Genomic DNA, 53,396 nt, shown 5'->3' on the forward strand with positions numbered 1-53,396 from the left:
ATCACGGCGACGATCGCGTAGCCCTGCCGCTTCTGCCCCACCATCCGGCCGAAGACCCGGGGCAGGCTGAACGGGATCACCAGGATCAGGAAGATCTCCAGCCAGTTCGTCCACGCGGTCGGGTTCTCGAACGGGTGGGCGCTGTTGGCGTTGTAGAAGCCGCCGCCGTTGGTACCGAGCTCCTTGATGACCTCCTGGCTCGCCACCGGCCCGCCGGTGACGGTCTGGGTGCCGCCGGTCAGCGTGGTCACGTCGGTGCCGCCGGAGAGGTTCTGCACCACGCCGCCGAGCATCAACACGAGCGCGCCGAGCACCGCGATCGGCAGCAGGATCCGCAGCGTGATCCGGGTCAGATCGACCCAGAAGTTGCCCAGCTCGCCGGTACGGCTGCGGGCGAAGCCCCGGATTAGCGCCACCGCGACGGCGATGCCCACCGCCGCCGAGACGAAGTTCTGCACTGCGAGGCCGGCCATCTGCACCAGGTGGCCCATCGTCGACTCACCCGAGTACCACTGCCAGTTCGTGTTGGTCACGAACGACACCGCGGTGTTCCAGGCGCCGTGCGGCACCACCGGGTCGAAGCCCAGCGACAGCCACAGGTGGTTCTGCAGGCGCTGGAACGCGTACAGGAACAGCAGGGACACGGCCGAGAAGGCCAGCACCGAGCGGGCGTACACGCCCCAGGTCTGCTCGGCGGCCGGGTTGACCCCGACCAGCCGGTAGATGCCCCGCTCGACCCGGGACGACCGGGTTCCGGCGACCACGCGGTACATGTGGTCGCCGAACGGCCGGTGCACGGCGACCAGCGCCGCCACCAGCGACAGGACGAAGAGCACTCCCGCTGTCGTCATGCTCATCAGAAGCGCTCCGGGAACAGCAGGGCGGCGACCAGGAACACGCCCAGGCCGATCGCCAGCACCAGGCCGACGGCGTTGACGGCGTTCACAGCTTCTCCACGCCCCTGACCACGAGGGCGAGAGCCGCGAACAGCCCCACCGTCAGCAACACGAACAGCACGTCAGACACGGCTGATCTCTCCTAGCGGAAGTTGTCCTCGCGACCGCCTCCCGGCCGCGCCGGGCAATCACAGCGCCGTATCCGGCGGACGGACAGGGGTCTTGACGCGACCATCACGCGCGGCCACGGTTTCTTGACGCGCTTTTCACGCCGCTCTCCGGGCCGGTGATCCGGGTCACCGGACGGGCCTCGGCCCCGATCGACCGGAGGTGCCGGTAACCGGCACCGAGCACCGCGGCGAACCCGATCGGCACGGCCTGGGACCAGGCGTCACCCGAGCCGGTCAGCTCGCCGTAGCGGTGCGCGAGGAACCCGACGAAGACCGCCGCACCCAACGCGGCCACCGCCGCGACCGCGCGCAGGTCGGCCACCACAGCGGCGTACGCCCCGACGACGCCCGCCATCACCAGGACCCGCCCCGGCAGCTCGTCTGGTGCGAACACCCCCGCCGCCACCAGCGCCGCGCCGACCACCACTGCGGCGCCGGCGGCCACCCGGAATCCGGTGCACCCGTCCACCCGTTCTCGTCCCATTTCCGCCTCCCGCGTCGGTACGTCCTTCGCGGGCCACACCAGCCGGGGCAGGTGGGCGAGGTCGACGGCTTTGACGGATCCGGTACGGGCGGGCCGGGGCTTTTCACGCCGCCTTCACGCAGCGCGACGTGTGCGGGTCAGCGGGCGGCGGCGCGGGAGACGAGCGCCTCGGCGACCTCGCGCAGCTTACGGTTGGAGTCCTGGGAGAGCTTGGCGAGCAGCGTGAACGCCTCGTCGGCCGAGCAGCGCCGCTGCCCCATGATGATGCCCTTGGCCTGCTCGATCACGGCCCGGCTGCGCATCGCCTCCTGCATCTGCCGGGCCAGCGTCGCGGTGCTCTCGTAGAGGTGCGTGTTGGCGAGCGCCACCGCCGCGTACGCGGCGAACTCCTCGGCCAGCTCTATCGACGCCTTGTCGAACGCGTGCGGCACGCCGCCGTAGACGTTGAGCGCTCCGGTGACCGCCTCCTGGATCGGCAGGCCGATCGACAGCGAACTCTCCACGCCCGAGGCCCGGGCCCGCGCCGCCCAGCCCGGCCAGCGCGGCTCGTCGGTCAGGTCGGGCAGGGAGACGCTCACCGCGCTGACCGAGGCGTCCAGGCAGGGGCCGTCGTCGTGCTCGTACTGCCACTCGTCGAGACTGCGCGCCAGGTCACTGGTGTAGGCGATCGCCCGGTTCGCCCCGGCCCGCACCAGGGAGACGGACACGTGCACGCTGCCCGGGACCGCCCGGTTGGCCAGTTCGGCGACGCGTGCCAGGACGTCGTCGAGCGCCACCTCGTCGAGCCGGATCCGGCTCAGCTCCGCGAGGGCTTCGCCGGGCTCGATGCGGGGGGCTTCCATGCTCTCGTCCTGTCCTGGTGAAGGTCATCGGCAGTGGTCGTTCCGATGACGGTACCCGGGACGGACCCGTACGAACGCCTCCCACGCTGCGATGTCCACCCGCTCGGCGTATCTTCGGATACGGGTCAAGACATGCGCCCTCCTGCTCCCGGCGAGTGCCGCCGGGAGCCTCCTCGGACGTTGAGGTGGGGGTGCCGTGTCCGACGAACAGCCGATCATGTGGCTGAGCTGCCACGCGGGCACGGACGTGACTCAGGTCTCGGTGGCCGGCGAGGTGGATCTCAGCAACGCGCATCTGCTCACCGAACTCGTGGAGACGGCCGTCGCGGCGCCCGCCCCGCTCGTGGTGATCGACCTCGCGGAGGTCAGCTTCTTCGGCGCGTACGGCACGAACGCACTGGTGCTCGCGCAGCTGATGCTCACCCGGCACGGCCGGCGGCTGATCCTGCACCGGCCCTCCCCGGTGGTCCGGCGCGTCCTCGCCGTCACCGGCACGCTCGCCGCGTTCGAGGTCGTCGATCGCCCGGCGCTACCGGCCGCCGGCCACGCGTCGGCACGTCCCGTCGTACCGACCCGTTCCGGGTCGTAGAGTTGTCCCGGTAGTCGACGTCCCGTCCGGGGCGTCACGAACGAGCGTCAAGAAGCGGCGCGGTCCCGATCTCCGTCAGGAATCGGGACGCCGGTCCGTCACCACGGGCCGATCCCCACCACCAGCCGTCGCGCCCCTCGCGGGCCGGCGGCGTCGCTTCGCACAAGGACGTCACCGCTCATGCCGCAGGACCACCCCGACCTCGCCGCAGCCCTGATCAGACTCGGCCGGATCAAGTACGACGAGGTCGACCTCGACGTGGTGTTGTCGACCATCGCCCAGGTCGCCAAGGACACCCTGCCCGGTACCGCCGAGGTCTCGGTCACCCTGGTCCAGGGCACGCAGGCGCACACCGCCGCGTACACCGGTGAGCTGGCGCTGACGCTCGACGAGTGGCAGTACGCGCAGGGCCGTGGCCCGTGCCTGGACGCGGCCACCACCGGCACCGCCATGCTGGTGCCGGACATGGCGGCGGAGAGCCGCTGGCCGGAGTGGGCAGCACGCGCCCACGAGGCGGGTGCCGCCAGCTCGCTGTCCATCGGCCTGCCCATCCAGGAGGCCGTGGTCGGCGCGCTGAACATCTACGGCGCGTCGCCCGGCGTCCTCGACGAGCAGGTCGAGCTGGCGCAGACGCTGGCCGGGTACGCGGCGATCGCGCTGGCGAACGTCCACCTCTACGAGAGCACGGCGACGCTGGCGCAGCAGATGCAGGAGGCGATGCAGAGCCGGGCCGTGATCGAGCAGGCGAAGGGCATCATCATGGGGCAGCGGCGCTGCTCGGCCGACGAGGCGTTCGCCATCCTGGCCCGGGTGTCGCAGGACTCCAACCGCAAGCTGCGCGAGGTCGCCGAGTCACTCGTCGATCGCGCGGTGCACGGACCCCGTGACTGAGCGTGAGGTCAGCGCGGCATCTCGCGCCAGCCGGAGCCGCTCGCGCGCCACGCCCCGGCCAGGATCGTCGCTGAGCCGCGACTCGGGCACTGCTGAATCTTCGACCGGCCGCTCGCCCCGCCGATCTGCGCCTGGACCTGCCACTGGCTTCCGTCGGTGCGGATGTAGACGTCGCGCCGTCCGCGAGGGTTGCTGACGCCGTTCCACCAGTGTTCCTCGACCACCATGCGGTGACCGTACCCCAGGAGACCCGGACCGGCCCAGACCGGAATTCCGTTGCTCCGCGTCACCGGGCGGCGGCACGCTCCACTGATGACCTCACCAGACCTGCCGCGACAGTTCACCATCCGCGAAGGCGAGCTGCGCATCCTCAACCCGTTCGACGACGTCAAGCTGGCCACACTGGGCCGGGCGATCCGGTTGCGCTCCGGCGACGAGCTGCTCGACCTGTGCAGCGGCAAGGGCGAACTGCTCTGCACCTGGGCCCGGGACCACGGGATCACCGGCACCGGGGTCGACATCAGCACCGCCTTCACCGCCGCCGCCCGGGAACGCGCCGCCGAACTCGGCGTGGCCGAGCGGGTACGGTTCGTGCACGGCGACGCCGCCGCGTACACCCCGGAGCGGCCGGTCGACGTGGCCGCCTGCGTCGGCGCGACCTGGATCGGCGGCGGGGTGCCCGGGACGCTGGAACTGCTCGACCGGGCGTTGCGGCCGGGTGGCATGGCGCTCGTCGGCGAGCCCTACTGGCGGCGTGACCCGCCGGACGACGAGGCGGTCACCGGCTCGCACGCCGGGTCCCGCGACGAGTTCACCGACCTGCCCGGCCTGGTCGCGTCGTTCGGCGAGTGCGGCTGGGACCTGGTCGAGATGGTCCTCGCCGACCAGGACAGCTGGGACCGGTACGCCGCCGCGCACTGGCTGAACCTGCGCCGCTGGCTGGACGCCAACCCGGACGACGAACTGGCCCCGGAACTGCGGCGGGAACTGACCGAGGATCCGCTGCGATACGTCCGTTTCCAGCGCGAGTACATGGGGTGGGGCGTCTTCGCGCTGCTGCGGCGCTGACCTGCTTAACGAACGGCTACGCAGGGTAAAGCCAGATCATGGGACAGTTGCGCACCTCGCCGCCGCCGCCACAGGCCACCGAGCTGGAGCAGTGGGTGCTGGACAGTCCCGAGGATCTGCGCGGCCTGCGCGCGTCGCTGCGCGAGGCGCTGAACCGGCACGGCCTGGTGCAGGGTGAGGACCTGGACGAGGTGCCGCACCTGGTCGTGCTGGTCGCCACCGAGCTGGCGAGCAACGCGCTGCGGCACGGTCGCCCGCCCACCATCATCACGCTGCTCGCCACCGACGACCGGTTCCTGCTCGACGTGGCCGACCACGACGTCAGCACCGTGCCGGAGCTGACCGACATCAGCCCGACGGACTCGGGCGGGCGGGGCCTGTTCCTGGCCCAGTCGGTCTCGCTCGACGTGGGCTGGTACGCCACCGAGAAGACCAAGAACATCTGGGCCTCGTTCTCCCGGTGACGGCCCGGCCGGGCCACCCGTCGGCCCGGCCACCGGGCCGGCTCAGCGATCTCCGGCCGGGATCGGATCGTCGTACTGGCCGGGCGGCCCGGACAGCGGTTCGCCGTCCACCAACGGCCACGCGTTCGGGGTACAGCCGTGCAGGCCGAGCGTCTGCTGCACCATCACCGGCGCCGGGCCGCCGGCCCGGGGGCAGCGCTCGTGGCCGCGACCCAGCCGGTGGCCGACCTCGTGGTTGAGCAGGTACTGCCGATAGAGATCCAGGTCGGTCACGTGCGGCACCCCGTACGCCCAGCGGGCCACGTTGATCACCACTTGGTCGCCGTTGCGGCAGGACGTGTAGCGGTCGCTCGGGTCGCCGCAGAGACGCCCCCGGGTGACAGGCGTGGTGAGCAGCACGGTGAAGTCGGCCCGGTCGTCGCGGCCCACCCGTTGCAGCCGCCACCGGCCGTCGCCGGTCCAGCCCCGCCGGTCGGCGAGGGTGGCGGCGACGTCCCGGGCGAACCGCTCCACGTCCACGTTGCGGATGCCGTCCTCGACCGCGACCCGGTAGCGCAGCAGCTCACCGGAGCGGCCGGCGACCGCGCCGACCGTGTCGGCGGTCCGGAACGTGCCGGCGCCGCGTGCCGGGTAGCCGATGCCGGGGGCCACCCGGCCGGCCGCCGGGACCGGTGCCGGCGCGGCAGTCGGTGTGGGGCGGGCGTCCGGCGCGGGCGCGCTCGGTGCCGCCGCCGGCACGGTCCGCCGCACGTCGATGCGGTCCAGCAGGTCCGGGTGCCGGGCGGCGTACCCGCCTGCGGCGAGCGCGGCCCCGACCAGGGCCACCGCCAGGAGCCGCGGTGATCGCGACCTCCGCCGTCGCCGGTGCAGCCCCCGGTCATGTCCGCCCACGTCGATCTCCGTCCGTCGCGCCGCCCCGCTCCGGGCAGGAGTACGGACGCCGGGCCCGGACGGTTGAACGGGCGGGCCGGGTACCGTCGGTGCCGGGGTGGGCGACCTGCCGCCTGTCGGAGTCCAGGGAGAGCCACCCGTGTCACCAGCCGAGCGACTGCTCGACGCCGCCGTCGCGACCGCGCGCGGCACCGACGTACGCGCTGCCGAGCGGGCCCTCGACAGGTTCGTGGTGGCCGACGGCGCGGCGGTGGACGCGGCGCTGCTCGCCCGGCTCACGCGGGACGTGGGCCGGCTCTGGCCGCGTGGCTGGCAGCCCGCCGACCTGGACCGGCTCGCCATCCGGCGGCTCACGCCGCGCGGCGCCCGGCTGCTGCGCGACGCGATGGCCGCGCAGCGACGCACGCTGCCCCCGCCGGTCCCGGCCTGGTTCGACGAGCAGCTCACCGAGACCGGCGCCCGCTGGGACGATGACGCGGGCTGGCTGGACCGGCGCGCCGACGGCGACCGGATCACCGCGCTGCGGGACGCGGTCGACGCGGTCGTCCTGGTGGCGGGGCTGCCGCCGATCGCGGCGCTGCGGCCGCCACCCGGCTCGGCCGGCACCGCACTCGCGGCCGCGACACCGAGCGGTTCCCGGATGCTCGACCGGGTACGCGCGCTGCTCGCCAAGGCCGAGTCGACCGGCTACCCGGCCGAGGCCGAGGCGTTCACCGCGAAGGCGCAGGAGCTGATGGCCCGGCACAGCATCGACGCGGCGCTGCTCGACGCCGGGGCCGAACGTTCCGGCGGCCCGGGTGGGGTACGGATCGGCGTCGACGCCCCGTACGCGGCCGCGAAGGCGCTGCTGATCCAGGAGGTGGCGGCGGCGAACCGGTGCGAGTCGGTCTGGTCCGACGACCTGGGTTTCGCCACCGTGCTCGGCTTCCCGGCCGACCTGGCGGCGGTCGAACTGCTGCACACCTCGCTGCTCGTGCAGGCCACCGCCGCGATGCTGCGCGGCCGGGGCGAGCGCGGCAAGGCCGGCGGGCGGCGTACCAAGGGCTACGACGAGTCGTTCCTCAACGCGTTCGCGCTGCGCATCGGCGACCGGCTGCGGGAGGCGAGCGCGGCGGCGGCCGAGGAGTTGGCCGACGACCGGCTGCTGCCGGTGCTCGCGGCCCGCTCCGACGCCGTCCGGGAACGCGTCGACCAGCTCTTTCCGGGCACCACCCGGCACCGCCTCCAGGTGCGCGACGAGCAGGGCTGGGTCTCCGGCACCAGCGCGGCCGACCGCGCCTCGCTCGACCCGGGCCGCCCGGCACGCCGTCCGGTACGCGGTGGTCGCTGACCTTCCCGGGTGATGATGTCGGATCGGGCGGACCGGCTCCGACCCGTCTGCGAGGCGCCACCGCCGGTGGCCCGCATCCGAGGAGTACACCGTGAAGTACATGCTGCTGATCTGGAACCGGCCCGGCTTCGTGGAGGAGCTGACCGAGGCGGAACGCACCGCGATCTTCGGTGAGGTCGACGAGATCATGAAGGAGCTGACCGAGTCCGGCGAACTGGTCGGCGGCGAGGCGCTGGCCCACCCCTCGCAGACCCGCACGGCCCGCCCGGCGGCCGGTGGCGGCGCCGAGGTCACCGACGGGCCGTTCATGGAGAGCAAGGAGCAGTTCGCCGGCTACCTGACCGTCGACTGCGAGACCCCGGAGCGGGCCGCCGAGATCGCCGCGCGCTGGCCGGACGTACGGCACGGTTTCGGCGTGCTGGAGGTGCGGGCGGTGATGGAGCAGGCCGGGACGGAGATGTGACAGCACCTGTGGTCGAGGACCTGCTGCGTACGCTCGCGCCGCAGGTCCTCGGCGTGCTCGTGCGCCGGTACGGCCAGTTCTACGCCTGCGAGGACGCCGTGCAGGAGGCACTGCTCGCCGCCGTCGTGCAGTGGCCGGAACAGGGTCTGCCCGACCACCCCCGCTCCTGGCTGGTCACCGTCGCGACGCGGCGGCTCACCGACGAGTGGCGCAGCGAGCACGCCCGCCGGGCACGCGAGGTCGCGGTGGCGGTGCGGCAACCGGCGTACGCCACTGTCGCCCCGCCCGCCGACGAGGAGCCGCCGAGCGGGGACGACACGCTGAAGCTGCTGTTCCTCTGCTGCCATCCGGTGTTGCCGGTGAGCGGGCAGGTGGCGCTCACGCTGCGCGCCGTGGGTGGGTTGAGCACCGCCGAGATCGCCCGCGCGTACCTGGTGCCGGAGGCGACGATGAGCCAGCGGATCCGCCGGGCGAAGCAGCGGATCGAGGCGGCCGGCGCGCGGTTCACGCTGCCCTCGCCGGCCGACCGGGACGAGCGGCTGGGCACGGTGCTGCGCGTGCTCTACCTGATCTTCAATGAGGGCTACACCGCGTCCAGCGGCGAGGCGCTGCACCGGGCCGAGCTGACCGGGGAGGCGATCCGGCTGACCCGGGAGATGCGCCGGCTGCTCCCGGACGGCGAGGTGGCCGGGTTGCTGGCGCTGATGCTGCTCACCGACGCCCACCGGGCCGCCCGTACCGGGCCGGACGGCGAACTGGTGCCGTTGGCGGAGCAGGACCGCACCCGCTGGGACCGGGACGCGATCGCCGAGGGGGCGGCGCTGGTGACCGAGGCGCTCACCTGGTCGGCGCCGGGGCCGTACCAGGTGCAGGCGGCGATCGCCGCGGTGCACGCGGAGGCGCCCACCGCCGAGGACACCGACTGGCGGCAGATCGTCGCGCTCTACCGAGTGCTGGCGCGGGTCGCGCCGAACCCGATGGTCACGCTCAACCAGGCCGTCGCGGTGGCAATGGTGGACGGCCCGCGCGCGGGGCTGGCGCTGCTGGCCACGCTCGACGCCGACGACCGGACCGCGGGCCACCACCGGCTCGCCGCCGTCCGCGCGCACCTGCTCGACCTGGCCGGTGATCGTGCCGGGGCCCGGGCCGCGTACCTGGCCGCCGCGCGGGCCACCACGAGCCTGCCGGAGCGGCGTTATCTGGAGGTACGCGCGGCGCGCCTGGCCGACAGGTGAGTCCCGCGGGGCCGGCTCGGGTCAGAACAACCGTCCCCGGTACGGATGCGGCCGACCCCACCGCTCCTCCCACTGGAGCAGCTCCGCCTGCCACCGCGGCAGGTCGGGCCGGTACTCGCGAATCAGTTCGCGGTTCTCCGGACGATCGACCAGGAACCGCCAGTACGACTCGACCGCCTCCCGGGTCTCGTCCAACGAGTAACGACCCCGCTCGTCCGCGACCCACTCGTTGACGAACTCGACCCCGTCGGACGAGAAACCGACCTCGTACTTGTCGCTGTCCCACGCCTCGTCGAGCGGACGGCCGTTCGCCACGTCGTCGATCATCTGAAGGGCGTCCAGGCAGGCCGAGTAGGAGACGGAGATGTCGGTGATCAGCCAGGCGCCGAGAGCCCGATAGCGCTGATCGGCCACGTTGAACAGCGGGAGCCGGAACTCATCGACGGAGAAACTGATGAACGCCAACGGAAGTCCTCCGGATCATGGGATGACGACCGGCCATCCGTGGGTGAAGCCGCCCGAGCCATTGTAGAAACCCTCGATCACCAGGCCCTTGTGAGTGCCGCGCCACATGCTGGTGCCGGGCACCGGCTTCGCGTTCTGGAAGGCACCGGTGATGGCGTTGTCGACCTGGGCCGGTGTCCAGTCGTCGGGGAAGAAGGAGCTTTCGCCGCCGTTGCCCTTCTTCGGCTTCCAGGCCCCGTGCGGAGGGTTCAGCGTCGGATCGAAGAACTCGGGTTTGGCGGTGTAGGCGCCGGTCTTGGGGTCCTTGACGACGCTGCCGGGCTGGAGCCGTCGGCCGGGGAAGTCCTCACCGCCGGGCCGGTAGTGGTAGCCCGACCCCTTGGGCATGCCCGGCTTCACGTGGCCGCCCATCACGTGCTCGGTGAAGTGCGGGTTCATCCGGTCGGGCCGGTTACGCGTCTTCGTGCGCTTGAGAAAGCGCAACGCGGCCCGCATCAACCGGCCGCCTGCTTTGCCCCCGCCCATGTCACCTCACCCGTCGACGAGTTTCCAGAGGGCTTCCTGGACGAGGTTGCCGACGATGGTCCGGGCCAGCGCATGGAAGATCGGGATCTCCAGCAGCGAGGCGCCGAAGGTGACCGCCGCGGTGGCGATGGCCTGCGCGATCTGGATGGCGAGGACGACCAGTTGCACGATGACGGCGACCTTGAGGGCGAGCACGATCGCGCCGCAGATGATCAGGCCGGTGCCGGTCAGTACGGCGGCGGTGACGCCGTCGCGCAGGCTGTCGGCCGGGCTGTCCTCCTTGTTCCACCAGGTCTGGAACGCGGTGATGTCCTGGCCGGTGTGCTGGGTCCAGACCGTAGCGGCGCCGGTGTTCGCCTCGCTCACCACACCGGAGAGGGTGTCGGAGAACCGGATCCAGGCGTTGCCCATCTCGAACAGCTTGGTCTCGTCCGCCTCGGGCCAGGTGTAGCCGAGGACGCCGAGCAGCGACCGCAGCTCGCCGGGGAGTTCCATGCCCATGCTCAGCCTCCCAGCATCCGACGCAGGCCGTCGAGGTTGCTGGTGATGGCCGCTTCCGTCCCGGCGTAGCGGACGGCCATCTTGCCGAGGTCGGCGCCCGCGGCGGCGATCTCGGTGAGCGCGCTGTCGAAGCACTCGAACGCGAACGCGGAGACCTCGTCGTGGGCGGCACCGATCAGCGAGCCGATGTCGTCGGTCCCCCAGGGCCGGCCGAAGGCCGACAGCTCCGCCCGGAAGGCGGTGAGCGCCGTGCCGAACCGGGTGGCGACGGCGTCCAGCGCGGACCCGGAGGCGCCCAGCCGCTCCGGATCGATCTCGACCGGCATCAGCGCCCGTCCTGACGGGCGAGCCGGTCCTGCGCCTGCATCAGGGCGTCGGTGAACATGCTGAACTGGCGTCCCGCGTCGGCCTGGACGCGGCGCAGCTGCTCACCGAGCGAACCCAGGTCGACCTCGCCCGGGGCGGTGGTGGCCTGCTCCCGCAGGTCGGCGAGCGCGGCGTTCACCGCCGCTTCGATCTCCTCGGCGAGGGCCTCGCTGGCCATCCGCATCACGCGGGGATCGAGCGTCAGCCCGGTGACCTGACCGGGTGGGCCGGCGGTGACCCGGATCAGACCGTCGGCGGCCTCGCCGACACCTTCCGGTGGTGCCACCTGTTCGCTCGCGTGGGTCTGCCGCTGGAGCGCGGCCATGGTTTCGGACAGCACCCGGCCGAAGCCGGACGGGTCGGCGGCATCGGCCATCGAGAAGCTCCTCCGCGTTCGAGGTCGCCTCGCATCCTATGCACCGGAGCCGATCCCGGTGGTCCCGCCGGATCGATGTGGACCGTGGCATCCGCCACTGGGGACGGTCACCGTCCGTATACAGCACTCCGGGCCGGCCCGTGGGCCGACCCGGTGGTGTGTGTGCGTCGCGTACTCAGCTCTTGAAGGCGTCCTTGACCTTCTCGACGGCCTGCTTGAGCTTGGCACCGGCCTGGTCGTTGCGGCCCTCGGCCTCGAGGCGCTCGTTGTCGGTCGCCCGGCCGATGCCCTCCTTGACCTTGCCCGTGGCGTCCTGCGAGGTGTTGTCGATCTTGTCGTCGAGACCCATGATGACCTCCACTGGTGCGGTTGCCTGACGACAACTGGTTACCCCGGGGGCCGTCCGCTCAATCCCCTCACCCGATCGGGCGAAAGCGTCGTAGCCGCAGGCTGTTGCCCACCACGAAGACCGACGAGAACGCCATCGCCGCCCCGGCGAGCATCGGGTTGAGCAGCCCGGCCGCCGCCAGCGGCAGCGCCGCGACGTTGTAGGCGAACGCCCAGAACAGGTTGCCCTTGATGATCGCCAGGGTCCGCCGGGAGAGCCGGATGGCGTCCGCCGCGGCCATCAGGTCGCCCCGGACCAGCGTCAGGTCGGCGGCCTCGATGGCCGCGTCGGTGCCGGTGCCCATGGCCAGCCCGAGGTCGGCCCGGGCCAGCGCGGCGGCGTCGTTCACCCCGTCGCCGACCATGGCGACCACCCGGCCCTCGCGCTGGAGCCGCTCGACCACGTCGACCTTGTCGGCGGGCAGCACCTCCGCGATCACCTCGTCGATGCCGACCTCGGCCGCCACCGCCTTCGCCACCGTGGTGTTGTCGCCGGTGAGCAGCACCGGCTTGAGGCCCAGCTCACGCAGCCGGGCGACGGCCGCCCGGCTGGTCGGCTTCACCGCGTCGGCCACCGCGAGCACGCCCCGGGCCCGCCCGTCCCAGCCGGCCAGGATCGCCGTCCGCCCGGCGGCCTCCGCGCCGGTCGCGGCCCGCTCGACCTCCTCGGGTACGTCGAGACCCCGTTCCCGCAGCAGCCGGGCCCGGCCGACCACCACGGTCCGGCCGTCGACGGTGCCGGTCACGCCCAGCCCCTCGGCGTTGGCGAACTCGCCGACCGGCGGCAGCGGCCCGGCGTCGGCGGCAGCCTCGGCGACGGCACGCGCGATCGGGTGCTCGGAGGCGGCCTCCAGCGCGCCGGCCACCCGGAGCAGCTCGGCGGCGTCCTCGCCGTCGGCGGGCAGCACCTCGGCCAGCGCCATCCGGCCGGTGGTGACGGTGCCGGTCTTGTCCAGCACCACGGTGTCGACCCGGCGGGTGGACTCCAGCACCTCCGGCCCCTTGATCAGCACACCGAGCTGCGCGCCGCGCCCGGTGCCGACGAGCAGCGCGGTCGGCGTGGCCAGGCCGAGCGCACACGGGCAGGCGATGATCAGTACGGCCACCGCGGCGGTGAACGCGGCGGTCGTACCGGAGCCGGTGCCGAGCCACCAGCCGAGCGTGCCCGCGGCCAGCGCGATCACGATCGGCACGAACACGCCGGAGATCCGGTCGGCGAGCCGCTGCACCGCCGCCTTGCCGGTCTGCGCCTGCTCCACCAGCCGCGCCATCTGGGCGAGCTGGGTGTCGCCGCCGACCCGGGTGGCCCGGACCACCAGCCGGCCGCCGGCGTTCACCGTCGCGCCGACCACGGCGTCGCCCGGCCCCACCTCGACCGGCACCGACTCGCCGGTGAGCATGCTGGCGTCGACAGCCGAGGTGCCCTCCTCGACCACGCCGTCGGTGGCGACCTTCTCACCGGGCCGGACCACGAAACGGTCACCGACCGCCAGCCGGCCGACCGGGATCCGGGTCTCCTGCCCGTCGCGCAGCACCGCCACGTCCTTGGCCCCGAGTTCCAGCAGCGCGCGCAGCGCCGACCCGGCGGTGCGCTTGGAGCGGGCCTCGAAGTACCGCCCGGCCAGGATGAACACGGTCACCCCGGCGGCGGCCTCCAGGTAGATGTTGCCGGCGCCGTCGCCGCGGGTGATGTCGAAGCTGAACGGGTGTTTCATCCCGGGCATGCCGGCGGTGCCGAGGAACAGCGCCCAGAGCGACCAGCCGAACGCGGCCAGCGTGCCGAGCGAGACGAGCGTGTCCATGGTCGCCGCGCCGTGCCGCAGGTTGACCAGTGCGGCGCGGTGGAACGGCAGCCCGCCCCAGACCACCACCGGGGCGGCCAGCGTGAGCGAGGCCCACTGCCAGTAGTCGAACTGCCAGGCCGGAACCATGGCGAGCACGATCACCGGCACTGTGAGCACGACGGAGACCCAGAGCCGGGTACGCGCGGTGCGCAGTTCGTCCACCGGCTCGCCGCCCGCCGCGGCCTCCGCCTGCTCGGGCGCCGGCGGCACCACTGCGGTGTAGCCGGTCTTCTCGACGGTGGCGATCAGGTCGGCCGGCGCGATGTCGTCGGCGTACCGGACGGTGGCCTTCTCGGTGGCGTAGTTCACAGTCGCCTCGACACCGTCCATCCGGTTGAGCTTCTTCTCGATCCGGGCGGCGCAGGACGCGCAGGTCATCCCGCCGATCGCCAGTTCGATCAGGTTCGGCGCGGTGGGCAGCGCCTTTCCCGTGGCAGTCATCGCGGCACCTCCGGCGCTCAACTGTGCCCGTGCCCCGGGGTGCCGTGTCCGGCGTCCGGGGTCGGTGCGGTGATGGATGCCGGCGCGGCGGGCGGCGGCGCGGTCGGGTCGCCGGCCAGGACGGTGAACTCGGCGGTGTGCACCGCGTCGCCGTGCCGGAAGTCCAGGTAGAGACGGTACGCCCCGGGTGAGGGCACCTCGGCGGCGAACGTGATCGCCGGGCCGGCCGGCGTGCGCCCGTCGCCGGGCGTGCCCTCCGGGTGCACGTGCAGGTACGCCAGGTCGCCCTGCCGCAGCGCCACCAGGTGGCCGTACGCGCCGAGATAGGGCTGCAGGTCGGTGACCGGCTGCCCGTCGCGGCTGACGGAGAGCGTGAGCCGGCTGGTGCGGCCCGGCTCCGGCGTGCCGGTCAGGGTGACCGTGTAGCCGTCGACGGTGGTGCTGGTCGCCGGCGCCGGCAACGGCCGGGCGGTCAGCTCGCCGGGGACCGTGACGTCCAGGCCGAGGGTCAGCGGCTCCCCGCCTTCGGGGGTGAAGTCGGCGAACGCCCGCCAGACGCCGGGGCCGCCCAGTGGCGAGGCGACCCGCCAGGTGCCGTCTCCGGTCATCTCCGGGTGGACGTGCCGGAACCCGGACAGGTCCCGGCGGGCGACGATCAGGTGCATGCGCTTGTCGTGGGCCACCTCGAAGCGGGTGACAGGCGCGCCGTCCGGGCCGGTGATCCGGAAGGCGAACTGCCCGGCCGGCGCGGCGGCGGGCTGGAACGTGTAGCCGCGTTCGGAGACGAGCAGCCCGCCGGGCAGGTGCGCGGAGGCGCCGCCCGCGTTGCTCTCGTCACCGTGACCGGCGTCGCCGGCCCCGTGGTCGCTGTCGCTGTCGTCGTGGCGGGTCTCGGCGGCCGGGGCGACGGGATCGGCCAGGTTGCCGATCCCGTACGCCGCGCCGAACACCGCCACGAGGCCGAGGGCGAAGCCACTGAGCTTCGTCGCCGTGTTCATGGTGTCTCCTCGGTTCTCGCGGGTCCGTCGGACCCGTCACGCACCGACGAGGTCGTAGCCGGCCTCGTCGACCGCCGCGCGGACCGCGTCCGCGTCCAGCGGGTTCTGACTGGTGACGGTGACCCGGCCACTGGCCAGGTCGACCTGGACGTCGGTGACGCCCGGAAGCGCGCTCAGCTCGGTGCTCACCGAGTTGACGCAGTGCCCGCAGGTCATGCCGCTCACCTGGTAGATGGTCTCCATCTCGCCCTCCGATCCCATACCCCCCAGGGGTACGTTCGGAACGTTAGCATACCCCCGAGGGGTACGCTATCCTCGGTGTCATGACCGCGCCGTCCAGCCCCACCCGGGGCTACACCGCCAGCAAGGACCAACTCCTCGCCCGGCTCCGCCGGATCGAGGGTCAGGTCCGCGGCATCGAGAAGATGGTCGAGGACGACCGCTACTGCATCGACGTGCTGACGCAGATCTCGGCCATCCAGGCGGCGCTGGACAAGGTCGCGCTGGGCCTGCTCGACGGGCACGCCCGGCACTGCATGCACGAGGGCGCCGCCGAGGGCCGGGCCGACGAGATGGCGACCGAGATGATGGCCGCCGTCGGCCGCCTGATGAAGCGCGGCTGAGCGGGACCTCCGACCCCCGGGGCAGGGCACATCGACCCGCGCCGACGCGTCGTGCCGGTCGTACCGTCGAAGTGGCGGGCAGGCCGGACCGGCGGACCCGCGGCGACGGACGGAGGGCGGCCCGATGATGTGGCAGAGCCCGATGATGGGCTGGATGTGGATCTGGTCCCTGCTGGTGCTCGCGGTGCTGGCGGGGCTCGTCTGGGCGGCCGTGCGGTGGACCGGCCCGCAGTACCTGGGTCGGACGACGGCCCGGCGCATCCTCGACGAGCGGTACGCTCGCGGCGAGATCGACGAGGACGAGTACCGGCGACGCCGGGCCGGACTGACCTGACCCGCGCGGCGCGCGTGTCACCGGCCACGGCGTCCGGGAGCGCCCGACCGGGCTGCCTACCATGGCCGGGCGACGACCCGGACGTGGTCGACACGTCCGCGCCGGCCGGGTGACCACACCGGTCCGGCGGACCAGGCGTCGCCGCGACCGTTGGGAGAGACCTCATGGGTGCCGACCACACCCACCCCGCGCCCGCCGCGCCGCCGGGCGTACGACGGCTGCTCGTCGCCGTGGTGGTGCCGCTGTTCGCGCTCACCGTGATCGCGGCGCTGGTGCTCTGGCCCCGGCAGGACCGGGAGCCGGTCGGCGGCGGAGACGTCCCCCGCTACCACGGCACGGTGACCCGGGTGGTCACCGAGCCCTGCCCGCCCACCCCGGAGGCCCCGGAGGGCGGCGGTGGCCCGTGCGGCACCGTGACGGTCACCGCCGAGCAGGGCCCGGACGCGGGCCGGCAGGTCGAGACGCCGATCCCGGCCGGGCCGGGCGCGCCCCGGGTCGCGGTCGGCGACGAGGTCGTCCTGGTCGAGCTGACCGACCCGGCCGACCCGTCGGTGACGTCCTACAACATCGCCGAGCACCAGCGCGGTACGCCGCTGATCTGGCTGATGGTGCTGTTCGCCGCCGCGATCGTGGCGTTCGGCCGCTGGCGCGGGCTCGCCGCGCTCGGCGGCCTGGTGGCCAGCTTCGCCATCCTGCTCGGCTTCGTGCTGCCCGGTATCGGTGCCGGCCAGCCACCGCTGCTGGTGGCGATCGTCGGCGCTGCGTTGATCATGTTCGTGGTGCTCTACCTGACGCACGGGATCACCGCGCAGACGTCGGTGGCGGTGCTCGGCACGCTCGGCAGCCTGGTGATCACCGGCGTGCTCGGCCTGCTCGCCACGTCCGCCACCCACCTGACCGGCTTCGGCAGCGAGGACGCCACCACGCTGTCCATGTTCCAGGGCGACGTGGACCTGCACGGGCTGCTGCTGGCCGGCATCATCATCGGCTCGCTGGGCGTCCTGGACGACGTGACGGTCACCCAGGCGGCCACCGTCACCGAACTGGCGCACGCCAACCCCGGGCTGTCCCGGCGGCAGCTCTACCGGGCCGCGACCCGGGTCGGCCGGGCCCACATCGCGTCCACCGTCAACACCATCGTGCTGGCGTACGCGGGCGCCTCGCTGCCGCTGCTGCTCCTGCTGGTCGCCGACTCCCGCCCGGTCAGCGAAATCCTCACCAGTGAGTTCCTCGCCCAAGAGATCGTCCGCAGCGCGGTGGCCACGCTCGGCCTGATCGCCGCCGTCCCGCTGACGACCGGACTGGCCGCGATCGTGACCACCGCCGGACGGCGCTCACGCGACGCGGAGCCGGCGCCGCCCGCGCCCCGGCCGCCGGCCGGACGGGACGACGCGCTGGAGGCGCTCGGCGGCGGAAAGAGTACGGAGGCCGCATGGTGACACTCCGCAGCGTGACCATCGATTTCAAACGCGACGCTGGTCACGGTGCGCCACGGCGAAATCTCGCTATTGGTCGGCTTCCGGACGTAGATCCTCAGGAGTGCTGTCAGGTAACCTCGCTGCCGGTCACCGCCGAAGGCGCGCACCGGCGCCAGCGGTGCCGCCGCCCAATCGCCCGCGGGCGAGCCGGGGAACCAGGTACATGGGGTGAATCCGCGACAGCGGTAGGGGCCACTTCCGTCCCGAACCCGTCAGCTAACCCGGTCGGCGGCCGACGGAAGGGAACACTGTGACGGCACCCCTGCGCCGCTGGCTGACACCCGTGGTGGCCGTGATGGCCTCGCTGGCCGTGCTGGCCGGGCCGACCCCGGCGACCGCGGCACCCACCGCGGCGGCCCCCGGCACCCCCTCGGGCCACGAGGAGGACGGCGAACCGCCGCTCATCACCGAGGCGATCGACGCCGCCAACCGGAACTACCTCCAGGCCAAGGCGAAGCTCGCCAAGTCCCAGGACCGCCAACGGCGGCTGGCGGCCGAGGTGAAGGCGGCACAGGCCGAACTCGACGCGCTCAGCCCGCAGGTCAACCAGCTCGCCGCCCAGTCCTACCGGACCGGCCGGATGGGCGCCATGGCGATGCTGCTGGAGAGCAACTCGCCCGACTCGTTCGTCCGCCGGGTCAACGCCCTGGACGAGCTGAACCTCCTCAACGCGCAGCGCCTGGCCGCCATCAACGCGGTCAAGACCCGCGCCGAGCAGGCCAAGATCGCGCTCGACGCCGAGGTGCGCGAGCAGGAGAAGCAGAAGAACGCGATGGAGCGCGAGAAGGTGCAGGCCGAGCGCGCGCTGAAGCTCGTCGGCGGTCTCGGCTTCACCGGCGGCCTGGTCTCCGCCACCTCACCGGTCGCCAGGATCGCCCCCGGCCGCACCGCGGACGGCGGCTGGAAGTCCGAGTCGTGCAGCGAGGACGACCCGACCACCTCGGGCTGCGTCACCCCGCGCACGCTGCACGCGTACAAGGAGGTCCGGCGCGCGGGCTTCAAGCGCTTCGTGGGCTGCTACCGGTCCGGCGGGCCGTGGGAACACCCCAAGGGCAAGGCGTGTGACTGGTCGCTGCAGAACAGCGGCTTCGCGCCGTGGCACAACAACGACACCCGCCGGTACGGCAACGAGGTCGCCGCGTTCCTCATCCGCAACGCCGACCGGCTGGGCATCTACTACGTCATCTGGAACCGGCAGATCTGGTTCCCGGCCACCGGCTGGCGTTCCTACAGCGGACCGTCGAACCACACCGACCACGTCCACATGTCGCTGCTCTGACCCGGACACCACGAAAAGGGGCCGCCCTCGGGCGGCCCCTTTCGCGTCCGAATGTGTCAGCTCGCCAGCGCCGGGTCGGCGGGCGCCGCCGGCGCGGGCACCGGGGCCGGGGACTGCGCCACGGTCCGCACCTCGCCGCCGGCGAGCCGGTACGACATGCCCACCACCGTGCACCGCCCGGCCGCCACCCGCTCGGCCAGCACGGCGGACCGGGCCAGCAGCGTCTCCACGGTCTGCGCGATGTGCACGTCGATGATGCCGTCGAGGTCCTCCACGCCCTGACGGGCGGCGCGCAGCAGGCTGGGCGAGACCGCGTCCACCACCGCGCCCAGGTGCCCGACCGGGGCGGCCCCGGTCCGCACCCCCTCCCGGGCGGCCTGGACCGCGCCGCACGAGTCGTGCCCGAGCACCACCACGAGCGGCGTGCCCAGCACGGTGACCGCGTACTCGACGCTGCCGAGCACCTCCGGTCCGGCGGTGTGCCCGGCGGTACGCACCACGAAGAGGTCACCCAGGCCGCGGTCGAAGATGATCTCGGCGGCGAGCCGCGAGTCGGAGCAGCCGACGATCACCGCGAAGGGATGCTGACCGTCGGCGACCGCTGTCCGGTGCCCGGCGTCCTGATTCGGATGCTGCGGGGCGCCGGTGACGAACCGGTGATTACCGGCACGCAGCTCGTCCAGTGCCTGCTCCGGGGTGCTCGGCGTCATGTCCCTCACCTCGTCTACCTGGGGAACCACCAGGCCGAACGGCCTCGCGACCCACGGTCACACGCACCTCGGGGCCCGTCAAGATTCGTGATACGCATTTCATACTTTCCCCGTCGCCGGACGCACCGGCCCGCGCCGATTCGGCCGGTGACGCGGGTGGCCATAGCATGACCACCATGGCGACCACACCAGTTGAGGACGGGAGCCGCCGTAACTGGACCTTCCTCACCAACCACGGCCATGTGCTGCTGGCGATCGCGCGCAACCCCACCGCCCGGCTGCGGGACGTGGCGGACGAGGTGGGCGTGACCGAACGGGCGGCCCAGGCCATCGTCGCCGACCTCGAGGCCGGGGGTTACCTGCGGCGTACGCGGGTGGGACGGCGCAACGAGTACACGATCAACCCGAAGGGCCGCTTCCGGCACCCGGCCGAGGCCGACCAGCAGGTCGGCGCGCTGCTGGCCCTGTTCGCCGCCGAGCCGGCCGGCGACGCCACCGCCGGCAGGTGACCCGGACGGGCACCACGTGTGCCCGCGCGGACGGGTGCGGCGGGTAATCTCACCGCGTGCGCGACAGCTTGCGGCCGGGCGCGACCACGGGACGCGTCCGGGCCGGACACCGGATCAGGTCCGTCCTCTCCGGAGCGGCGGTGACCGCCCTGCTCGGCGGCGCGCTGGCGGTGCCCGCGCCCGCGCTGGCCGCCCCGAAGTGCGGGCCGACCGGCGGCCCCGCACCCACCGAGGTGCCCTGGGCGCTGAGCCGCCTCGACCCGGCCGCCGCCTGGCGGGTCGGCAAGGGCGCCGGGATCACCGTCGCGGTGATCGACTCCGGGGTCTCACCGACCCATCCCCTGCTGCGCGGACGGGTGCTGCCGGGTGACGACTTCAACCAGCTCGTCCGCCTCCAGGGGCAGTGCGACCTGGTCGGCCACGGCACCATGGTCGCCGGCATCATTGCCGGCCGGGAGGGCACCGGCTCGCCGTACACCGGCATCGCGCCGGAGGCGAAGATCCTGCCGCTGCGGGTACTGGCCGAGAACAAGGAGAACTTCGACCCGGACGTGCCGGCCGAGATCGGCAAGGCGATCCGCTGGGCTGTCGACCACGACGCCGACGTGATCAACCTGTCCCTGGTCACGCTCGACGACCCGGCGCTGAAGTCCGCGGTGCAGTACGCGCTCGCCAAGGACGTGGTGGTCGTCGCCTCCGCCGGCAACCGCCAGGAGAACCGGGAGGACCGGCCGGCCTATCCGGCGGCGTACGAGGGTGTCATCGCCGTCGCCGGGATCGACGAGCAGGGCGGGCACGTCGGCAGCTCGGTCAGCGGGGACTATGTGGACATCGCCGGCCCCGGCCTGAACATCGTCGGGCCCGCGCCGCAGGGATCGGGCTACCGCGCCGAGCCGCAGGGCGGGACGAGCTTCGCCACCGCGTACGTCTCCGGGGCGGCCGCCCTGGTGCGGGCCGCGCACCCGGACCTCAGCGCCGACGAGGTCGCCTACCGGCTGACCCGTACCGCCGACAACCCGCCCGACGGGCACAACGCCGAGGTCGGCTTCGGGATGGTCAACCCGTACCGGGCGGTCACCAGCCTGCTGGGCACCCGGGACGATCCGCTGCTGGGCGCGATGCCGCCGCCGGCGCCGCCGGCCGACCCGCTGGCGTGGCAGCGCACCGTCGCGATCTGGGTCGCCGTCGTGGGCGCGCTGCTGGCCGGCGTCCTGCTGACGCTACGGCCCATCGTGGTACGCGGACGGCGGCGTGGGTGGCGCCCCGGACGGCGCGACATCCCGCAGGACGCCTGAGAACGCACGACGGCTCCGCCCGGCACGAGCCGGAGCGGAGCCGCTGTGTGTGGACCGGTCGGGGTCAGCTGCCCCAGACCTTGGAGTTGCTCATCTCCGTGGTCATGTAGTTCTCGCGCGCGATGCCCACAGCGCCGCCGATCTCGTTCAGGACCTTGTTGATGTCCCGCACGGCGGCGTCCCACTGGGCCTGGTGCTGCTGGTAGGCGGCCCGGTCCTGGCCCTCCCACTCGAGCTTGGTCAGCATCGCCCGAAGCGTGTCCAGCTTCTCGTCGATGACCCGCGAGATGGCCTGCATCTGCTGGTTGCTGCTCTCCAGAACAGCGTAATCAACCTTGATGCTCATCGATTCCTCCTCTGCCTGTCTTCGCGGATCACGGGTTGAGAGCAGCGTGGAACTTGTCCAGCATCTGCTGCTGCTCTTCGTCGTTGACCTGGTGCGTGGTGCCCGACTTGTCGAGCAGGTCCGCGATGTTGTCCATCGCGGTCAGCAGCTTGTTCGTGTCCTCGGTCCAGCGGTTCATCAGGCCCTGGAAGCCCGTGGACGCCTGGCCCTTCCAGGCCATCGCGAGGTCGTCGACCACGTTCCACAGCTTCTTGAGCTCGCCGTCAACCTCGCTGCGCGTGGACCGCACGTCACTCGCGGCGGTGTGCAGAGTTGCTGCGGTTACCTCGAACGCCATGCTTCACACCCTTCCGTCATCTTGTGGCGGCGGTTCCGCCGCGCCCCTCCCCCGCGGCAAGGCGGACACACCCCACCGACGGACACTTCATCCGAACCGTAGCGGACGATGTCCAACCCGCGCAGCCCTGCCGGCCCGTCGTTCGCATTCGGACACCCCATTGTCGACAGACGCGACCGGGGGTCAGGACCGTTCGCGTGACGATTTGACGACCGTCGACACGCCGAAGGTCAGCACCGCGACCAGCAGCACCACCACGATCCACAGCACCGGCTTCTCGAACGCCCGCTGGAACGCCAGGACCAGCAGCGCCGCGCAGGTGCTCAGCGACACCACCTCGGCGGCCCGTCGCAGCCGCGCCGAGCGGGTCAGCCCGGCCACCAGCATCAGCACCACGAAGACCGGAATCGAAAGCAGGACGTACAGCAGCAGCGAGAAGAGCAGGGTATCCACGCGTCGCCCCCGTCAGCCGTAGAACTTGGAGTCCCGCACCCAGTCGATCTTGATGTCCTTGATGTCGGGGTCGGTGCCGGTCGGCGCCCAGCCGGGACGGGAGTCCGCGGTGAAGGTGAACCGGTTGTCGGTGTGGAACGCGGCCAGCAGCGCGTGCAGCAGCGCGCTGATCTCACCGAAGACCAGGACCAGGATGGCGGCGGTGGCGGCCAGGCCGGCGATGCCGATGGCCTGGGCCAGCGCGGTGGTGGCGGGGAAGAACTGGAGCGCGATCGAGGCGATCACCGCGACCAGGATCGGCATGAGCGCCTGGGCCAGGCCGGAGACCGCGTCGTTGTACGCGTCCCGGGCGGCGGTGAGCGTGTCCCGGTTGGCGGCGAACGCCTCGGCCAGCGAGTTGATCTCCGCGCCGAGCTTGCGCAGGAACAGGTCGAACGCGTCCCGGTCGTCGAAGTCCCACTCCGCCGCGTCCGGCGGGACCGCCGCCATGGCCGCGCCGAACTGGTCCGCGCCGAGCAGGCGGGCCGCCTCGTCCCACTTCTTGATGGCCTCGTTCACCTCCTGGTTGTCGAACGACTCCAGGTAGAGGATCGTGCCGATCAGTGCCGCCGAGGCGGCGATCCAGACCAGGTTGCCCTTGGCGATGGCCGCCGCCGACCGGACCGGCGCCGTGGTCTGCGCGACCGACACCGAGCCGGTCACCGTCCCGGACGCGTTGGCGATGAGGATCTCCGGTGGCATCAGGCGCCCCTCCCGTGACGGGCCCGGCCGGTCACTTGACCACCCAGGGCTGATCCGACTTCTCCCAGTTCTTCGCGGTCTGTTCGAGCTGCGCGGCGGCCCGGCGCAGATGCTCCACGCCGGTCCGGACGTTGTCCAGGTGCCCGTCCACCGCCGCGTTGTGCCGCTCGACCGCGCCGGTGCCGAACCAGCTCAGCGCACCCCCGGGCAGCTTCACCTCGGCCAGCAACGTCTCGACGTTGCGGAGGTACTGGATCGGGCCGTCCGGGGCGTCGAGCCGCCGGCCCGCCTTCCGGATTGCGTCGACGTCGACCGTGTTCGGCATCCTCGGCCTTCCTCTCGCTCAGCGCCGCAGATTGCGGGTCGGGTCGGACAGGTCCACCCCGAACTGGCGGAACCAGTCCTCCGGGGTCAGCGTGCCATCCTGGGCCCGGCGGACCATCTCCGAGTCGCCGAGCATCTCGCCCAGCAGCTCGCGCTGCCGCTCCTCGAAGGCGGCGTAGGCCGCGTCGATCGCCGCCTGCATCGCCTCGGCCAGAGAGAAGCTGTCCAGCCGCATCGCCCGCGCGTTCAGCTCGATGTCGCCGACCTTCATGTCGCCGTCCACCGTCACCCGCACCAGGCCGTCCGGGCTCTCCCCGGTCACCCGCAGCTCGGCGCGCTGCCGCTGGACCTCGGCCAGCCGGCGCTGCTGCTCCTGAGCCTGCCGCAGCAGGCCCTCCAGGGCTCCACCGATACCCGACGGGCTGCTCAACTCCGGGCCCTCCCCGTAATCGCGACGATCGATCGGGCCGACGCTACCGGAAACCCGCGACGATCGTCCGTCCCGTCAGGCCGGCTCCGTCCACGCGGTCTGGATCAGCTGCTGGCCGTCTCGGCGGCGCACGAGCGTGCCCCGGCCCGGCGGCTGCGGAGTCGGCCGCAGGTTGCCGAACACCGCGCCCTCCTCGCGGCTGCCGGACATCAGCAGGCCCGGCGAGTCCAGCTCGCGCAGGCGCTGCAGCACCGGCTCGTACAGCGCCCGGGCCACACCGCCGACCCGGCGCGTGATGATCAGGTGCAGGCCGATGTCCCGCGCCTGCGGCAGCAGCTCGTGCAGCGCGCTGAGCGGGTTGCTGCCACCGGAGGCGACCAGGTCGTAGTCGTCCACCAGGATGTACAGGTCCGGGCCCTTCCACCAGCTCCGGTCGCGCAACTGGGCGGTGGTCACGTCCGGGCCGGGCAGCCGGTTCTGCAACGCGCTGCGGATCGAGCCGAGCCCCTGGCTGAACACCTGGTTTGACGGCGCGTAGTCGAGCAGGTGGTCCCCCTCGACCGCGCCCAGCAGACCGCGCCGGTAGTCGGCGATGACCAGCCGCGCCTGGGCCGGGGTGTAGCGCTCGGCGATCCCCCGGGCGATCAGCCGCAGCAGGTTGGTCTTGCCGCACTCGGCGTCGCCGAACACGGTCAGGTGCGGCTCGCTCGCCAGGTCCAGATAGACCGGGGCGAGCGCCGACTCGTTGACGCCGATCGGGATGCCCGGCGCCGACCTGTCGACCACCTTCGCCAGCTCGGTGACCGCGAGCTTGCGCGGCAGCAGCCGGACCTTCGGCGCCGGCTGCCCCGGCCAGTTCGCCGCGACGTGGCCGGCGAGCGCCACCGACGCCTCGGTCAGGTCCTCGATGTCGCGCTTGCCGTCGATCCGCGAGATCGCGGTCAGGAAGTGCAGCTTGTCCCGGGTCAGGCCGCGACCCGGCGCGCCCACCGGCACGTTCTGCGCGGCCCGCCGGTCGATCTCCGACTCCGACGGGTCACCGAGCCGCAGCTCCAGCTTGGTGCCGAGCAGGTCCCGCATGTTGATCCGGATCTCCGCCCAGCGCACCGCCGTGATCACCACGTGGACGCCGAAGCCCAGACCCCGGTTCGCCAGGTTCGTGATCGTCTGCTCCAGCTCCTCGTACTCCTGGCGCAGCGTGTTCCAGCCGTCCACGACGAGGAAGACGTCACCGAACGGGTCGTCGGCGAACTCACCGGCAGCCCGGCGGCGCCGGTAGCTCGCCACCGAGTCGATGCCGTGCTGGGTGAACCGGTTCTCCCGCTCGTCGATCACGGCGACCACCTCGGCCACCGTCCGCCGGACCGCCTCGGTGTCCCGCCGCCCCGCCACGCCCGAGGTGTGCGGCAGCCCGTCCAGGCTGCGCAGCGCTCCACCACCGAAGTCGAGGCAGAAGAACTGCACCTCGCGCGGCGTGTGGGTGAGCGCCAGCGACGCCAGCATCGAGCGCAGCATGGTGCTCTTGCCGCTCAGCGACGCCCCGACGATCACCACGTTGCCGCCGGCCCCGGCCAGGTCCACCATCATCGGGTCACGGCGCTGCTCGTACGGCCGGTCCACGATCCCGACCGGCACCGCGAGCCGGCCACGGCCCGGCCAGTCGGCGGTGGTCAGCCCGTACGCCGGGTGCACGCTCAGCTTCGGCAGCAGCTCGGCCAGCCCGGACGGCTCGGCCAGCGGCGGCAGCCACACCTGGTGCGCCGGCTTGCCGCGACCCTTGAGCTGCTCGATCAGCACGTCCAGCATCGCCACTGCCTTGCCGTCGCCGCTCTGCTCCGGCTCCGGGGCGGACTCGGCGGGGCTCGGCTGGGCGGGCACCGGCACGTAGTCGATGCCGTACGGGACGATCCGGCGCTGCACCTGCGCCCGGGTGGAGCGCTGCACCTGCCCCGGCGCCCGGTACGGGCCGGACACGTACGCGGCGCGGAACCGCAGCATGGTCGCGGTGTCCGTCTTCAGATAGCCGTGACCGGGCGCGCTGGGCAGCTCGTACGCGTCCGGCACGCCGAGCACGATCCGGCTCTCCACCGCCGAGAACGTGCGCAGACCGATCCGGTACGACAGGTGCGTGTCCAGGCCGCGCAGCTTGCCCTCCTCCAGCCGCTGCGAGGCGAGCAGCAGGTGCACCCCGAGCGAGCGGCCGAGACGGCCGATCATCACGAACAGGTCGATGAAGTCCGGCTTGGCCGCGAGCAACTCGGAGAACTCGTCACAGATGATCAGCAGGCTGGGCATCGGCTCCAGCGGCTCACCCGCGGCCCGCGCCTTCTCGTAGTCGTACCGGGAGACGTAGTTGCCCGCCGCCCGCAGCACCTCCTGACGGCGGTTCATCTCACCGGCCAGCGCGTCCCGCATGCGGTCGACCAGCGGCAGCTCGTCGGAGAGGTTGGTGATCACCGCGCTGGTGTGCGGCAACGCGTCCAGCGAGGCGAACGTGGCGCCGCCCTTGAAGTCGACGAGGACGAAGTTCAGCTCCTCCGAGGAGTGCGTCACCGCGAGCGCCGCGACGACCGTACGCAGCAGTTCGCTCTTGCCGGAACCGGTCGCGCCGATCACCAGGCCGTGCGGGCCCATGCCCTCGTGCGCGGACTCCTTGAAGTCCAGCTCCACCACGTTGCCGTCCGGGCCCAGGCCGAGCGGGATGCGCAGCCGGTCGCGGTTGCTGCGCGGACGCCAGGTCTGCCGGACGTCCACGGTGGCCGCGTCGCCGACACCGAGCAGGTCGGGCAGCTCCATGCTGCGGGACAGCGGCTCCTCGGTGCTGGCGCCCTGCTGCTGGGAGAGCCGGAACGGGGCGATCTGACGGGCCAGCCCCTCGGCCGCGCTCAGGGACAGCCGGTCCGGGCGGCCGAGCCGCGAGGTGGCGGTGCCGCGGACCAGGTCGAGCCCCGTGCCGTCCCCGGCGTCCAGGCAGAGCAGCCAGCGCCCGGCGTCGCGCGGGACCGCGCCGGACAGGTCGAACACGGTCGTGCCCAGCAGACCCGGCCCGGTCAGCGCGCAGGTCGCCGAGACCTCGCCGCCGTCCAGCACCACCACCACGTGCGGCGCGGTCGTCAGCGGCTTCGCCTCCGGCGCGAACCGGGGCCGCCCGCCCAGGTCCTGGGCCAGCGCGGTCTCCGCCTCGTCCAGCGCGGCGAACACCATCCGGCGCGCGCCCGCCGCGTCCGTACGCCCCGGGTGCTGGGCGTGCGGCAGCCACTTCACCCAGTCCCAGGCCGGCTGCCGGTCCGGCGCGGCCACCACGACCACCAGGAGATCCTCCGGGGCGTGGAACGTGACCAGCTGGCCCAGCGCGGCCCGGGCCAGGTCCAGCACCGGCTCCCGGTCGCCGCGCAGGGCGATCCGGCTGAACGCGCGCAGCGACAGCGCGGTCGGCAGGTCCGGCACGCTGGAGTGGGCACGGACGAACCGGCGCAGCGCGATGGCGCTCATCGGCTCCAGGTCCTCCACCGGCTTGGTCTCCGGCGGCACGATCTCCACGGCGAGCCGCTGCGGGCCGAGCGCGATCCGCACCTCACCGAAGTCGTCCTCGGTGATCCGCCGCTCCCAGAGCCGGCGCGAGGCGGCGATCGACCAGAGCGCGTCCGGCTCCGGGTGCCGCCAGGTCATCGCGGCGCGCTGCTGCTCGGCCGCCCGCCGGGTGCGCTTGCGCATCTGCGCGAGGTAGCGCATGTAGTCGCGCCGCTGCGCGTTCAGCTCGGCCTTGTCCTTGCCGCCGTTGCCGAGCGTGCCGATCGCCATGCCCAACATGGACACACCGAACAGGCCACCCGCGACGTACGTCATCATGCCGCCGCCCCGGCCGGCGTAGAGGAACGCCATCGCGCCGACGCCACAGAGCATCGGCAGGATCATCAGCACCTGCCCCATGCCCTTGGCCTGCGGCTCCGGCAGCTCGGGCGGGGATTCCAGCAGCACCTCGCCGCGCGGCAGCGCGGGCCCCGGTTGACGCGGAAGTCGGCGGAACACCACCGTACTCACGGCTCTCCCCTCCCCAGAAGCGGCCCTGATCGTGGTCTGCCACCGCCGGTGAGCGTCGGGTGGGCAACCTGTGCGACCGCCATCGTAGGTAATCTCCGTCAGGCGTCGTGGACCCGTGGGGGCGACGCCGACGGCCCAGCGGATCGTATGCGAGCACGAGGAGGCCACTGTGGCGACGAAGACGGCGACCGGCGGGCTGAGCCGGATCACCATCGTGGCGCCGCGTACCAGGATGGATCTGGCGCTGCCGTCCGACGTGCCGCTCGCCGACCTGCTTCCCACGCTGCTGCGGTACGCGGGCGAGGATCTGGCCGACGAGGGTGTGCGGCACGGCGGCTGGGCCCTGTCCCGGCTCGGCGGGCAGCCGCTCGACGGTGGCCGTACCGCCGCGCAACTCGGTGTCCGCGACGGTGAGGTGCTCTACTTCAACCCGCGTGCCGCGACCGCCCCCGAGATCGTCTTCGACGACGTGGTGGACGCGGTCGCCACCTCCACCACCCAGCGGGCGGGCGCCTGGCAGGTGGGCACGACGCGGGTGTTCGCGGTCCTGCTGGCCGCCTCGGCGCTCGCCGGGGGCGCGGTGGCGGCGCTGCTCACCGGTCCGCCGCAGCTGCCCGGCGCGGCGGCCGCGTTCGTGGCCGCGGTGGCGCTGCTGGTGGGCGCCGCCGTGCTGTCCCGCGCCGCCGGTGACAGCCGCACCGGCGCGGTGCTGGCCCTGGTCGGGATCGGTTACGCGGGCGTCGGCGGCCTGCTGGTGCTCGCCGGGGACCGGACGCTCGGCGAACTGGCCGCGCCGCACGTCCTGATCGCCGGGACCGCCGTGGTGGTCTTCGGCGCGATCGCCGCCCTCGCCGTCGGCGACCGGCTGCCGCTGTTCCTCGGCGCGGTGGGCGTGGGTGCCGCGGTCGGTCTCGGCGCGGTGCTCAGCCTGTCCTTCGGCATCGGGGCGGCGGCCTCGGCGGCGGTGGTGGCGACAGTCGCGTTCGGCGCGCTGCCCGCGCTGCCGATGCTCGCCTACCGCCTGGCCCGGCTGCCGGTGCCGTCCATCCCCACCGGCCCGGACGACCTCAAGACCGACACCGAGTCGGTGGACGGGCCGTCGGTGCTGCGCAACAGCGAGCGCGCGGACGCGTTCCTCACCGGTCTGCTCTGGACCGTCTCGCTGCTTGTGCTCGGCGGCGAGGTGGTGCTGGCCGGGGACGGCCGGCTCCCGGCGGTCCTGCTCTGCCTGGTGCTGGCGCTGCTGTCGCTGCTGCGGGCACGCCCGTTCCTCAGCCGCGCCCAGCGCACGCCGGTGCTGCTGTCCGGCACCGTCGGCCTGGGACTGGTCGCCGCCGCCACGTTCGCCGCCGGCTCGCTGGCGGTACGGCTCGGCCTGATCCTCGGTGGCCTGGCCGTGGTGGCCGTGATCAGCCTGGTCTACGGCCTGACCGTGGCCGGCAAGCGGATCTCCCCGGTCTGGGGCCGCACCCTGGACATCATCGAGATCCTGCTGATCATCGCGCTGGTGCCGCTGGCCGTCTGGGTCTGCGGCGCGTACGGCTGGATCGTCAACCTTCGACCGTGACGGTGCCCATCGCGGTGCCGACCGGCGCGGTGGCGTAGACGCCGGGTCCGTGCTGGCCGTCCAGCGGGCGGGCCGGCACGCCCGCACGCCGGGCCATCTCCCGGACCGCCTTCACCAGCGCCTCGGCGTGCCCGTCCATGGCGGCCACCCGCAGCAGCGGCGGCACCCGCCGGCCGCCCGGGAGCACCACCGCGGCGACGGTGTGCGAGGGCGCGGAGGTGGCGGTGACCGCGTCCACGAGCGCGCCGAGCGAGCCGTTGGGGCGTACCCGCAGGGCCAGGCAGCGCTGCGTCCAGCCGCCCCCGCGCAGGCTGGTCCACGTCTCCACCGGGGACTCCGGCGCCAGGTCGAGCCCGGCACCGGACACCACCGCCGCGTGCAGCTCGTTGCGGTCGAGCACCCGGTGACCGAGGCCGGCGGCGTTGAGCGCCTTGCCGAGCCGGCCCACCCCGGCCGCCACCGTGCGGTGCACGCCGCGCAGGCCGCCGCCCCGGCTCACCGTCTCGGCGCGCGCGTCGGACACCGACAGGCGCAGCGCCACCCACACGGTCCGGTACGCGGACGGCGGCGCGCCGGGTGCCGGGTACCAGACCAGGGTGTGCGAGACGACCTGGGTCTGGGTGACCGGGCCGGAGAAGTCGGCGAGCACCGCGAGTGCGCGGTCCACCGCCGCCGCCTCGATCGTGCCGGCGGGCGCGCCGGGACGGCCGGTCAGCGCCAGCGCGGCGAACCAGCCCCGGTCGTCCTGCCCGATGCCGAGCCGGGTGCCGCGCTCGGTCAGTTCCACCACCGACAGTTCCGGGGCGAGCGCCGCCAGCCGCGGGTCACCGCCGGGCACCGCGCCCCGGGCCCGGTCGCGGCGCCGGCGCAGCCGGCGGCGGAGCATCAGATCCTCGTACCACCAGCGGCCGCCCCGGCGCGCGAACGCCGCGACCACCGCCAGCAGCGCCAGGACGGCGACCACCGCGAGCAGCCACGTCGGGCCGGCGGTGGCGAACCAGACGGCGAGCGCCGCGCACTCCACCACCACCAACTGCCCGACCACGACCGGGCCGAGCCGTCCCCGGCGGCGCTTGTCCGCCGGGGCGACCGGCCGGTCACCCGGTACGGCGACAGCGGCGGCGGTACGACCGGGTGGCGCCTGGAGCTGCGTCATCGGTGTGCGTCCCTTCTGGACATCCCGGGCATCCGCCGGGCGGGTGCGGTCGTTCGGGCGGCGGACGGGGTCCGGCGCACCCCCGACGGCCCCTTATCGTAGGGAAGCCCGCGGCGCTGTTCGGACCTGTCGCCGTGGACCCACCCCCGCCGGAGGTTAGTCATGCGGACCCGCCGCGATCAGGTGCAGGCGTACCGCTTCGTCACCCGCCGCATCGTCTCGGCGCTGCTCGCCGGTGATCCGGAGACGAACGACCTGCCGATGCGCCGCCTCGGCATGGCGGTGTTCGGCAGCGTCATCGCGGCCGCGGTGGTGCTCGGCGGCGTCGGCGCGTACGGGCAGCTCACCAGCAACTCCGCGCCGTTGGAGCCGAACACGGTGGTGATCGAGCGGGAAACCGGCGCGACGTACTACTTCGGCGAGGACAAGGTGCTGCGCCCGACGCTCAACTACGCCTCGGCGCGGCTGATCGTCAACGACGCCGGTGCGACGCCGCGCACCATGTCGCAGGCGTCGATCAAGGACCGTCCGCGCGGGCGGCTGGTCGGCATCGTGGGCGCCCCGGACGACCTGCCCGATCGCAAGTCCCTGGTCGGGCTCCCCTGGTCGGTGTGCGACGTACCGGATCCGAACGACCCGCGGCGCTCGACCACGCACCTGGTGATCGACCGCGCGCTGCCCGGCGGGACGGCGCTGACCGACCGGGCCGTGGTGGTGCGGACCAGCGACGCCCGTTACCTGCTCACCGGCGGCTCCCGGCTGCGGGTGGCGGGCGACGAGCAGGCGCTGGTGGCGTTGAAGATGGCCGGTGCGACGAACCTGACCGTCGGGCAGCAGCTGCTGAACGCGGTGCCGGTCGGGCCCGTGCTGCGCAAGCCGTCGATCGCCGGGGACGGCGGCGCGAGCGGGCTCACAGTGGCCGACCGGCCGGCCCGGATCGGCCAGGTGTACCAGGCCGCCGGCCAGTACTACGTGCTCACCCGGCAGGGCCTGGCGACCGTCCGTGAGGTCACCGCGCTGCTGCTGCTCGGCAGCGGCGGCGAAGTGACGCAGATCACTCCCGACGAGGCCGGACGGCTCCTCACCGATCAGCGGCTGGACGCGGACGGTCTGCCGGCCCGGCTGCCGACGCTGCACGAGGTCCGGCCGGGCCGCACGGTGCTCTGCGCCACCTACCGGCCCGGGCCCGCCGGTCAGCCGCCCACCACCACGCTCGAGGTGTTCGACTCCCCGCCGGCCGAGCTGACCTCGGCGACCGCGATGCCGGCCCGGCAGGGCGGCCGGGACGCGGTACGCACCGCCGAGAACGTGCTGCTGCCCGGCGGCAAGGGCGTGCTGGTGCAGGCCACGGCCGGGGAGACCGGCAAGGCGGCGGCCGGTTCGACCGTCTACCTGATCACCGCGCAGGGCATCCGCTATCCGCTCGGCACCGCCGGGGGCGACGCGAAGAGCGCGCTCGGGTACGGCGACGTGACGCCGATCGCCGTACCGGCCTCGCTGCTGGCGCTGGTGCCGACCGGCCCGACGCTGTCCCGCGAGGACGCGATGACCTACTTCGATGCGGCAGCGCCTCCGGGGGCCACCCCGACACCTTCGGCCGGCGGTGCGGCGGCGCAGGTCCAGGGCGGTTGACCGGCCGCCGCCGGATCCGAAGTGGAGGAAGTCCGTCACGGGTCGCCCGGGCTGGCTCGCTTCGACTAACCTGAGTGCGGCGAAGGTTATCGACGATGACTACGGGGATGCAGCCATGACGGGGCGCACGACGGTAGACGTACTGTCCTTGGAGGACTTCCACCAGCGACTCGAGCGGCGCCTGCAGGAGGCGGAGTCGGTGTTGCGCAAGCTCAACACCCAGATGCAGTGCCGCCCGCCGGCGCTCGGCACGTTCACCGACGCGACCGACAACGCGCGTCGCTACTCCGAGACGCACCAGAGCTACGTCAACCACGTCGACCGGTTGCGCCGGGCGATCCTGGCCGCCCGCGAGGCGACCCACAAAATCATGACGAACTACAAGACCGCCGAGGCCCGCAACGCCGCCGCCGCGGCCGACATCGCCGCCGCCCTCTCTGGGCTGAACGAGGCGATGAAGCAGCCGAAGGAGGACCCGCGTGTCTGAGTACACCCGGCGCTACGAGCATGTCAGCCACGAGGAGCTCTACCAGGGCGTCAACGCCGGCGACCCGAAGCAGATCGAGGCGCTCAGCGCCCAGTGGACCTCCCTGAAGAGCACGCTCGACGACCTCGGCCGCGACCTGACCGCCGACCTGGAGGCGCTGTCCAAGAGCTGGACCGGCGACGCCGCGCGCGAGTTCACCAGGCGGCTGGACATGGTCGTGCGCTACTCCGGCAACCTCGCCGAGGGCATGACCGGCATCCGGCAGGGCCTCGACATGATGTCCAGCGAGCTGCGGGCCGCGCAGTCCAAGGCGGAGACCCCAGAGAAGACCGACGACAACGACAAGCTGCTCGCCGGCGCCGGCAAGGGCTTCCTGCTCGGCGGCGCCCCGGGCGCGGTGATCGGCGGGATCGTCGGCCACCAGCAGGACAAGGCCGAGCAGGAGAAGGCGCACCAGCGAATGGTGCAGGTCGTGGCGAAGCTCGCCGAGGGCTACGACTTCTCCGCGTACGGCCGCATCGTCGTGCCGGACCCGCCCGAGACCGAGCTCCCGGGCCACACCAGCAACGGCGACCCGACGCTGCAGAACGGCCCGTCGGTGAAGACCCCGACGTCCGGCCCGAGCCTGGGCAGCTTCGGCCCGGGCGCCGGCGCCACCGCGACCACCTCGGGTGTGCACCACACGGCTCCGACCGGTGGCACGCCGGGCGAGGGCACGCCCGGTGCGGGCACTCCGGGCGGCCAGCCCGGCGCCGGCGCTCCGGGTTCGGTGCCGACCAGCGGCACCGTCGAGCCGGGCGGCACCTCGCTGGCCGGCGCCACTCCGCTGACCAGCACCGTCGGCGGTCCGACTGTCGGCGGCGGCCCGGGCTTCGGCCCCGGCGGCGCCGGCTCGACGACGATGACCGCAGGCGGACCGGGTGGTGCGCTCTACGGCGCCCCCGGCGTGCTGAGCACCGGCTCGCTGGCCGGCACGGGCGCCAATTCGGCGTCGGCGGCCCGCCTCGGCGGCATGCCCGGCGCCGACAACCGCTCCGCCGCCGGCACGGGCCGGCTCACCTCCGGTCGTGGCCTCGTGGTCGACGCCGGGAGCAAGTCCGCCGAGCGCACCGGCGGCGCCACCGGGCGACCCGCGATGGCCGGCCGCAGCGGCGTGCTGGGCGGGCGCGGCGGCCACGGCGACGACGAGTCCGACGGTCGGCTGACCTGGCTCACCGAGGACGAGATGGTCTGGGGCGACGGCGACGCCGCCCCGCCGCCGGTGCTCGGCGGCAACTGAGTCCGGCATCCACGGCATGGCGCGGCACCCCGGCAGGGGCGCCGCGCCGTTCCGCGTCCGGCCTGCGTCAGTGTCCGTCCACACCGACCCGTGGGGTGGCTCACGTAACCCGCTAGATCCTTGAGCTGCGAGATCGTCCGCCGACGGATAGGTTGAACAGGTGCTGCCCGTAGCGTTCGCCCCGTCCACCTGGACGGCGACGCTGCGCCGGATCGCCCGCACGGCCGTGGCCAGCCTGGTGCTGATCGCCGGCCTCCAGGGCATCGCCGCCACACCCGCCCACGCCGCCGCGGCCCCGCACGCCGCCGTCGCCTCGCACGCAGTCGCCTCGCGCGCCGTCGCCACCGAGCACGTCGTGGCGATCGAGCACGCCGCGACGCGGCAGGCGGTCACCGCCGGTGCCGCGCGTCCCGCCGAACTCATGACGGGCGACGCCACGACCGCCGCCCTGCGCGCCACCGGCCCCGGCAGCGGCCCGGCCGTCACCGAGGCCCCGTCGACCGACTCCGCCGCGGGCGTTCCCGGCGTCGAGGTCGCCGCCGCCGCCGACCCCGGCCGGGCGGACATCGCCCGTCGCGGTCCGCCGCGCGCCTGACCGGGCACCCTTCCGGTACGCCCCGGCGCGGCCCCACCCGCCGCACGCCGCGCGCCCTGCCGCGCGTCCCGTCGCGTCCGAGTCACGACGCGCACCCGCCCGGATCTCCGGGCCACGACCGTTCATCGTCTTTCGTTCCACCCTGAGGTGCTGGTGATGCAGACCGTCTTCTCCGCCGTCCTGCCCGACATGCCCGCGGCCGCCGTGATCTGGCTGGTCCTGCTCGCCGTGGCCGCGACAGTGGTCGCCGCGCTGATCGTCCGCCCGTCGCGGTTCCGCTCGGAGCTGGTCGACCGGATCAGTGACGCGGCCCGGCCGAGCAGCATCGAACGTGCCGAGCGAGCCCGCGTACGGGACCAGGAGCGGACCCGCTACGCCGACGAGGTGGCGGTGGCCGCCTCCCGCGCGACGGCCACCGCGGAGCGGAGCCGGGCCGAGTGGCTGACCGCCCAGGAGGAGTCCGAGGCCGCCTGGCAGGCGTACCAGGCGGCTGAGGAGGACGTCCGGCGCCTCACCGCCGCCGCGGCGCTGCCGCTGCCCCGTACCGCCAAGACCCCGGCCGAGTACGCGGACCGGGAGCGCTGGCTGCACCGCGCCGCGATGGACGCCCAGTGGCGCAACGAGATCACGGTGCGGCAGCTCAGCGACATCCTCGGCGGCAACGGCTGGGACCCGAGCCGGCACCCGGTCGAGCAGGAACTGCTGCTGCGCCGGCTGGTCCGGGACAACATGGCGGCCCGGCACCGGGCCGCCACGCAGCGGGAGCAGGCCGCCTGGCAGGCAGCCGAGCTGGCCGCCGCGGCGGCGCAGAGCCTGCGCGACGAGGCGTTCGCGGCGCTGCATCCGGTCGCCGAGCCGCAGACCGCGCTCTCCATCGTGGGCTTCGCCGGGCCGGAGACCACCCGGGAACTGCCGGCCGGCACGGTCGCCGACGTCACCCGGGAGCTGCCGCCGGTGGCTCGCGGCCGCGCGGCCGTGGCGACCTGAGCCGGCTCCGCGCTGCATTCCTTCCGAGCGATATGACTGAGGGGCATATTTATGCCTCTCAGTCATATGCGTTTCCGGGAGTCATCTCTCGGCGGTGGCTACGGCGAGTAGCCGACGCTTTCCCGAGCGGGGCGGGGGGATGGACCGCGCCCGCGGGCGGCCTGGGCCCGGCTCGGCTAGCGTGATGCCGTGTCCCGTGAATCCTGGGTGCTTGTCGCACTCGCCGCCGTCCTCGCGGTGGCCATGCTGGCCGGGGCGGTGCTGCTCGCCATCCGGGTGGTCCGCACCCGCCGCATGCTCGGCGCGCTCGGCGCCGGCGGCAAGGTCGCGTTCTACGGCGCGCTGATCTACACCATCCTGCCGGTGGACCTGCTGCCCGACCCGATCTACCTGGACGACATGGGCGTGCTGGCCGGCGCGCTGTTCTACCTGGGCCGGCTGGTCGCGAAGCACCGTGCCGAGCAGCGGGCCGCCCAGTCCGCCCAGGCGATGCCGCTGGCCGTAGCGCCGCCGCGTCCGTCGGATCGTCCCTGACGAGGAGACAGCATGGCTGGGCGTCACCGGTTGGATCCGCACGACGAGCGGGTCGCCCGGTTCTTCGCGGACCGGCACCTCGCCACCCTCACCACACCGCGTGCCGACGGCACCCCGCACGTCGTACCCGTGGGGGTGACCTTCGACCCGGCGGCCGGGCTGGCCCGGGTGATCACCTCGGCCGGGTCGGCCAAGGCCCGGCACGTCGCGGCGGCCGGGCCGGACGGCGTGCCGGTCGCCGTGTGCCAGGTCGACGGCCGCTGGTGGCTGACCGTGGAGGGCCGGGCGGTGCTGCGCCGCGACCCGGAGTCGGTGGCGGAGGCCGAGCGGCGGTACGCCGAGCGTTATCGCACGCCGCGCCCGAATCCGGAGCGGGTGGTCATCGAGATCGCGGTGACCCGGCTCCTGGGAAGCCTCCCCGGCTGAGGCGTCTGTCCGGTTCCGCGGTGGCCCCGGTCACGCCCGGAAATGGGCTGCCGCGGCAGGGCGGTTGAACTCTCCGTACGCCGAGCGCCACTCCTGGTGCCGCGTCTCCCCGCACGGAGCCGTCGACCCCCGAATGGAGCCTCGACCATGAACCCGATCATCCGTAAGTGTGTGCTGTCCGTCGCCGGCCTGGCCGCGGCCGGCGGTGCCGTGGCCGGCCCGGCCGCCGCCCACGCCGCCCCGGTCAAGAGCAAGGGTGACCGTGCCGCCGACTACGAGTACCAGGCCCAGCCGAACTACTTCTACTGCGGTCCCGCCTCGACCCGGATCGCGCTGTCGGCCGAGGGCAAGGACGTGAGCCAGGACGAGCTGGCGGCCAAGCTCGGCACCACCGAGAACGGCACCGACTCGGCCATCGACATCACCCGGGTCCTGAACGAGTACACCGGCGGCAAGTACCGGACCACCGAGATCCGCGACGACGTGGCCACCCGGGAGCAGGTCGACCGCCTGCGTGCGGACATCCGTACCGCCGTGGACGACGACCGGCCGGTGGTGGCGAACATCCTGGGCGGCGCCCGGGACATCGACGGGGTGGAGCACAGCTACCCCGGCCACTACGTGACAGTCGTTCGGTACGAGGGCGACGGCGACCGGGTGCTGATCGCCGACCCGGCACGGCCGGACGAGCCGACGTACTGGATGGACGTGACCGAGCTGGCCAACTGGATCGCCGGCCGCGGCTACAGCTCCTGACCCGCACGGGCCGGTCCCCTTCTGGGGGGCCGGCCCGACGCCGGGGTACGTCAGCGGCCGGTGTCGCCCTCGCCGGTGCGCTGCTGCGCCATGTCGACGCCCTTGTCGATCTGCGCGTCGTACTTGCCGCCGCTGCGCTTGTCGGCCGCGTCACCCGCCTTCTCGATGCCCTGGTCGACCTGCTTGTCATGCTTGTCCGCGAAGTCCTTCGCCTTGTCCATGAAGTCGCTCATCCCCGATCTCCCTTCGATACGGTGAATGCCTTCCCTGAGGCCGAGGGCACAAACACGGGGTGGGCGGTTACGGCCCTGGTGTCGGATCGGCCCGCGTCGGGTACCAACGGCCCGGATCGAGGAGGGCGACGTGGACGACGACGCTGGAATACCTGGCCGGGCACCGACCGCCGGACCGCGGCAGACCTGGGCGGGACTGCCCTGGCCGGTACGAACGGCGGTCACCTGGAGCGCCTGTCTCCTGGTGGTCACCGCAGGGCTGTGGCTGCTCGGGCAGATCGCCGTACTACTGGCGCCGCTGGCGGTGGCGCTGGCCGGCACGCTCTTCCTCGCCGCGCTGCTCGACCCGGTCCTGGTACGCCTGCGCCGGCTCCGGGTGCCGGCCGGGCTCGCCGCCCTCCTGAGCATCCTGCTGCTGCTCGGCATCCTGGGCGGCGCCGGCGTCCTGGTCTGGAACCTCACCGCGAGCCAGTTCAGCGAGCTGAGCCAGCAGCTCGACGAGGGGTTGCAGCGCACCCGGGACTTCGTCACCTCCAGCCTGCCGGTCACCGACCAGCAGCTCGACCGGCTCGTGGAGCAGATCCGGAAGGGCCTGAGCAGCGGCGCGCCCGATCCGGTCGCCGGGGCGCGCAAGGTCGCCGAGGTCGCGGGCGCGGTGCTGCTCGCCCTGGTGCTGCTGTTCTTCCTGCTCAAGGACGGCCGTTCGATGTGGCACTGGGTGCTGCGGCGGCTGACCGGACCACGCCGGGAGCTGACCGCCGAGGCGGGACGGGCGGGCTGGCGGACGCTCGGCGCGTACAGCCGGGGCACGATGATCATTGCCGCGATCGACGCCATCGGCATCGGGCTGGCGCTTGTCGTGTTGCGCGTCCCGCTGGCCCTGCCGCTCGCCCTGATCACGTTCCTCGGCGGGTTCGTACCGATCATCGGCGCCACAGTGGCCGGTGCGGTGGCGGTGCTCGTCGCGCTCGCCGCGAACGGTCCCACCACCGCGTTGCTGACCCTGGCCGCCGTGATCGCCGTCCAGCAGATCGAGGGCAACCTGCTGGAACCACTGGTGATGCGGCGGCAGGTGCAGCTGCACCCGGCGGTCATCCTGGTCGTGGTCACCGCCGGCACGCTGGTCGCCGGGGTGGCCGGGGCATTCGTGTCGGTGCCGATCGCGGCGGTGCTCTGGCGGGTGCTCGACACCGTGCAGCGCCACCGCGCCGCCGAGCGGAGCGGTACCGAGCGCAGCGGCACCGGCGTACCCGCGCCGACCGCCGACCCGGGCCGCGCCGCCGAAGCAGCGGGCTGACGACCGGCGCGGCCGTTCAGGCGGGGTGCGGCTGGCGCAGGTGCGTGATGAACCACGTACCTGCCTGGTCGGCCACCTGCTCCAGCGTGCCGGGCTCCTCGAACAGGTGCGTGGCGCCGGGCACGATCCGCAGCTCCGCCACTTCGCCGAGCGCGTCCCGGGCCTGCTCGTTGAGCACGATCACCTGCTCGTCCAGGCCGCCGACGAGCAGCAGCGTCGGTGCGCGTACCGCCGTCAGTGAGCTGCCTGCCAGATCCGGCCGGCCGCCCCGGGAGACCACCGCGCCCACCCGGTCCGGCCGGGCCGCGGCGGCGACCAGCGCGGCGGCGGCGCCGGTGCTGGCGCCGAACAGCCCGATCGGGAGCCGCCCCAGCTCCGGGTCGGCGCCCATCCAGTCGACGATCCCGGCCAGGCGCTCGGCCAACATGCCGATGTCGAAGCGCAGCTCGGCGGTGACCTCGTCCCGGGCCTCCTCGTCGGCGGTCAGCAGGTCGACGAGCATCGTGGCCAGCCCGCGCTCGTTGAGCGCACGCCCGACGGCCATGTTGCGCGGGCTGTGCCGCGAACTGCCGCTGCCGTGCGCGAACAGCACCACCCCACCGGCGTTGCCGGGCACGCTGACATCCCCGACGAGCCCTCCGTCCACCACAGGCACCGAAACCTCACGCATATCCCTCCACCCCCGCCCACCCGATACCCCCCAGCCGAACGATCATGAAGTTGACGGCCCAGAAAGCGCTTCCCCACCCCGCCAACTTCATGATCACGCCATCCGGGCAAGACCACGGGGAACGCCCGCGGGGAACCCCGCGCGGGGAGGCCGACGCGTGCGGGGTTGCGTTGACGTCGGCGGCAAGGTTTAGCGTCGATTCACGGAGACGGACGGGGGCGGCGGATGCGGATCGGGGAACTGGCGCAGCGGGCCGGTACGAGCACCCGCACCCTGCGCTACTACGAGGCACACGGGCTGGTCCGGCCGAACCGGTCCGCAAACGGATACCGGGTCTACGACGAGGCGGAACTGCGCGTCGTCCGCGAGATCCGGTCCCTGCTGGCGATCGGCTTCGGCCTGGACGACATCCGCCCGTTCGTCGCCTGCCTGCGCGCCGGAAACGACTCCGGTGACGTCTGCCCCGATTCGGTGGCGGTGCTGCGGCGCAAGCTCGCCGAGGTGGACGACTACCTCGACCGGCTCGGCGACGTCCGCCGCCGGCTGCACGACCAGCTCGCCCACGCGATCGCCCAACGGGAGGAAACATGCCTCAGGACACGGGGACCGGCCGGCTGACCCCGGTCACCGACGACACCTTCGCGGCCGCCGTGCTGGCCGCCGACCGGCCGGTGGTGGTGGATTTCTGGGCCGAATGGTGCCCGCCGTGCCGGGTGGTGTCGAAGCACCTGGCCGAGCTGGCCGAGGAGTTCGGCGACGCACTGCGCTTCGTCACCCTCAACACCGACGAGAACCCGGCCACCACCCGCGCCCACCGGATCATGTCCGCGCCGACCATGCTGGTGTTCCGGGGCGGCGAGGTGGTCGGCTCGATCGTCGGCTCCCGCCCGAAGGACCACCTGCGGCGCAGCTTCGCCCAGCACGCGGACGGTTGAGCCGCCGCCGGGCGGGAACGCGCCGGGTGACCACGGACCCCGACCGATCGCGAGGATCGTCATGGCGAAACAGGACAGGTCCCGGGACCAGGAACTCACCGACCAGGAACGCCGTAAGCAGGAGCTGAAGGACTCGCCGGACTGGGCCGACCGCGCCGCGACGGCGCGCACGTCCGACGATCCGCGGGCCACGGCGCCGCGCGACGCCGGCGGGCGTCCGTCCAACGGCCGCCAGTTCTGAGGTACGCGTACCGAGCGGCCCCGCCCGTCGTGGCGGGGCCGCTCAGTTCGTGCGTTCCGGCAGGTGCATCAGCGGCGCGCGGCCCTGCGGCTGCTCCGGCTGCGACCCGCTCGGGTGTGCCGGCGGCACCGCCACGGTCACCGGCTGCGCGGAGGTGACCCGCAGCGGCTCGCCGTGGTGCCGCAGCTCGACGACGGTGTCCGGCCCGCCGTTGCGCAGCGAGTACGTCGTCTGGTGCGGCCGGACGTCGACCCGCAGCCGCATCCCGCGCCACTGGAGCGAGAACTCCAGGCGGCTGAGGCGGCTGGAGAGCCGGGGCGCGAAGGAGAGCGTCCCGTCGTGGTCGCGCAGCCCGCCGAACCCGGCCACGAGCGCGATCCAGGCGCCGGCCAGTGATGCCATGTGCACACCGTCGCGGGTGTTCTCGTTGAGGTCGTGCAGGTCCATCAGCGCGGCCTCGCGCAGGTAGCGGTGGGCCAGTTCGAGGTAGCCGACCTCGGCCGCCAGCACCGCCTGGGTGCAGGCGCTCAGCGACGAGTCGCGTACGGTGCGCCGCTCGTAGTAGACGAAGTTGCGCAGCTTCTCGGCGGCGCTGAACGCGTCGCCCCGCCAGTGCATGGCCAGCACCAGGTCGGCCTGCTTGACGACCTGCTTGCGGTAGAGGTCGAAGTACGGGTAGTGCAGCAGCAGCGGGTACTTCTCCGGCGGCGTGTGCTCGAAGTCCCACTCCTGGAAGCGGGTGAACCCCTCCACCTGCTCGTGCACGTCGGTCTCCGCGTCGTACGGCACGTGCATGTCGTTCGCGGCGTCCCGCCAGGCGGCGGCCTCCTCCTCGGTCACGCCGAGGTCGAGCGCCTGGTCGCGGTAGCGCATCGCGCAGTCCGCGGCGGTACGCAGGTTCCGCTGGGCCATGAGGTTGGTGTAGACGTTGTCGTTCTTGACCGCCGTGTACTCGTCCGGGCCGGTCACGCCGTCGATGTGGAACCGTCCGGCGCGGTCGTGGTGGCCGAGCGAGCGCCACAGCCGGGCGGTCTCGACAAGCAGTTCCAGACCGATCTCCCGTTCCAGCGCCTCGTCGCCGGTGACCAGTACGTAGCGGCGCAACGCGTCGGCGACGTCGGCGGCGATGTGGAACGCGGCGGTCCCGGCCGGCCAGTACGCCGACGACTCCGGCCCTTCGATGGTGCGCCACGGGAAGGCCGCGCCGGCGAGGTTCAGCGTGCGGGCGCGTTCCTGCGCCTGGGCCAGCGTGTCGTACCGCCACTGCAACGCGTCACGCACCGCGGTCGGCTGCGTGTAGGTGAGCACCGGCAGTACGAACATCTCGGTGTCCCAGAACGCGTGGCCGTCGTACCCCGGGCCGGTGAGGCCCTTGGCCGAGATCGGCCGGCGTTCCGCGCGGGCGCCGGCCTGGAGGACGTGGAACAGGCCGAACCGGACGGCCTGCTGCACCTCGGGGTCGCCCTCGACGCGCACGTCGGCGGCGTCCCAGAACGCGTCCAGGTATTCGCGCTGGGCCCGGCGCAGGCCGTCCCAGCCGTCGAGCCGGGCCGCTGCGAGCGCCGCGCCGACCTGGTCGCGCAGCGCCGGGAGCGACCGGCGGCTGGACCAGCCGTACGTGAGGTACTTGACCACGCGGAGCGTCTGGCCGGGCTTGAGCACGCAGCCGATGGTGGTGCGGACCCAGTCCTCGTACCCCTCGCTCTCGATCGTGGTGCGTTCGGGCCCGTCCACGTCGTGGCCCATGGCGGCGGCGACCCGCAGGCCGCTGACCTTGGTCCGGTGGATGAGCTGCCCGCCGTCGTCGGTGGTCAGCTCCTCCTCGGCCTGCAACGGCGACTCGAGTACGGCGGCGACCCGGGGGTCGCGGCTCTGCGGCGGCAGCGACTCGTTGGCGACCAGCTCGGACTGGAGGATCAGGCGCAGCGGCCCGTCGACCGGCTCCACCTCGTAGTGGATGGCGGCCACCGAGCGCTGGGTGAACGACACCAGGCGGGTGGTACGGACCTTGACCTCGCGACCGGCCGGGGAACGCCAGTGCAGATCCCGCTGGAGGGTGCCGGCGCGCATGTCGAGGACCCGCTCGTGGGCGAGCAGTTCGCCGTAGCGCACGTCGAGCGGCTCGTCGTCGACGAGCAGCCGGATCAGCTTGCCGTTCGTGACGTTGACGATGGTCTGCCCGGACTCGGGGAAACCGAAGCCGGCCTCCGCGTACGGCAGCGGGCGCAGCTCGTAGAACGAGTTCAGGTAGGTGCCGGGCAGCCCGTGCGGCTCGCCCTCGTCGAGGTTGCCGCGCAACCCGATGTGCCCGTTCGACAGCGCGAACACCGACTCGGACTGGGCCAGCACGTCCATGTCGAGCTGCATCTCCCGGACGTGCCAGGGCTCGACCGGGTACGCCCGTTCCCGGATCACGCGGCCGGCTCCGGGGCGAGCAGGTCGGCGAGGTCGGTGACCACCACGTCGGCGCCGTTCGCCAGCAGCTCGTCGGCCTGGCCGACCCGGTCGACGCCCACCACGTACCCGAATCCGCCGGCCCGCCCGGCGGCCACACCGGCGAGGGCGTCCTCGAAGACGGCCGCGTGCGCCGGTTCGACGCCGAGCAGTCGCGCGCCCTCCAGGAACGTGTCCGGGTGCGGCTTGCCGCGCAGCCCGCTCGCGCGGGCGACCACGCCGTCCACCCTTGCCTCCAGCCAGCGTTCCAGCCCGGCGGCGTGCACCACGGCGGCGCAGTTGGCGCTGGCCGAGACGACGGCGCGGCGCAGCCCGGCCGAGGTGGCCGCTTCCAGGTAGCGCACCGATCCCTCGTACACCTCGACGCCGTTGTGCTCGATCCGCTGGAGCAGCACGACGTTCTTACGGTTGCCGAGGCCGTTGACGGTGTCCGCCTCGGGCGGGTCGTCCGGCGATCCCTCGGGCAGCGTGATGCCGCGCGAGGCCAGGAATGTGCGCACCCCGTCGGCGCGCGGTCTGCCGTCCACGTACCGGTTGTAGTCCGGTCCGGGGTCGAACGGGTGGAACGGCTCGCCGGTTTCCGCCGACCGTCGCCGCAGATACGCGTCGAACGTCTCCGCCCAGGCGGCGTTGTGCACCTTGGCGGTCTGCGTCAGCACACCGTCCAGATCGAAGAGACAAGCGCGCACGTGCGCGGGGAGGCCCAGCATCGCTTGAATCTAACCAGAGCCCGCGCCGGGCAAACACCATTCAGGGCTCAGCGGTTCGGGCGCAGCGTCCAGATCACGGTGAGCGAGGAGGTGAGCGTGCCGTCCTCGGTGCGGACCTCCACCTCGACCGGGAACTCCGGCCGCTGCCCGGCGTCCAGCTCGGCCAGCACCTCGGCGGGTACGCCACCGAGCCGCGCGGTCGCCAGCACCGACCCCATCGCGATCTTGCGGAAGTGGACGGAGGCGGTCACCGGGAGGGGTACGGCCCGGTCGAGGACGTGCCCGAAGGCGGCCAGTACGACCGCGCCCGAGGCGCTCTCCCCGAGCGTGAACATGGCGCCGGCGTGCGGCCCGCCGAGGTGGTTGTGGTGCGCCGCGATGTCGGGGAGCCGGGCCACGACCCGTACCCCGCCCTCGGCCTCGGGCGCCACCTCGACGAACTCGATCCCGAGCGTGCGGGCGAACGGCACGGCGTCGAGGATTCCGGCCGCCACCTGGCGAGAGTCGATGCTCATGCCCGAACGCTACTCGCCGGTAACAACCCCGGCAAGATGCCGGAACACGCTGGCCAAATGTCACCAAGTAAGTGACATCCGCACCGCATGGAGCTAGCGTTGCCTCTTATTAAGAGACATTGGGACATGAGATGATCTTCTCCACCCCTGAACTCAGCGATCACGACGAGACCGTGCTGGCCGAGGTGCACGACATGCGTCGCGTGCTCGCCGATGTCCTGCGCACTCCTCGCCGGTGGACCGGTGGCCTCCGGCGCACGATGTTGGCCCGCGCGATTCTCGGCTCCAACAGCATCGAGGGCTACGTGGTCGCCGAGGACGACGCCGCTGCCGCGCTGGACGGCGAGGAGCCGCTGAGCGCCGACGACCGAACCTTCGCCGAGATTCGGGGCTATCGACAGGCTCTGGGATACGTGCTGCAGACCGCCGGGGATCCGCATTTCCGCTTCGAGACGTCGGTGATCCGCAGCATGCACTACATGATGCTCTCGCACGATCTGGGCAAGAGCCCGGGGCAATATCGCAAGGGCCCGATCTACGTACACGATGAGCGGACCGATGAGCGGGTGTACGAGGGCGCGGACGCCGACCACGTGCCTCACCTCATGGAGGAGCTAACCGAAGATCTACGGTCGGATGTCACCGCCTCCCCGCTCGTCAAAGCAGCCATGGCGCATCTGAACCTGGTGATGATCCATCCGTTCCGTGACGGCAACGGACGGATGGCACGCGCCCTTCAGACGCTGGTGCTCTCCCGCCGTGCGATCGTCGAGCCGGCCTTCTCCAGCATCGAGGAGTGGCTGGGCAGCAACACCGAGGACTACTACCGCGTGCTGGCGGTTACCGGGCGTGGCCGCTGGAACCCCGAAGGTTCGGCGCGCCTCTGGGTGTCGTTCAACCTGCGCGCCCATCACATGCAGGCACAGACCGTCGCTCGCCGCTTCGATGAGGCGTCCGGCATCTGGTCGGAGTTGGACGCGATCGTTGCCGAGAAAAGACTCCCTGAGCGGGTGACCGATCTGCTCTACGAGGCAGTCCTGGGCTACCGCATCCGTCGCTCCGGGTACGTCAAACTCGCCGATGTCGAGGATCGGACCGCATCTCGTGATCTGGCCAACCTTGTCGAGCAGGGCCTGTTGGAAGCACGAGGTGAGCGGCGGGGAAGGCATTACGTCGCCGGCCCCACGCTGGTCGTGGTACGGGAACGGGTCCATGCGCGGCGCAAGCCGATCAGGGATCCCTACCCGGCCATGCCGGTCGTTCTCGCGACCGAGGCTGCCAATTCGACCGGCTCGGGTGAGCGGTTGTAACCACGGTCCATGTCACGGCGCTGTCCGGCCCGATGGATCAGCTCAGCGGCGTTTCGGCGGCTGTCGACTTCGGGTAGCGAGTGGCCCATGAACCGCGATCTCGCGCGCGGGCTGACGGTGGCGTGGGCACTGCCGGAGTTCCGCGACGGGCTACGTCACCTCGTCGACCTCGACGAGGTGACAGTGCTGCTGGCCGCACTGTCCCTTCCGGACCGCGACCGCGAGGTGGAGCGGAGCGCGCTGGGCCTGCTGCGGTCCGGGCTCGACAGCACCGAGGTCCGGGAGGCGGTGTTGCTGCTGCTGGAGCGGGACACCGTACGCCGGCCGCTCGTCGCCGCGGCGGTCGAGCCGCTCGCCGACCGGCCCGGCCTGGTCACCGCCGTCACCTCCGCGGCCGAGGATCCCCGGGTACGCCACGAGGTACGGGCGATGCTGGACAGCGCGGGCGTCCGCGAGCTGATCTGGCGGGCGGTCGACGACCAGGTGAGCGACAACCGGTTCGGGCTGGTCCGCCGGGCGGCGGTGCTGTTCGTGCGGCACCCGAGCGCGCGGCGCCTGGGGTGGGCGCTCCGCCGGCACGGCGTTCTCCGCGAACTGCGCCACAGGGCGTGACCTGATCCTGCTGTTGCCCGGTCGTGTCACCGCCGAGATCTTCGGGCCCTACCGTCCAGTCGATGCGATCCCGTGCGGCGAAGGCGGCAGCGACTCTGGTGACCGTGCTGGGCACGCTGCTCGTCGTCGCGAGCTGTCTCAGTTGCATCCCGCTTCTGGCGCCGTCGGCGCCGTGCGACGGTGACACCTACGCTTCGGCGCAGGCGGCGAGGGACGCGTACGCCCTGCTGGTCCTGGCGATGACGGCGACGGCGGTCCTCTCCGTCGTCGTGGCCCGGGTAGGCATCCGGCCCCGCGTCCGGAACCCCTGGCCGTGGCTGTCGGTCGCCGTACTGGGAATCGCCGTGAGTGCCGGCCTGCTGATCCCGATCGATCGCGCCGGCTCCTGCTGAGGCCGATCGGCAGTCACTCGTATCCCATCGCGGGGATGATTTCGCCCATTTCGCGCTCGACGTACGCGCGGGTGCCGGCGTCGAATTGGTCGTCGCGGTGCGCGAGCTTGTCCGCCTGGAACGTCGACGGGGTGACGGCGTCCTCGACGCCGAGCCGCTCGAACAGGGCCCGCCGCTGCCCGGGCCAGTCGGCCGCCAGGTCTTCCGCCCTCACCTCGACGTACCGCCGGCTCGTCAGGTCGGCCGCGTCCTTCCAGGCCAACCATCGCTGGTAGACCGGCACGAGGTAGGCCAACGCCCCGTCGACGGTGGACGGCGCCCACGGCTGGGCCAGGTGGGAGGCGAGCACCGCGACCGGATGACGCTTGATGTGCACGATCGTCGCCTCGGGGACCAGTTCCCAGAGGAAGTCCATGGCGAAGAGGTTGAACGGCGTCTTCTCGCACCAGGTCGGCTTGCCCGCGTCGGCCGCCGCCCCGCCGAACAGGGTGTCGACCAGGCTCCGCAGGACGCCGACCAGTTCGCCCCGGTCACTGAAGTACCTCGGCACGACCCGCCGTCGGCTGGCCGGCCCGAACGGCCCGGCCGGCCGGTCGCCGTCGCCGAAGCCCTCCGCAGGCGCGGGCTCCTCGAAGGCGTACGCGATCACCTGCGGCCAGAGCCGGTGTACGGCGTCCCGGTACCGACCCACGCCGACCAGCTCGGGCACGGTCTTGCCACGGTCGTCACGCCGGCCGGGCACGCGTACGGTGAGGAAGTCGCTCAGCCGTTGCAGCGCGTCCTCACCGACGATGGGGTCGTACCGGTCGGTGAGCGCGTCGGCCAGGTCCCGCAGGCCACCCGGTTCGACAAGGAACTTGGTCTCCATGGGGATCCGGTGGATCAGCGGATGCTGGCCGATGACGTCGGCGATCCGCGACGTGCCCGAGCGGCCCGTGCCCGCGACGAAGACCGGTGAGGGAGACGGCATGGACGGCAGTCAAACTTCCGGCCCGGCGCGGGGGCAACCCCATTATCCCCGCCGCGATCAGCTGATCGATTTCCTGGCCGACGCGGTCGGGTCCGTCACCGTGGCACACCCGACCCGGGTCGCCGTCGACGGGCCGCCCGCCGCCGGCAAGACCACGCTCGCCGACGAGCTGGCCGCCGTCCTGCGGGCCCGGGGCCGGTACGTCATCCGGGCGACCGTCGACGACTTCCTCTTCCCCCGGGCGCGGCGCTACCGGCGCGGCGAGTTCTCGGCCGAGGGCTGCTACGTCGACACCCACGACCACCAGTCGCTGAACCGGGTGCTGCTCGACCCGCTCGGCCCCGGCGGCGATCGACGCTTCCGGCGCACGATCTACGACCACACCACCGACGCGGTGCTGTCCCCGCTGCCCACCACCGCCCCCGCCGACGCCGTGCTGGTGTTCGACGGCGTCTTCCTCCTGCGCCCGGAACTGGTCGACCGGTGGGAGCTGCGCGTCTTCGTGTCGACAGCGCTGGACCGTACCGTCGATCGTGCGGTGGTCCGGGAGAGCCCGGTGTCGTCCCGGGCCGACGTCGAACGGCGCTGGCGCGAGCGTTACCTGCCCGCCCAGCGGCTCTACTTCGCCACTGCCCGCCCGGTCGAGCACGCCGACGTCGTCGTGCACAACGACGACCCCGGACAGCCGATGTGGGAGACCCGGACGGCCTTGGATGGCAGGCTGCAACCATGGACAGGAAGCGGGTGACCGCCTGGATCGCGGCGTACGAGCAGGCGTGGCGCACGCCGGGAACGGCGGCGCTCGGCACGATGTTCACGACCGACGCGAGCTACCGGCAGGGGCCGTACCGGGATCCGGTCGTCGGCCTGCCCGCCATCACCCGCATGTGGGACAGCGAACGCGACGGGCCCGACGAGGTCTTCGACATGACCGCGGAGGTCGTCGCGGTCGACGGCGACACCGCCGTGGCACGGATCCAGGTCCGGTACGGCGACCCCGTCCACCAGGAGTGGCGCGATCTCTGGATCATGCGCTTCGCCGAGGACGGCCGGTGCGCGTCGTTCGAGGAGTGGCCCTTCGCGCCGGACAAGCGGGCTACCGGTTGAGGCCGGCCGCCTGATCCGTGAGGATCTCCCCGAGAACGCGGTGCGCGTCGGCTGCCTCCTCCGCGTCCTCGGGGTCGTCGAAGGTGCGGGACCAGGTGGAAAGGGTCTTCCAGAGGGCCCAGCCGCGTCCGCGCGCCCACGTCGCGTCGTCCACCGACAGGCGCTCGCGGAACGCCGCCCGGCCCTCGGCGGTCAGCAACGTCCAGGCGATCGCCAGGTCGCAGGCCGGGTCACCGACGCCGCAGGTGCCGAAGTCGATGACGGCCGCCAGCCGGCCGTGCGTGAGCAGCAGGTTCCCCGGGGCGATGTCGCCGTGGAACCAGCGGTCCACCCCGTCCCAGCGGGCGCCGACCGCCCGTGTCCAGATCTCGCGTACCAGCGCGGCGTCGACGTGGCCGTCCAGCGCCACGAGCGCATCCTCGACTTTCTTGTCGTACGTGCGCAGCGTGCCGCCCCGGAACCAGTTGTGCACACCCGGCTGCGGGCCGTCCGCGGCGTCCACGTCCCGCAGGGCCGCGAGGAATTCGGCCAGGTCGAGCGCGAAGCGCACCGGGTCGGCGATGCGGTCCGGCCAGGCGGGCTCGCCGTCGAGCCATCGGTAGATCGACCACGGGTACGGGTAGCCCGCACCCGGCTCGCCCTTCGCCACCGGGGCGGGGATTGGTAGCGGCAGCCGAGCGGCGAGGACCGGGAGCCACAGGTGTTCCTTCTCGACCGCCAGGGCGTACGCGGCAGCGCTGGGCAGACGCACCAGTAGCTCGGGGCCGAGGTGGAAGGTCCAGTTGTCCCAGCCGCCGTTGGCGACCGGCTCGATCGGGAGGCCGGCCAGGTGCGGGAACTGGCCGGCCACGAGGCGGCGCACCTGCTCCACGTCGACGGCGATGCGCTGTGGCGGAGGGCCGAGGTCGTAGCCGGAGTCGTCCGCTCCCACCGGGCGGTGGTTGTTGATAAGGGGCCCTTCCTCTACCGGAGGCGTTAACAGGGTGCCCTTCCTTTCACCGCCAGCCGACGTCGATGCGGTCGCCCCGCTCGTCGAAGAAGTGCAGCGCGTCCATCCGCACCTGCACGGCGAGCGGGTGCCCGGGCGACACCTGCGGGTACGGCGCCAGCCGTACCGCCAGTTCCGCCGGACGACGGTGGTGGCGGCCCGGGTCGGGCAGCACGCTCGTCCGGTTGCCGCCACCCCCGCCCGGTTCCAGGGCGGGCGCGGACGACTCCGTCGCGCGCCCGGTGAGCCGCTGCATCACCTGGTTGAACCGGCGCAGGCCGCGCTGGCCCGGTGCGGCCTGCTCGACCGGGGTGCCCATCTCGTCCACGACGATCGCGGTGGCGCCGATGTCGAGGAACGCCAGCGACTCGTGCCCGTGGTGCTCCAGGTAGCGGATGCGCCCGTGCAGCACGTCACCGGCGGTGTCCGGCGCGACCGGGGTGAGCGCCTCGGCACGCATGCCGACCACGATCCGCTCACCGTGGTAGTGCGCCACCGCCCGGCTGCGGATGTCGTCCCAGGGCAGGTAGAGCGACTGCTCACCGAGGTTCAGCGCGACGTACCGGTCGAGGTGGACGTAGACCGACGCCTCCAGCAGGTTCATCCGGGGACTGCCCAGGAACGCGGCGACGTAGAGCGTCGCCGGCCGGCCGTACACCTGGGTGGGGGTGCCCACGTCCTGAAGCACACCCTTGCGCATGATGGCGACCCGGTCGGCCATGGTCAGCGCCTCGGCCTGGTCGTGGGTCACGTAGATGGTGGTGACGCCCAGTTCGCGGGTGAGGCCGGAGATCTCCGCCCGCAGCTCGGCGCGCAGCCCGCTGTCCAGGTTGGACAGCGGCTCGTCCATCAGGAACAGGCCGGGCCGGCGCACTATCGCCCGGCCCATGGCGACCCGCTGCCGCTGGCCGCCGGAGAGCTGGCTGGGCTTGCGCGCGAGCACGTCGCCGATGCCGAGCGCGCTCGCCACGTCCTGGATCCGCTCGCCGCGCGGACCGGGCTCGACGCCGCTCAGGCGCAGCGGGAAGCCGATGTTGTCGCCGACTGTCATGTGCGGATAGAGCGCGAAATCCTGGAAGACCATGGCGATCTTCCGGTCGCGTGGCGGCAGGTCGTTCGCCAGCTCACCGCCGAGCATGATGGCGCCGGTGGACGGATCCTCCAGCCCCGCGATCATGCGCAGTACCGTCGACTTCCCGCAGCCCGACGGGCCGAGCAGCACCATGAACTCGCCGTCGTTGACGTCCAGATTGATGGTGTCGACCGCGACCGTTCCGTCCGGGAACACCTTGGTGACATCCTTGAGCGCGACGGTAGCCACCGCCACCTCCCCAGTTTTCTCTCTCCCAAACCCGGGAATGACTGTGACCAGGATCATCTGATCCGCACATCGGGTAAACGTGCCATGTTCGGCTCGTGACAGTCCTATTAAGCGGTATTCGCCGGGCTCCACGATTAAGTGACCAGCGAGTAGCCGCTTTTACGGCGTTTCGCCGAGGAACACCCGGCGCACCACGCGCTCGGCGGCGTGCCCGTCGTCCAGGGCGCAGAACCGCGACCGGAACGCCGTCCGGGCCCGCTCGGCCGCCTCGTCGTCGACAGCACCGCAACGGAACAGGTCGAGCAGACCGGGGAAGTCCAGCGCGACCGCGCCGGGCGGCTCGGCAAGCAGGTCGAAGTAGACGCCACGAGCCACCCGGTAGGCATCCCAGTCCGGCGCGTAGACCACGATCGGCCGGTCCAGCACCGCGTAGTCGAACATCGCCGAGGAATAGTCGGTGATCAGTACGTCCGCCGCCAGGTAGAGGTCCTCCACCCGGTCGTACGCGCTCACGTCCAGCACCCCGTCCGCAGCCGGTCCCCGGGGATGCCGCTCCCGGTCGTGGAAGTAGTGGCTGCGCATCAGCAGCCGGCCCCGCGGCCCGAGCACGTCGAGCATCCGGTCCGGGTCGAACGGCGGCCGCCACCCGGGCAGGTGCTCGCGGTGCGTCGGCGCGTAGAGGACCACGTACTCGTCGGGTGCGATGCCCAGCGCGGCGCGGACCTGGCCGCGGTCCTCGGCGGTGGCCAGCGCCAGCCGGTCGTTGCGCGGGTAGCCGACCTCCAGCGTGGTGTAGTCCGCCGGGTACGCCCGCTCCCACATCTGCGTGGAGAAGCTGTTCGAGGTGATGCTGTAGTCCCACCGGTCGACCCGGCGCAGCAGCCCGGCGAAGTTCATCCCCATCGCGCCCACCGGGTAGCGCTGCTGATCCAGCCCCATCACCTTCACCGGCGTGCCGTGGTGGGTCTGCACGTGCACCGAGCCCGGCCGCTTGCGCACGAAGTCCGGGAAGTTGACGTTGTTGACGAGCCAGCGGGCACGGGCCAGGACGCGGTGGTACTCGCGGCTGCCGGCCACCACGTACTCGACGCCCGGCGGCAACGCGGCCACCCGGTCCCGGCGGACGATCCACACGCCACGCACCTGCGGCGCCAGCCGGCGGGCCGCCTCGTAGATCGCCGCCGGATTGCACGAGTAGCCCCGGTACCAGTAGGCCGCGTAGACGGCGAGCGTCGGGTCGACCGGCCGGTGCAGCTCCGCCCGGTAGTACTCGCCCAGCGCCAGGTCACGCGCCCGCCGGGCGGTACGCCGCACCACCGGCGTGACCCGTCGCCGGGCCCGCCGCGCGGTCCGCCGGGCCGTCTCCCCCGCCTGGTGCGCCTCCCGCAACGCGCTGAACGTCCGCCAGCGGCCGGCCGCCACCAGCCGATGCTTGAGCCCTTCCGCGCCGGGCGGGACCGGATAGCCCTCGGGCGGCAGGAACCGCACGTAGTCGGCGTGCATCTGGGCGAAGAACGGCGCCCGCAGCTCGGGCGCGATCCGGTCGCCGTTGCCGAGCACCGTGAGGTAGTGCCAGATCATCCGCTCGAAGACCGCCGGCCGCAGCCCGGTCACCTTCCAGCGGTCCATCAGCCCGAACACCCGGTGCCACTGGGCGAAGACCTCGAAGTGCCGGTCCCCCCGGGTCTTCGTGATCGCGCCGGTGCGGCGCTGCCGGTAGTTCAGGCAGATCCGGTCGAGTACGCCGATCCGCTCGGCCGCCATCAGCGCCGGATAGCTGAACGAGACGTCCTCGTACCAGCCCGGCTCGAAGCGCAGCCCGCGTTCGAGCAGGAACTCCCGGCGTACCACCCGGTTCCACGCGGTGTGCAGCAGTTTCAGCGTCTCCGGCCGGTCCCGCAGCGCGAATGTCGTCGCGCCCGGCGGCACCGGGAACACGTCGCGCATCGCGCTGCGGGTGCCGACGTTGTTCCAGTGCGCCCGGACGTGGTCGACGATCAGCACGTCGGGCGCGGTGTCGCGGAGCCGGTCCGCGACGTGCGGCAGGCAGCCGGGCACCAGCCAGTCGTCCCCGTCGACGAACCACACGTACTCGC

Annotated in this window: 64 protein-coding genes and 1 riboswitch (2 of these 65 cut by a window edge); of the genes, 31 read left to right on the top strand and 33 right to left on the bottom strand. The window is 72.8% G+C overall.

Going from position 1 to position 53,396, the window contains the following annotated elements:
- The 4 genes from kdpA to O7607_RS09755 all read right to left on the bottom strand — a co-directional run.
- On the bottom strand, positions 1-857 hold the 5' portion of the coding sequence (kdpA, locus tag O7607_RS09740; RefSeq protein WP_269702562.1) for a potassium-transporting ATPase subunit KdpA. The gene continues 799 nt to the left of window position 1, outside the view; only the first 857 of its 1,656 coding nucleotides appear in the window; its start codon is at positions 855-857; its stop codon lies beyond the left edge, outside the window.
- Entirely contained in the window at positions 857-946 is a 90-nt protein-coding gene (gene kdpF / locus O7607_RS09745; protein ID WP_036311210.1) for a K(+)-transporting ATPase subunit F, read from the bottom strand. The genes kdpA and kdpF overlap by 1 nt, the downstream gene beginning before the upstream one ends.
- 184 nt (positions 947-1,130) lie before the next feature.
- Positions 1,131-1,550, bottom strand: a complete 420-nt coding sequence (locus O7607_RS09750; RefSeq protein ID WP_269702564.1) for a hypothetical protein — start codon at positions 1,548-1,550, stop codon at positions 1,131-1,133.
- A gap of 137 nt (positions 1,551-1,687) precedes the next feature.
- On the bottom strand, positions 1,688-2,392 hold the full coding sequence (locus O7607_RS09755; RefSeq protein ID WP_269702565.1) for a GAF and ANTAR domain-containing protein: 705 nt from the start codon (positions 2,390-2,392) through the stop codon (positions 1,688-1,690).
- Between the two features lie 196 nt (positions 2,393-2,588).
- Here O7607_RS09755 and O7607_RS09760 point away from each other — a divergent pair, with 196 nt between their 5' ends.
- Both O7607_RS09760 and O7607_RS09765 read left to right on the top strand, forming a co-directional pair.
- Entirely contained in the window at positions 2,589-2,981 is a 393-nt protein-coding gene (locus O7607_RS09760; protein WP_269702567.1) for an STAS domain-containing protein, read from the top strand.
- 180 nt (positions 2,982-3,161) lie between these two features.
- Positions 3,162-3,872 (top strand): GAF and ANTAR domain-containing protein, encoded by a 711-nt coding sequence (locus O7607_RS09765; RefSeq protein WP_269702569.1) that lies wholly within the window; start codon positions 3,162-3,164, stop codon positions 3,870-3,872.
- 8 nt (positions 3,873-3,880) lie between these two features.
- On the opposite strand, the gene O7607_RS09770 is transcribed toward O7607_RS09765, so the two are convergent.
- Positions 3,881-4,099, bottom strand: coding sequence for a hypothetical protein (locus O7607_RS09770; protein WP_120574013.1), 219 nt, complete (start codon positions 4,097-4,099; stop codon positions 3,881-3,883).
- Between the two features lie 85 nt (positions 4,100-4,184).
- Here O7607_RS09770 and O7607_RS09775 point away from each other — a divergent pair, with 85 nt between their 5' ends.
- Together O7607_RS09775 and O7607_RS09780 are read left to right on the top strand one after the other, a co-directional pair.
- Positions 4,185-4,940, top strand: a complete 756-nt coding sequence (locus O7607_RS09775) for an SAM-dependent methyltransferase (protein WP_269702571.1) — start codon at positions 4,185-4,187, stop codon at positions 4,938-4,940.
- A 38-nt stretch (positions 4,941-4,978) separates the two neighbouring features.
- Positions 4,979-5,404 (top strand): ATP-binding protein, encoded by a 426-nt coding sequence (locus O7607_RS09780; protein ID WP_269702573.1) that lies wholly within the window; start codon positions 4,979-4,981, stop codon positions 5,402-5,404.
- Between the two features lie 42 nt (positions 5,405-5,446).
- Here O7607_RS09780 and O7607_RS09785 read toward each other — a convergent pair whose 3' ends face one another.
- A complete protein-coding gene (locus tag O7607_RS09785; protein WP_442929522.1) occupies positions 5,447-6,235 on the bottom strand; it encodes a DUF3152 domain-containing protein in 789 nt (262 codons plus the stop codon).
- 199 nt (positions 6,236-6,434) lie between these two features.
- On the opposite strand from O7607_RS09785, the gene O7607_RS09790 reads away from it, so the two are divergent.
- The 3 genes from O7607_RS09790 (at position 6,435) to O7607_RS09800 (ending at position 9,323) form a co-directional block, all read left to right on the top strand.
- Positions 6,435-7,625, top strand: coding sequence for a DUF2786 domain-containing protein (locus O7607_RS09790; RefSeq protein ID WP_269702577.1), 1,191 nt, complete (start codon positions 6,435-6,437; stop codon positions 7,623-7,625).
- 100 nt (positions 7,626-7,725) lie between these two features.
- Positions 7,726-8,088, top strand: coding sequence for a YciI family protein (locus O7607_RS09795; RefSeq protein ID WP_269706933.1), 363 nt, complete (start codon positions 7,726-7,728; stop codon positions 8,086-8,088).
- Entirely contained in the window at positions 8,085-9,323 is a 1,239-nt protein-coding gene (locus O7607_RS09800; RefSeq protein ID WP_269702579.1) for an RNA polymerase sigma factor, read from the top strand. The genes O7607_RS09795 and O7607_RS09800 overlap by 4 nt, the downstream gene beginning before the upstream one ends.
- Before the next feature lie 21 nt (positions 9,324-9,344).
- Here the strand turns inward: O7607_RS09800 and O7607_RS09805 are convergent, their stop codons facing one another.
- The 9 genes from O7607_RS09805 to O7607_RS09845 form a co-directional block, all read right to left on the bottom strand.
- Positions 9,345-9,788 (bottom strand): hypothetical protein, encoded by a 444-nt coding sequence (locus O7607_RS09805; RefSeq protein WP_269702581.1) that lies wholly within the window; start codon positions 9,786-9,788, stop codon positions 9,345-9,347.
- A 15-nt stretch (positions 9,789-9,803) separates the two neighbouring features.
- Positions 9,804-10,313, bottom strand: a complete 510-nt coding sequence (locus tag O7607_RS09810) for an EndoU domain-containing protein (protein ID WP_269702582.1) — start codon at positions 10,311-10,313, stop codon at positions 9,804-9,806.
- A gap of 6 nt (positions 10,314-10,319) precedes the next feature.
- Positions 10,320-10,814: a WXG100-like domain-containing protein gene (locus O7607_RS09815; protein WP_269702584.1), complete on the bottom strand. Its 495-nt coding sequence runs from the start codon at positions 10,812-10,814 to the stop codon at positions 10,320-10,322.
- Positions 10,815-10,816: 2 nt separating this feature from the next.
- On the bottom strand, positions 10,817-11,140 hold the full coding sequence (locus tag O7607_RS09820; RefSeq protein WP_269702586.1) for a hypothetical protein: 324 nt from the start codon (positions 11,138-11,140) through the stop codon (positions 10,817-10,819).
- Positions 11,140-11,556 (bottom strand): YbaB/EbfC family nucleoid-associated protein, encoded by a 417-nt coding sequence (locus tag O7607_RS09825; protein ID WP_269702587.1) that lies wholly within the window; start codon positions 11,554-11,556, stop codon positions 11,140-11,142. The genes O7607_RS09820 and O7607_RS09825 overlap by 1 nt, the downstream gene beginning before the upstream one ends.
- A 175-nt stretch (positions 11,557-11,731) precedes the next feature.
- Positions 11,732-11,905: a CsbD family protein gene (locus tag O7607_RS09830; RefSeq protein WP_269702589.1), complete on the bottom strand. Its 174-nt coding sequence runs from the start codon at positions 11,903-11,905 to the stop codon at positions 11,732-11,734.
- Between the two features lie 67 nt (positions 11,906-11,972).
- On the bottom strand, positions 11,973-14,228 hold the full coding sequence (locus tag O7607_RS09835) for a heavy metal translocating P-type ATPase (protein ID WP_269702591.1): 2,256 nt from the start codon (positions 14,226-14,228) through the stop codon (positions 11,973-11,975).
- A gap of 17 nt (positions 14,229-14,245) precedes the next feature.
- Entirely contained in the window at positions 14,246-15,226 is a 981-nt protein-coding gene (locus tag O7607_RS09840; RefSeq protein WP_269702593.1) for a hypothetical protein, read from the bottom strand.
- A 36-nt stretch (positions 15,227-15,262) separates the two neighbouring features.
- Positions 15,263-15,469: a heavy-metal-associated domain-containing protein gene (locus tag O7607_RS09845; protein ID WP_269702595.1), complete on the bottom strand. Its 207-nt coding sequence runs from the start codon at positions 15,467-15,469 to the stop codon at positions 15,263-15,265.
- Positions 15,470-15,549: 80 nt separating this feature from the next.
- Between O7607_RS09845 and O7607_RS09850 the strand changes: the two genes are divergently transcribed.
- The 4 genes from O7607_RS09850 to O7607_RS09865 all read left to right on the top strand — a co-directional run bounded on the left by O7607_RS09850 (position 15,550) and on the right by O7607_RS09865 (position 18,940).
- A complete protein-coding gene (locus O7607_RS09850; RefSeq protein WP_269702597.1) occupies positions 15,550-15,849 on the top strand; it encodes a metal-sensitive transcriptional regulator in 300 nt (99 codons plus the stop codon).
- A gap of 124 nt (positions 15,850-15,973) precedes the next feature.
- Positions 15,974-16,183, top strand: coding sequence for an SHOCT domain-containing protein (locus O7607_RS09855; protein WP_269702599.1), 210 nt, complete (start codon positions 15,974-15,976; stop codon positions 16,181-16,183).
- A 164-nt stretch (positions 16,184-16,347) separates the two neighbouring features.
- A complete protein-coding gene (locus tag O7607_RS09860; RefSeq protein ID WP_269702600.1) occupies positions 16,348-17,622 on the top strand; it encodes a YibE/F family protein in 1,275 nt (424 codons plus the stop codon).
- 154 nt (positions 17,623-17,776) lie between these two features.
- Positions 17,777-17,907, top strand: a riboswitch (cyclic di-AMP (ydaO/yuaA leader).
- Positions 17,908-17,911: 4 nt separating this feature from the next.
- Positions 17,912-18,940, top strand: coding sequence for a coiled-coil domain-containing protein (locus O7607_RS09865; protein WP_269702602.1), 1,029 nt, complete (start codon positions 17,912-17,914; stop codon positions 18,938-18,940).
- 56 nt (positions 18,941-18,996) lie between these two features.
- Here O7607_RS09865 and O7607_RS09870 read toward each other — a convergent pair whose 3' ends face one another.
- Positions 18,997-19,650, bottom strand: a complete 654-nt coding sequence (locus O7607_RS09870) for a carbonic anhydrase (RefSeq protein WP_269702604.1) — start codon at positions 19,648-19,650, stop codon at positions 18,997-18,999.
- Positions 19,651-19,817: 167 nt separating this feature from the next.
- Between O7607_RS09870 and O7607_RS09875 the strand changes: the two genes are divergently transcribed.
- Positions 19,818-20,159 carry a helix-turn-helix transcriptional regulator gene (locus O7607_RS09875; protein ID WP_135243016.1) on the top strand — a complete coding sequence of 114 codons (342 nt, stop codon included), beginning with the start codon at positions 19,818-19,820 and terminating at the stop codon, positions 20,157-20,159.
- A gap of 56 nt (positions 20,160-20,215) precedes the next feature.
- Positions 20,216-21,454 carry a type VII secretion-associated serine protease mycosin gene (mycP, locus tag O7607_RS09880; RefSeq protein WP_269702605.1) on the top strand — a complete coding sequence of 413 codons (1,239 nt, stop codon included), beginning with the start codon at positions 20,216-20,218 and terminating at the stop codon, positions 21,452-21,454.
- A 64-nt stretch (positions 21,455-21,518) separates the two neighbouring features.
- On the opposite strand, the gene O7607_RS09885 is transcribed toward mycP, so the two are convergent.
- From O7607_RS09885 to eccCa, 7 genes are all read right to left on the bottom strand, one after another.
- The gene (locus O7607_RS09885) at positions 21,519-21,800 is read right to left on the bottom strand and encodes a WXG100 family type VII secretion target (RefSeq protein ID WP_030503508.1); all 282 of its coding nucleotides are present in this window, start codon (positions 21,798-21,800) and stop codon (positions 21,519-21,521) included.
- 28 nt (positions 21,801-21,828) lie between these two features.
- A complete protein-coding gene (locus tag O7607_RS09890; protein ID WP_269702607.1) occupies positions 21,829-22,137 on the bottom strand; it encodes a WXG100 family type VII secretion target in 309 nt (102 codons plus the stop codon).
- A 183-nt stretch (positions 22,138-22,320) separates the two neighbouring features.
- Positions 22,321-22,590 carry a hypothetical protein gene (locus O7607_RS09895; RefSeq protein WP_269702609.1) on the bottom strand — a complete coding sequence of 90 codons (270 nt, stop codon included), beginning with the start codon at positions 22,588-22,590 and terminating at the stop codon, positions 22,321-22,323.
- A gap of 12 nt (positions 22,591-22,602) precedes the next feature.
- Positions 22,603-23,331, bottom strand: coding sequence for a hypothetical protein (locus tag O7607_RS09900; protein WP_269702611.1), 729 nt, complete (start codon positions 23,329-23,331; stop codon positions 22,603-22,605).
- 31 nt (positions 23,332-23,362) lie between these two features.
- On the bottom strand, positions 23,363-23,656 hold the full coding sequence (locus O7607_RS09905; protein WP_269702613.1) for a hypothetical protein: 294 nt from the start codon (positions 23,654-23,656) through the stop codon (positions 23,363-23,365).
- Positions 23,657-23,674: 18 nt separating this feature from the next.
- A complete protein-coding gene (locus tag O7607_RS09910) occupies positions 23,675-24,085 on the bottom strand; it encodes a YbaB/EbfC family nucleoid-associated protein (protein ID WP_269702615.1) in 411 nt (136 codons plus the stop codon).
- A gap of 75 nt (positions 24,086-24,160) precedes the next feature.
- Positions 24,161-28,126, bottom strand: a complete 3,966-nt coding sequence (eccCa, locus tag O7607_RS09915) for a type VII secretion protein EccCa (RefSeq protein ID WP_269702617.1) — start codon at positions 28,124-28,126, stop codon at positions 24,161-24,163.
- A 169-nt stretch (positions 28,127-28,295) separates the two neighbouring features.
- Between eccCa and eccD the strand changes: the two genes are divergently transcribed.
- The gene (gene eccD, locus O7607_RS09920; RefSeq protein ID WP_269702619.1) at positions 28,296-29,693 is read left to right on the top strand and encodes a type VII secretion integral membrane protein EccD; all 1,398 of its coding nucleotides are present in this window, start codon (positions 28,296-28,298) and stop codon (positions 29,691-29,693) included.
- Here the strand turns inward: eccD and O7607_RS09925 are convergent.
- Complete coding sequence (locus O7607_RS09925) at positions 29,677-30,849, bottom strand: type VII secretion protein EccE (RefSeq protein WP_269702621.1); 1,173 nt, start codon at positions 30,847-30,849, stop codon at positions 29,677-29,679. The genes eccD and O7607_RS09925 overlap by 17 nt on opposite strands.
- A gap of 162 nt (positions 30,850-31,011) precedes the next feature.
- Here O7607_RS09925 and eccB point away from each other — a divergent pair, with 162 nt between their 5' ends.
- From eccB to O7607_RS09965, 8 genes are all read left to right on the top strand, one after another.
- Complete coding sequence (gene eccB / locus O7607_RS09930; RefSeq protein ID WP_269702622.1) at positions 31,012-32,481, top strand: type VII secretion protein EccB; 1,470 nt, start codon at positions 31,012-31,014, stop codon at positions 32,479-32,481.
- A gap of 115 nt (positions 32,482-32,596) precedes the next feature.
- Complete coding sequence (locus tag O7607_RS09935; RefSeq protein WP_269702623.1) at positions 32,597-32,968, top strand: hypothetical protein; 372 nt, start codon at positions 32,597-32,599, stop codon at positions 32,966-32,968.
- Positions 32,961-34,247 (top strand): WXG100 family type VII secretion target, encoded by a 1,287-nt coding sequence (locus O7607_RS09940; protein WP_269702625.1) that lies wholly within the window; start codon positions 32,961-32,963, stop codon positions 34,245-34,247. Before O7607_RS09935 ends, O7607_RS09940 begins: the two co-directional genes overlap by 8 nt.
- Before the next feature lie 160 nt (positions 34,248-34,407).
- Positions 34,408-34,842, top strand: coding sequence for a hypothetical protein (locus O7607_RS09945; RefSeq protein WP_269702627.1), 435 nt, complete (start codon positions 34,408-34,410; stop codon positions 34,840-34,842).
- Positions 34,843-34,998: 156 nt separating this feature from the next.
- Positions 34,999-35,829 carry a hypothetical protein gene (locus tag O7607_RS09950; protein WP_269702629.1) on the top strand — a complete coding sequence of 277 codons (831 nt, stop codon included), beginning with the start codon at positions 34,999-35,001 and terminating at the stop codon, positions 35,827-35,829.
- A gap of 189 nt (positions 35,830-36,018) precedes the next feature.
- Positions 36,019-36,363 carry a YkvA family protein gene (locus O7607_RS09955; protein ID WP_269702631.1) on the top strand — a complete coding sequence of 115 codons (345 nt, stop codon included), beginning with the start codon at positions 36,019-36,021 and terminating at the stop codon, positions 36,361-36,363.
- A 12-nt stretch (positions 36,364-36,375) separates the two neighbouring features.
- Positions 36,376-36,789: a pyridoxamine 5'-phosphate oxidase family protein gene (locus O7607_RS09960; protein WP_269702633.1), complete on the top strand. Its 414-nt coding sequence runs from the start codon at positions 36,376-36,378 to the stop codon at positions 36,787-36,789.
- Between the two features lie 147 nt (positions 36,790-36,936).
- Positions 36,937-37,545 carry a C39 family peptidase gene (locus O7607_RS09965; protein WP_269702635.1) on the top strand — a complete coding sequence of 203 codons (609 nt, stop codon included), beginning with the start codon at positions 36,937-36,939 and terminating at the stop codon, positions 37,543-37,545.
- 50 nt (positions 37,546-37,595) lie between these two features.
- Here the strand turns inward: O7607_RS09965 and O7607_RS09970 are convergent, their stop codons facing one another.
- Positions 37,596-37,778, bottom strand: a complete 183-nt coding sequence (locus O7607_RS09970) for an antitoxin (RefSeq protein WP_269702636.1) — start codon at positions 37,776-37,778, stop codon at positions 37,596-37,598.
- A gap of 130 nt (positions 37,779-37,908) precedes the next feature.
- Here O7607_RS09970 and O7607_RS09975 point away from each other — a divergent pair, with 130 nt between their 5' ends.
- Positions 37,909-39,075 carry an AI-2E family transporter gene (locus tag O7607_RS09975; RefSeq protein ID WP_269702638.1) on the top strand — a complete coding sequence of 389 codons (1,167 nt, stop codon included), beginning with the start codon at positions 37,909-37,911 and terminating at the stop codon, positions 39,073-39,075.
- A gap of 16 nt (positions 39,076-39,091) precedes the next feature.
- Here O7607_RS09975 and O7607_RS09980 read toward each other — a convergent pair whose 3' ends face one another.
- A complete protein-coding gene (locus tag O7607_RS09980) occupies positions 39,092-39,745 on the bottom strand; it encodes a dienelactone hydrolase family protein (RefSeq protein ID WP_269702639.1) in 654 nt (217 codons plus the stop codon).
- 225 nt (positions 39,746-39,970) lie between these two features.
- On the opposite strand from O7607_RS09980, the gene O7607_RS09985 reads away from it, so the two are divergent.
- The 3 genes from O7607_RS09985 to O7607_RS09995 all read left to right on the top strand — a co-directional run bounded on the left by O7607_RS09985 (position 39,971) and on the right by O7607_RS09995 (position 40,921).
- The gene (locus O7607_RS09985; RefSeq protein WP_013283752.1) at positions 39,971-40,363 is read left to right on the top strand and encodes a MerR family transcriptional regulator; all 393 of its coding nucleotides are present in this window, start codon (positions 39,971-39,973) and stop codon (positions 40,361-40,363) included.
- Positions 40,333-40,680, top strand: a complete 348-nt coding sequence (locus O7607_RS09990; RefSeq protein WP_269702641.1) for a thioredoxin family protein — start codon at positions 40,333-40,335, stop codon at positions 40,678-40,680. The genes O7607_RS09985 and O7607_RS09990 overlap by 31 nt, the downstream gene beginning before the upstream one ends.
- 61 nt (positions 40,681-40,741) lie before the next feature.
- A complete protein-coding gene (locus O7607_RS09995; protein WP_269702644.1) occupies positions 40,742-40,921 on the top strand; it encodes a hypothetical protein in 180 nt (59 codons plus the stop codon).
- Between the two features lie 42 nt (positions 40,922-40,963).
- On the opposite strand, the gene O7607_RS10000 is transcribed toward O7607_RS09995, so the two are convergent.
- The 3 genes from O7607_RS10000 to O7607_RS10010 are packed head-to-tail and all read right to left on the bottom strand — an operon-like array spanning position 40,964 to position 44,600.
- Positions 40,964-43,336 (bottom strand): glycoside hydrolase family 65 protein, encoded by a 2,373-nt coding sequence (locus O7607_RS10000; RefSeq protein WP_269702646.1) that lies wholly within the window; start codon positions 43,334-43,336, stop codon positions 40,964-40,966.
- On the bottom strand, positions 43,333-44,085 hold the full coding sequence (locus tag O7607_RS10005; protein ID WP_269702648.1) for an HAD family hydrolase: 753 nt from the start codon (positions 44,083-44,085) through the stop codon (positions 43,333-43,335). Before O7607_RS10005 ends, O7607_RS10000 begins: the two co-directional genes overlap by 4 nt.
- Positions 44,086-44,132: 47 nt before the next feature.
- Positions 44,133-44,600 (bottom strand): DUF4442 domain-containing protein, encoded by a 468-nt coding sequence (locus tag O7607_RS10010; protein WP_269702650.1) that lies wholly within the window; start codon positions 44,598-44,600, stop codon positions 44,133-44,135.
- A gap of 131 nt (positions 44,601-44,731) precedes the next feature.
- Here O7607_RS10010 and O7607_RS10015 point away from each other — a divergent pair, with 131 nt between their 5' ends.
- The 3 genes from O7607_RS10015 to O7607_RS10025 all read left to right on the top strand — a co-directional run bounded on the left by O7607_RS10015 (position 44,732) and on the right by O7607_RS10025 (position 46,914).
- Complete coding sequence (locus O7607_RS10015; protein ID WP_269702651.1) at positions 44,732-45,910, top strand: Fic family protein; 1,179 nt, start codon at positions 44,732-44,734, stop codon at positions 45,908-45,910.
- Between the two features lie 87 nt (positions 45,911-45,997).
- On the top strand, positions 45,998-46,522 hold the full coding sequence (locus O7607_RS10020; protein ID WP_269702653.1) for a hypothetical protein: 525 nt from the start codon (positions 45,998-46,000) through the stop codon (positions 46,520-46,522).
- Between the two features lie 62 nt (positions 46,523-46,584).
- Entirely contained in the window at positions 46,585-46,914 is a 330-nt protein-coding gene (locus O7607_RS10025) for a hypothetical protein (protein ID WP_269702655.1), read from the top strand.
- Between the two features lie 13 nt (positions 46,915-46,927).
- On the opposite strand, the gene O7607_RS10030 is transcribed toward O7607_RS10025, so the two are convergent.
- Positions 46,928-47,884, bottom strand: a complete 957-nt coding sequence (locus O7607_RS10030; protein ID WP_269702656.1) for a sulfotransferase family protein — start codon at positions 47,882-47,884, stop codon at positions 46,928-46,930.
- On the opposite strand from O7607_RS10030, the gene O7607_RS10035 reads away from it, so the two are divergent.
- Positions 47,883-48,632, top strand: coding sequence for an AAA family ATPase (locus O7607_RS10035; RefSeq protein ID WP_269702658.1), 750 nt, complete (start codon positions 47,883-47,885; stop codon positions 48,630-48,632). The two genes, O7607_RS10030 and O7607_RS10035, sit on opposite strands and share 2 nt — an antisense overlap.
- Entirely contained in the window at positions 48,614-48,991 is a 378-nt protein-coding gene (locus O7607_RS10040; protein ID WP_269702660.1) for a nuclear transport factor 2 family protein, read from the top strand. The genes O7607_RS10035 and O7607_RS10040 overlap by 19 nt, the downstream gene beginning before the upstream one ends.
- Here the strand turns inward: O7607_RS10040 and O7607_RS10045 are convergent.
- The 3 genes from O7607_RS10045 to O7607_RS10055 all read right to left on the bottom strand — a co-directional run.
- Entirely contained in the window at positions 48,981-49,922 is a 942-nt protein-coding gene (locus O7607_RS10045) for an aminoglycoside phosphotransferase family protein (protein WP_269702662.1), read from the bottom strand. The genes O7607_RS10040 and O7607_RS10045 overlap by 11 nt on opposite strands.
- A gap of 64 nt (positions 49,923-49,986) precedes the next feature.
- On the bottom strand, positions 49,987-51,300 hold the full coding sequence (locus tag O7607_RS10050) for an ABC transporter ATP-binding protein (RefSeq protein ID WP_269702663.1): 1,314 nt from the start codon (positions 51,298-51,300) through the stop codon (positions 49,987-49,989).
- Positions 51,301-51,459: 159 nt separating this feature from the next.
- Positions 51,460-53,396, bottom strand: the 3' portion of a protein-coding gene (locus O7607_RS10055; protein ID WP_269702664.1) for a bifunctional glycosyltransferase/CDP-glycerol:glycerophosphate glycerophosphotransferase. The gene runs 247 nt beyond the window's last position; 1,937 of the gene's 2,184 nt are visible here — the last part of the coding sequence; its start codon lies beyond the right edge, outside the window; the stop codon is at positions 51,460-51,462.

This window comes from Micromonospora sp. WMMA1949 (assembly GCF_027460145.1).
In the GTDB taxonomy this organism is placed as follows: domain Bacteria; phylum Actinomycetota; class Actinomycetes; order Mycobacteriales; family Micromonosporaceae; genus Micromonospora.

What these genes read in the sequence shown, in the direction of transcription:
- O7607_RS09750 (WP_269702564.1), bottom strand. Translation starts at nt 1,550, where the DNA reads ATGGGACGAGAACGGGTGGACGGGTGCACCGGATTCCGGGTGGCCGCC.
- O7607_RS09755 (WP_269702565.1), bottom strand. Translation starts at nt 2,392, where the DNA reads ATGGAAGCCCCCCGCATCGAGCCCGGCGAAGCCCTCGCGGAGCTGAGC.
- O7607_RS09765 (WP_269702569.1), top strand. Translation starts at nt 3,162, where the DNA reads ATGCCGCAGGACCACCCCGACCTCGCCGCAGCCCTGATCAGACTCGGC.
- O7607_RS09770 (WP_120574013.1), bottom strand. Translation starts at nt 4,099, where the DNA reads ATGGTGGTCGAGGAACACTGGTGGAACGGCGTCAGCAACCCTCGCGGA.
- O7607_RS09775 (WP_269702571.1), top strand. Translation starts at nt 4,185, where the DNA reads ATGACCTCACCAGACCTGCCGCGACAGTTCACCATCCGCGAAGGCGAG.
- O7607_RS09780 (WP_269702573.1), top strand. Translation starts at nt 4,979, where the DNA reads ATGGGACAGTTGCGCACCTCGCCGCCGCCGCCACAGGCCACCGAGCTG.
- O7607_RS09795 (WP_269706933.1), top strand. Translation starts at nt 7,726, where the DNA reads ATGCTGCTGATCTGGAACCGGCCCGGCTTCGTGGAGGAGCTGACCGAG.
- O7607_RS09810 (WP_269702582.1), bottom strand. Translation starts at nt 10,313, where the DNA reads ATGGGCGGGGGCAAAGCAGGCGGCCGGTTGATGCGGGCCGCGTTGCGC.
- O7607_RS09815 (WP_269702584.1), bottom strand. Translation starts at nt 10,814, where the DNA reads ATGGGCATGGAACTCCCCGGCGAGCTGCGGTCGCTGCTCGGCGTCCTC.
- O7607_RS09820 (WP_269702586.1), bottom strand. Translation starts at nt 11,140, where the DNA reads ATGCCGGTCGAGATCGATCCGGAGCGGCTGGGCGCCTCCGGGTCCGCG.
- O7607_RS09825 (WP_269702587.1), bottom strand. Translation starts at nt 11,556, where the DNA reads ATGGCCGATGCCGCCGACCCGTCCGGCTTCGGCCGGGTGCTGTCCGAA.
- O7607_RS09830 (WP_269702589.1), bottom strand. Translation starts at nt 11,905, where the DNA reads ATGGGTCTCGACGACAAGATCGACAACACCTCGCAGGACGCCACGGGC.
- O7607_RS09835 (WP_269702591.1), bottom strand. Translation starts at nt 14,228, where the DNA reads ATGACTGCCACGGGAAAGGCGCTGCCCACCGCGCCGAACCTGATCGAA.
- O7607_RS09840 (WP_269702593.1), bottom strand. Translation starts at nt 15,226, where the DNA reads ATGAACACGGCGACGAAGCTCAGTGGCTTCGCCCTCGGCCTCGTGGCG.
- O7607_RS09845 (WP_269702595.1), bottom strand. Translation starts at nt 15,469, where the DNA reads ATGGAGACCATCTACCAGGTGAGCGGCATGACCTGCGGGCACTGCGTC.
- O7607_RS09850 (WP_269702597.1), top strand. Translation starts at nt 15,550, where the DNA reads ATGACCGCGCCGTCCAGCCCCACCCGGGGCTACACCGCCAGCAAGGAC.
- O7607_RS09855 (WP_269702599.1), top strand. Translation starts at nt 15,974, where the DNA reads ATGATGTGGCAGAGCCCGATGATGGGCTGGATGTGGATCTGGTCCCTG.
- O7607_RS09860 (WP_269702600.1), top strand. Translation starts at nt 16,348, where the DNA reads ATGGGTGCCGACCACACCCACCCCGCGCCCGCCGCGCCGCCGGGCGTA.
- O7607_RS09870 (WP_269702604.1), bottom strand. Translation starts at nt 19,650, where the DNA reads ATGACGCCGAGCACCCCGGAGCAGGCACTGGACGAGCTGCGTGCCGGT.
- O7607_RS09875 (WP_135243016.1), top strand. Translation starts at nt 19,818, where the DNA reads ATGACCACCATGGCGACCACACCAGTTGAGGACGGGAGCCGCCGTAAC.
- O7607_RS09885 (WP_030503508.1), bottom strand. Translation starts at nt 21,800, where the DNA reads ATGAGCATCAAGGTTGATTACGCTGTTCTGGAGAGCAGCAACCAGCAG.
- O7607_RS09890 (WP_269702607.1), bottom strand. Translation starts at nt 22,137, where the DNA reads ATGGCGTTCGAGGTAACCGCAGCAACTCTGCACACCGCCGCGAGTGAC.
- O7607_RS09900 (WP_269702611.1), bottom strand. Translation starts at nt 23,331, where the DNA reads ATGCCACCGGAGATCCTCATCGCCAACGCGTCCGGGACGGTGACCGGC.
- O7607_RS09905 (WP_269702613.1), bottom strand. Translation starts at nt 23,656, where the DNA reads ATGCCGAACACGGTCGACGTCGACGCAATCCGGAAGGCGGGCCGGCGG.
- O7607_RS09925 (WP_269702621.1), bottom strand. Translation starts at nt 30,849, where the DNA reads ATGACGCAGCTCCAGGCGCCACCCGGTCGTACCGCCGCCGCTGTCGCC.
- eccB (WP_269702622.1), top strand. Translation starts at nt 31,012, where the DNA reads ATGCGGACCCGCCGCGATCAGGTGCAGGCGTACCGCTTCGTCACCCGC.
- O7607_RS09935 (WP_269702623.1), top strand. Translation starts at nt 32,597, where the DNA reads ATGACGGGGCGCACGACGGTAGACGTACTGTCCTTGGAGGACTTCCAC.
- O7607_RS09950 (WP_269702629.1), top strand. Translation starts at nt 34,999, where the DNA reads ATGCAGACCGTCTTCTCCGCCGTCCTGCCCGACATGCCCGCGGCCGCC.
- O7607_RS09960 (WP_269702633.1), top strand. Translation starts at nt 36,376, where the DNA reads ATGGCTGGGCGTCACCGGTTGGATCCGCACGACGAGCGGGTCGCCCGG.
- O7607_RS09965 (WP_269702635.1), top strand. Translation starts at nt 36,937, where the DNA reads ATGAACCCGATCATCCGTAAGTGTGTGCTGTCCGTCGCCGGCCTGGCC.
- O7607_RS09970 (WP_269702636.1), bottom strand. Translation starts at nt 37,778, where the DNA reads ATGAGCGACTTCATGGACAAGGCGAAGGACTTCGCGGACAAGCATGAC.
- O7607_RS09980 (WP_269702639.1), bottom strand. Translation starts at nt 39,745, where the DNA reads ATGCGTGAGGTTTCGGTGCCTGTGGTGGACGGAGGGCTCGTCGGGGAT.
- O7607_RS09985 (WP_013283752.1), top strand. Translation starts at nt 39,971, where the DNA reads ATGCGGATCGGGGAACTGGCGCAGCGGGCCGGTACGAGCACCCGCACC.
- O7607_RS09990 (WP_269702641.1), top strand. Translation starts at nt 40,333, where the DNA reads ATGCCTCAGGACACGGGGACCGGCCGGCTGACCCCGGTCACCGACGAC.
- O7607_RS09995 (WP_269702644.1), top strand. Translation starts at nt 40,742, where the DNA reads ATGGCGAAACAGGACAGGTCCCGGGACCAGGAACTCACCGACCAGGAA.
- O7607_RS10005 (WP_269702648.1), bottom strand. Translation starts at nt 44,085, where the DNA reads ATGCTGGGCCTCCCCGCGCACGTGCGCGCTTGTCTCTTCGATCTGGAC.
- O7607_RS10010 (WP_269702650.1), bottom strand. Translation starts at nt 44,600, where the DNA reads ATGAGCATCGACTCTCGCCAGGTGGCGGCCGGAATCCTCGACGCCGTG.
- O7607_RS10015 (WP_269702651.1), top strand. Translation starts at nt 44,732, where the DNA reads ATGATCTTCTCCACCCCTGAACTCAGCGATCACGACGAGACCGTGCTG.
- O7607_RS10020 (WP_269702653.1), top strand. Translation starts at nt 45,998, where the DNA reads ATGAACCGCGATCTCGCGCGCGGGCTGACGGTGGCGTGGGCACTGCCG.
- O7607_RS10025 (WP_269702655.1), top strand. Translation starts at nt 46,585, where the DNA reads ATGCGATCCCGTGCGGCGAAGGCGGCAGCGACTCTGGTGACCGTGCTG.
- O7607_RS10035 (WP_269702658.1), top strand. Translation starts at nt 47,883, where the DNA reads ATGGACGGCAGTCAAACTTCCGGCCCGGCGCGGGGGCAACCCCATTAT.
- O7607_RS10030 (WP_269702656.1), bottom strand. Translation starts at nt 47,884, where the DNA reads ATGCCGTCTCCCTCACCGGTCTTCGTCGCGGGCACGGGCCGCTCGGGC.
- O7607_RS10040 (WP_269702660.1), top strand. Translation starts at nt 48,614, where the DNA reads ATGGACAGGAAGCGGGTGACCGCCTGGATCGCGGCGTACGAGCAGGCG.